Here is a 57,671-nt window from a genome sequence, read left to right on the forward strand (position 1 = left end):
ACACCAGCCCTACCCCGCACCGGCACCAACACCCCCCGCTCCACCACACCCAACACATCCACACGAGCCAACGGCCTATCCGGTGCCCCGACCGCGGTTTCGAGAATGCGGGAGAGGCGCTGCGCGTCGCCGGGGCCGTGCACGTCGACGGTCCAGGAACCGTCCCAGTCGTCGACTTCGACGAACACCCCGTCACCGGCGGAGTCCCACCGCTTCACGACGGTGACGGCACCCGCACCGATGCGCTCGACGCCGAGCGGATCGCGCAATCCGCCTGCCACAGGCCACGAGTCCACCGGACCATCCGTGGAAGCGAGGAACCGGTGTCTCCGGGATCTCCGGAGTTGCAGACCCACGTGCCGTGTCAGCGCATCGAATGTGAGTTGCGGTGTGAGGGAGAGCCTCACGGGTGTGGTGGACCCGTGCGACCGGTGCCCGACCACCACGTCGTCGACGGCGGTGCGGCTGTGCCAGTACACCGCCAGCGCGGCGAGCAGGACGGCGGCGGGACCGCCACCGCTGCGGCGTGCGAGCCGCACGAGCGCGCCGTCGGCGGGAACGGTGAACGGGCCGAGGTCCTCCTCCTCGGAGACCGGACCGGGCGGGGTCTCGTGTCGCGGCGCTCCGGCGAGCAGGTGCTCCCAGTAGCGGCGGTCGTCCGCCCACGAGTCGCTCTCGCGGTACCGCGCATCGGAGGTCAGCGGGACGGAGGGCGACACGAACGGCCGGGACTCCGGCGGCGAGGTGGGAACGGATTCCCCCGACTCGTAGGCCTCGGCGGTGCGGTGGACGATCGCCGTCATGCCCGGTTCGTCGTTCACCAATCGGTGATAGCGCTGGAACCAACCGTATCGGCCGTGCGGCAGCCGGAACAGGACGTGCACGTACAGCGGTCCGGTGGCGGGGTCCATCGGGCGGGTCAGCTCCTGGTCGATCCACGTCGTCACGAGTCGGCCGGGGTCGTCGGACGCGGCGGCGTCGAGGACGTCCGGGCCGGTCGCCGGGGCGCCGGTGACCTGCCCGAGTTCCGGGCCGTCGAGCACGAAAGTGCAGTGCAGTCCGGTGCATTCGGCCAGAGTCTGCTGCAGGACCCGGCAGAACCGGTCTTCGTCGAGCGGGCCGTCGAGTTCGAGATACTGGCCGAAGGAGGCGTCGGGAACACCGGCGCGGAGCACCGCGAGCTGGTCGTAGGTGAGGGGCAGCACCTCACCGGTACTCATGGAATCCTCGCCCGGTCTTACGCCCGAGATGACCGGCCTCGACCAGGGCGACGAGCGGCTCGGGCGGGCGGTAGTGGTCGTCACCGGTCAACTCGCGCAGCGCGGTCATCGTGTCGTGGACGTTGTCCAGGCCGATCAGGTCGGCGGTCCGCAGTGGTCCCATCGGGTGGCCGAGGCAGCCTTCGAACAACGCATCGGTGGTGTCCGCGTCGGCGATACCGTCGCCGAGGGCGGTCGCCGCCTCCGCGATACACAGCATGAGGACACGGTTCAGCAGGAATCCAGGTCCGTCGCCGACGACGATGCCGGTCTTGTCCAGTGTGGCGAGGAGCGTCAGCGCACGGTCCAGCGACTGCGGCGACGTCCGCGGCCCCCGCACCACCTCCACGGTGTCCTTGAGCGGGGCGGGGTTCATGAAGTGCAGTCCGACAACCTGTTCCGGTCTCGTGGTACTCGCGGCGAGTCGGTCGACGGGGATGCCGGAGGTGCACGACGCGAGTAGCGCGTCGGGTGCGCACACACGGTCCAGTTCGGCGAAGACCTTCTCCTTGAGGTCGATTCGCTCGGGGACGCATTCGATGACGACGGCGGCGTGCCGCAGATCGGTCAGCTGCCCGGTCCAGTGCACCCGCGCGGTGACCTCGGCAGGTTTCGGACCACCGGCCCGGCCGAGGAGTATCGCGAGCCGCAGCGAGTCGCGCATCCGAGATCGCGCCTGTTCGACGGCCTGCGGGTCGGGGTCGACGACGATCACGTCGTGGCCGGCCTGCGCGAGACATTCGGCCACCCCGGCGCCCATGGTCCCCGCCCCCACCACACCGACGCTCATCGCACTGCCTTCACTCATCGCGCCGCCTCCGTCGAAAAGCCGGTGTCGTCCTGATGCACGTACTCCATCGCCACCTCCTGAGTGGGCAGGTCGGGATGGGCCACGAGTCCGGCCAGCAGCCGCCGGAGGTCGGTGAGCATCGCGGTAGCCGTGCTCCGGTCGAAGAGGTCGGTGGCGTAGTCGAGTTCGAGGGTGAGTGCCGTCGGACCGCGGGTCCACGACAGCCCGAGTTCGACGGGCGACAGGTCTGCCCGTTCGGCGCTGTCGTCGCGCTCCCCGTCGCAGCGCACGGGGAAGTGCTGCGCCGCCGTGTCGGCCGCGCGAGGATCCGAAGACAGCTCCCGGCGTACGGTCTCCACCAGCTCCGGGTAGGTGGGATCTCCCGACAGGTCCGCGACCACGAGCCGCGGCGATGCCCCCGGTCCCGGGGCGGTGCCCACGGCCACCTCGTCCTGCGCCGTGTACCAGGCGAGGAGCGTGAGCCAGGCGGCGAGCAGTTCCGGGTGGCCCGGTTGTCCGTCGAGTGTCGCCGTCACCCGTGCGGTCGAGTAGCTCGGCGGTTCCGCGCCGGTCGAGGGTTGCCGGGGCCGGTCGGCCGGGACCAGGGGTGGCGCCACCAGCCGCGCCACCGGGGCGGGGGCCGCGTCGGTCAGGAACACGGAAACAGGTTGTGTGCGAGGCGCATCCGCGACACCTTCGAGGATCCGGACGTATTCGGCGCACAGCGCGGCGGCAGTCTGCTCGGTGAACAGTTCCGTGCTGAACTCGAGCCCGGCCGCCATGCCGTCCTCGCCGCCCCGCTCCGTGGTGACGAGGGTGAGATCGAACTTGGCCGTGCCGGACGGCACCCCGCCGAACGCGATGGCCGCGGGATCCTCCTGGTCGAACAGCGTCTCGGTGAGTCCTTGCTGCGACTGCAGCGCCGGCAGTTCCTGGTGGACGTGGCAGACGTCGAACAGTGGTGTCCGGCTCAGGTCCCGGTCGCCGGTGAGTGCGGTCACGACGCGGTCGAACGGGATCTCCTGGTGTTCGAGGGCGCCGAGCACGACATCACGCACGCGTGCGCACAGCTCCGTGATGTTCGGGTCCCCGGACAGGTCGGCGCGCAGTGCCACCGTGCTGTTGAAGTACCCGATCATGCCGGACAGTTCCGGCCGGTTGCGTCCGGTCGTCGGTGTCCCGACCACGAGGTCGCGCTGGCGGCTGCGGCTCGCCATGAGGAGGTAGAACGCGGAGAGCAGCACCACGAACAGCGACACGGACTCCCTCCGGGCCACGGCCCGCAGGCTCCGGGTCAGCTCCTCGGAGACGGTGAACGTGTGGAACGCGCCGGTGAAGTTCTTCCGCTCCGGACGCGGGAAGTCGGTGGGCAGCCGGAGCAGCGGTACGTCCTCCAGAACGGTTCTCCAGTATTCGAGTTCGGAGTCGAGCGCGGCACTCGCGATGAGTTCCCGCTGCCACAGGGCGTAGTCCCAGTACTCGATGGGGAGCGGTGCGAGGTCGGCGCGGCGGCCGGCGCGGCGTGCCGCGTACAGGGCGGGCAGTTCCTGCTCGAAGATTCTCGGCGAACCCCCGTCGTTGACGGAATGGTGGGTGGTGACCTGCAGGACGTGCTCGTCGGGGCCGATCCTGATGAGCAGTGCCCGCACAAGCGGGTCGGTGGCCAGGTCGAACGGTGCCACCGCGGCCTCGTGCACGAGGGCCCGGGCCGCGGCCACCGGATCCGGTTCGCCCGACACGTCGGCGGTGCGGAAGAAGTCGCCGAGGGTTTCGCGGATCCGCAGTTCCGGCTCCCCGTCGACCTCGACGTAGTTGGACAGCAGCACCCGGTGCCGTGCGGCGAGGTCGTCCCACATTGCCCGGACGGCGGATTCGTCGATCGGCCCGTGCAATTCGCTGACCATCGGCAGGTTGTAGATGGTCGTGTCGGCGTCGAGTTGGTGATGGAACCACATGCGTACCTGACCGAACGACATCACGTGCCGCCCCCGCGGCATGATCGGAGGCAGCCCACCGGACGCGGACGTGCCGTCCGCGAGGAGTGCGGCGAAATCTGCGACCTTCGGCCGCTCGTAGAGGTCGATGAGTTTGGGCCGGACCCCGTATCGGTCCGACACCCGGTCGACGAGTTGCATGCCGATGAGCGAGTTTCCACCGAGGTCGAAATAGTCGTCGTCGGCGCCGACGTCCCTCTCGCTGTGGAGCAACTCGCGCAGTGTCGTCTGCAACCAGTCGAGGCTGTCTTCCGGCGCGGCCGTCACCGATTGCGGGCTCGGTTCCGCCGACGGATTGTCCGCGGCGTCGTCCCAGTCGGGTTGGCCCGGGAGGTCGAACCAGCACCGCGAACCGCGCATCGGGTGGCCGGGTAGGCGCACTCGCCAGGCGGAGTCGTCACCACGGTCGACGGCCGCCCAGTCGAGGTCGACTCCGCGCTCGTACAGCCCGGCGAGGAGGTGCGTGATCGCGTCGGACGTGTCCGTCGCGCGGAGCATGTCGGCGTCCGCCGTGTCGCGGAGAGCGTCGGCGAGCAGTGCGCCGAGGCGTCCCTCCGGGCTCGGCTCCACGAAGACGACGGGGCCGTCCGCGAGCATTCCCTTCGCGACGGCGACGAGCCGGTCGGTGTCGATCGAGGGGTCCGCGGACGCGCCGGCGATGTCTGCAGCCTTCACCGCCGACAGTGTGTCCCGCAGATACCGGGCCGCGTACCGGGACACGCCGCCGCTGAGGACGGCGTCGACGGTGACGCCCGCGGCCCGGAGTTCACGGTGGACGGCGATCTGGCCGGCGAGGAGGTCCGCCTCGTCGCCGGTGGCGGGAAGCTCCGACGGCAGGGTGCGGCCGCGCAGTGCGGGCGGCATCCGGTCGGGCGACAGCAGCAACGCCACAGCGGGGCGTTGCCGAGTGGTCGGTGCGGAGTCCTCGCCGCGGGCGTCGAGTTCGGCGGCACGGGCGGCGAGCGACTGCGCGAGTTCGGCGATGCTGCGTGCGTGCACCGCTACCCGGTGGTCGTGGTGCGGGCGGCCGCGATTGAGGGTGAAGACCACATCGTCGAGGTCGTGCCCGCGCACGGCCGTCGCCAGTTCGGTACACAGCGTGGCGAGGGCGCCCACGCTCTTCGCCGACACCCCGACCAGTCGACTCGTGGTGCCGCCGCGCGATCCGGTGGCACGCGCGGGCGGTTGTTCGACCACGCAGTGCGCGTTGATGCCGCCGAGGCTGAACGAACTCACCCCCGCCCGCCGGGGTCCGGTCTCGTCGCTCCACGTCCGGGCCTCGGTGACCACTTCGATTCCGTTGCCCGCGAGGTCGACTCCACCGGTGGGCCGTTCGAAGTGCAGCGACGGGTACAACTCGCCGTGCTCGACGGCCAGGATCGCCTTCACGAGGCCGGACACCCCGGCGGCGTGGTCGAGGTGACCGATGTTGGTCTTCACCGAACCGATCGGCAGTACGCCGGGACGGCCCCGGAACGCGGACGTGATCCCTTCGAGTTCGACCGCGTCGCCCAGCGGAGTTCCCGATCCGTGGGCCTCGAGGTACCCGGCATCGTCCGGGGTGAGACCCGCCTTCTTCCAGGCCCGGGAGATGACGGCCACCTGCGCCCGGGCGCTCGGGGAGCTGATCGTCGCGGACGAATGACCACTGGACACCGTTGCGGTGCCACGGATCACGGCGTGGACCGGGACGCGGTCGGCGCGGGCGCGGGCCATCGTGGTCAGGAGAAGCGCCGCCCCACCCTCCCCGACCGCGGTGCCGTCCGCGTTCGCGTCGAACGCGCGGCAACGCCCGCCGGGTGACATCAGTTCCGCGGATCCCTCCGCCATGTCGGCGCGGAGACCGTTCACCCGCAGACTGACTCCGCCCGCGAGGGCGAAATCGGCGTCACCCGACCGCAGCTCCCGGCAGGCGTGGTGCACCGCGATCAGCGATCCGTTGCAACCCGAATCGACGGCGTAGCAGGGGCCGGTGAGGCCGAGTTGGTACGCGATCCGGGCCGGCACGGCGAACGGAACGTTGCCCAGTGTGCTCAGCACACCCGGTTCCGCCCACATCGCCGGATACGTCGAGGTGGCGGCGCTGAACACCACCGCCGTTGCGCTGTCGCGGAACTCCGCCACCGAGTATCCGGCGTCCTCGACCGCCTGATATGCGAGGACCAGTGCGATCCGCTGTTGCGGGTCGATCAGCGACGCTTCCCGTTTCGACAAGGTGAAGAAGGCGTAGTCGAACGTGGAGATGTCCTCGACGAAACCCATCGCGTGGTAGTGCGAGGGAGGTCCCAGCCCGGTCTCCTTTGCCCGTGACCGCGACAGGGGGCGCACCGAATCCCGGCCCGCCGCGAGATTGGCGCGGAACTCCGCCAGGTTCGCGGCCTCGGGGTAGCGCGCGGCGATGCCGACCACGGCGATGTCGTCGTCGCCCGGTGCGGGATGTCGCACGGTCACGGTTGCCTCCTCCCGGCTGGTCAGAACTCGTAGGTGGCGGGCGCGGACGCCTCGCTCGTGTCGGTGGACTGCGAAATCGCCTCGGCCTGCGCCGCCACGGTGACGAGGTCGAACAGCTGACCCACCCGCAGAGCCCCGGGCCAGCGTTCGTCGAGACGACGCTGCAGTTCCACGACGCGATGCGAGTTTCCGCCGACGTCGAAGAACCCGTCTTCGGGACCGAAGTCGTCGTGCCCCAGCACCGCCGTCCAATGCTCGGCGACCGACCGTTGCAGCGTCGTCCAGCGGTGCCGCGACTCGCCGGGCGCAGGCGCTGCCTCGGAGACGAGTGCGCGCAGCGCGTTCTCGTCCACCTCGCCGTCCGCTGTCCGCGGGACGGCACCGAGTGCGACGAACCGTGTGGGAACCGATCGGGCGTCGAGCCGCCCGGCGCTGAACTCCCGCAGGTCGTCCGCCATCGGTAGCACGGCCGCCGCGGCTGCCGGCACCCAGAAGGCGGTGACACCGGTCGCGGTCGTGAGGACCACCGCTTCGCGGACCGCCGGGTGACTCGCCACGACCTCCGTGACCGACCGCGACGGAGGCCCGGTGGCGCCCACGCTCAGCAGTCGTCCGGACCGGTTCCACCGCGCGAGCGCGCCCGTCCGGACCATCCGGGAGCCCGGGGCGCCGAACGGATTCGCCACGAACGTCGCGGCCGCCGCCGGCGCCGAAATGTGGTGCTCCGGTGTATCGGCCACGTACACCGCACCGGTCACGCCTTCGGGGCTGAGCTCCAGCCGGGGATCGAGCACGACGGTCTCGGCCGCCGCACTCCATTCGCGAATCCGGGTGCGCTCGTCCGGGGCCAGCACGTCGACGTCTCCGACGGCGACTGTCGGATCCGCGACGAACGCGGCGAGGATCCTGGTGAACCGATCGGCCAGGGCCTGCATGGTCGCCGCATCGAAGAGGTCGGTGGCGTAGGTGAATCCCGCCGTCATCCCTTCCGGTGTTCCGGACTCGTCGTACCGCTCGCGCACCGTCAGCTGCAGGTCGAAGAGCGACACCTCGACGTCGGGTTCGAGAACTTCGGCCTCCAGGTGCGGGAGGGCGAGATCGGGATGTTCGGTGTTCCGGAACTCGAGCAGCACCTGGAACAGCGGTGAATGCGACTGGGACCGAGGCGGGTTCAGCGCCTCCACCACCCGCTCGAACGGCACGTCTGCGTGGGCGTAGGCCGCGAGGTCGGTCTCGCGGACCCGGGCGAGCAGATCGTCGAAAGTCCCCGACACGTCGGTCCGCAGCACCAGCGTGTTGACGAACATTCCCACCACGTCGTCGAGGACGGCCTCGCCGCGGCCGGCGACCGGCGACCCGATCACCACATCGTCGGTGCCGCCCGAACGGGCCAGCAACACGGCGAGGGCCGCGTGCACGACCATGAACACGGTGCACCGTCGAGCCCGCGCCAATGCCACCGCGCCCCGGTGCAGGTCGGCGCCGATCCCGAACGTCACCCGGTCACCGGTGGCCGATCGCCGCCGCGGGCGGTCACGGTCCGTGGGCAACGCGGTCACCGCCGGCGCGTCGGCGAGAGCGGATCGCCAGTAGTCCAGCTGCCGCGACAGCAAGGAGTCCGCGTCGTCCTCCGAGCCGAGGAGTTCCCGCTGCCACACGGTGTAGTCGGGGTACTGCACCGGCAGCGGCTCCCATCCCGGCGCACAGCCCTCGGACCGCGCGGTGTACGCCGTCATCACGTCGCGGGCGAGCGGAACCATCGAGAACCCGTCGGCCGCGATGTGGTGCACCACGACGACGAGGACGTGCTCCCGGTCGCCGAGTTCGAACAGCCTGGCCCGCATCGGGACTTCGGTGGCGACGTCGAAACCCGCCGACACGAGTTCCGAGATCTGTTCGCGTACCGGATCGTCGGACGTCGACACGGTGAGCTGCGCGACGTGGCCCGCACCGACGATCACCTGGGTGGGTCCCGAATCGCCGTACGGGTACCGGGTGCGGAGCGATTCGTGCCGGTCCACCACGTCGGCGAGGGCGGCGGTCAGCGCGTCGACGTCGAGGTCACCCGACAGCCGGACGATCATCGCGACGTTGTACGCGGGCGAGGACGGGTCGAACTGATTGAGGAGCCACATCCGGTGCTGCGCCCAGGACAGCGGCACCGCGTCGGGGCGCCGGGGCCCCGCGATCGCAGGCCGAGCTTCGCCGCCCGCGGTCTCGCGCGCGATCCGTGCCGCGAGCGCCCGAACGGTCGGGGTCTCGAACACGTCCCGCACACCGACGTCCGTGCCGAGCGCGGAGTTGATCCGCGCGACCACCTGCGTCGCGGTCAGCGAGTTGCCTCCGGACGCGAAGAAGTCGTCGTCGGCTCCGACGACGCCGGTCCCGAGTACCTCGGCGAACACGTCGGCCACCGCGGATTCGAAGGGGGTGCCGGGCGCCCGGAAGATGCGGGGCGCGAATTCGGGCTCCGGCAGCGCGTGCCGGTCGACCTTGCCGTTGGCGCCCAGCGGCAGTCGATCGAGGATCGTCACCGAGGCAGGCACCATGAACGGCGCGAGGACGGACCCGGCGAACTGCATCACCTCGCTCGTGTCGAGGTCCGCGCCGTCCTCCGCCGTGACGTATCCGGCGAGGACCGCCTCGGCAGCGGGTGTGTGGCGGACCACGACCACCGCCTGCGCGACGCCGGGGCAACGGGTGAGCGCCGCCTCCACCTCCCCCGGCTCGACCCGCTGGCCGCGCAATTTGACCTGGAAATCGTTGCGGCCCAGGTATTCCAGCCGACCGTCCTTCGTCCAGCGCATCAGGTCGCCGGTGCGGTACATGCGTGATCCCGGGTGGTCGAACGGGTTCGCCACGAACGAGGCAGCGCTCACCCCCGCGCGCCGGTGGTAGCCGCGCGCCAGACCGTCTCCCAGCACGTACAGCTCACCCACCACACCGACCGGCACCGGACGCAACCACTCGTCGAGGACGAGTTCGCGGACACCGCGCATCGGGTGGCCGATCCGCACGGGGTCGCCGGGTGTCATCGGGTCGCCGATGTTCGACATCACCGTCGTCTCGGTCGGACCGTAGCCGACGAGCAGGGTGCGCCCGGACGCCCAGCGGGCCAGCAACTCCGGCGGGCAGCGTTCGCCCCCGACGACGAGCGTGCGGAGCAGGCGTAGACCACGCGGGTCGATCGTGGCCAGGACCGCGGGGGTGGCGAACGCGTGCGTGATCCTCTCCGCCGCCAGCAGTTCCGTCAGTGCGGCGCCGCCGTAGACGTGCGGCGCCGCGATGACCAGTCGCGCACCGGCGCCGAACGCCGCGAGGTATTCGAGCATCGTCGCGTCGAACCCGGGCGACGCGAGATTCAGGACGCGCGAGGCATTCGTCGTCGCGTACCGGGTGCGCTGATCGATCGTGAAGTTCTGCAACCCCGCATGGAGGATCACGACGCCCTTCGGTGCCCCCGTCGATCCGGACGTGTACATCAGATACGCCGGATGGCCCGGTCTCAGCGGCACGACCCGGTCGTCGTCGGTGATCGGACGGGACTCCCATCGCCGCGTCGGGCCCGGATAATCGAGGAGCAGCCACTCCACGCCGTCCGGCATCCGGTCGCGCTGTTCGGCGACCGTGAGTCCCGCCACCGCCCCGCAGTCGGCGAGGATGTCGGCGATCCTCCCCGGCGGCAGACTCGGATCCACCGGGACGAACGACGCACCCGACTTCGCCACCGCCCACACCGACACCACCAGTTCCACGGATCGGACGAGCCCTATCGCCACGTGATCCTCCGGTCCGATTCCGCGGCGGATCAACACCCAGGCCAGGCGGTTCGACCAGTCGTCGAGTTCGCGATACGACATCACCGCGTTGCCGTACGACAGCGCCACGGCGTGCGGGTCCCGGGCGGCCGCGGCGGAGAGGATCTCCGGCAGCAACCGGGTCGTGCCGGTGGGCCGCCCGCGCACCGGGACGAGTGCCTCGCGTTCGCCGGGCGACAGCAGATCGAATCGGGCCAGGGGAACGTCCGGGTCGGCGACCACCGCGTCGAGGAACCGTACGTATCGTTCGGCGAACTTGCGGACGGTCGCGGCATCGAAGATATCGGTGGCATAGGTGAATCCCGCGCTGATCCCGGCCGGCGACCCGTCCTCTCCGAATCGTTCGGCCAGGGTCAGCTGCAGGTCGAAGGTGGAGACGGAGACACCGAGGTCGATCTCCTCCACCTCCAGTTCCGGCAGGCTCGGGGTCGGCCGCACGACGTCCTGGAATTCGAACAGCACCTGGAACAACGGCGCGTGCGCCGTGGTGCGCGGGAGAGCGAGCGCCTCGACCACCCGCTCGAACGGCACCTCCGCGTGCGCGAACGCCTCCAGGTCGCGGTCCCGCACGGCGGCGAGCAGCGCGGTGAACGAGTCGGCGCCGTGGACGGGGGTGCGCAGTGCCAGAGTGTTGACGAACATCCCCACCACGTCGTCGAGGACGGCCTCACCGCGTCCCGCCACCGCGGATCCGATCACCACGTCGGTGGCGCTTCCCAAGCGGGACACCAGGACCGCAAATGCCGCGTGCGTCACCATGAACACGGTCGCATCGTGTTCGCGCGCAAGGGCGACCACCTTCCGGTGCAGGCGGTCCCCGATGTCGAACGACTCCCGCGCGCCGGCGAGCGACCGGTGTTCGGGACGTGCGCGATCCATCGGCAGGTCCGTCACGACCGGCGCGTCGGCGAGCGCGGAACGCCAGTACCCGAGCTGGCGGGACATCAGGGAGCCGGGATCGTCCTCCGATCCGAGCAGTGCCCGCTGCCAGATGCTGTAGTCGGCGTACTGCACCGGAAGCGGCACCCAGGCCGGCGCATGTCCCCGCGCCCGGGCGGTGTACGCGGACGTGATGTCCCGGGCCAGCGGGCCCAGCGACAGCGCGTCCGCAGCGATGTGATGGACCACCAGGGCGAGGGCGTGATCGCGCGGACCGACCTCGAACAGGTGCGCCCGCAACGGAACCTGCGCGGTCACCTCGAAGCCCGCGGACAGGGCCGCCGCGAGCCGGCCCCGGAGGTCGCTCTCCCCCGACACCGTGACCGCGCGGAGACCGGGCACCGCCTCCGCCGCCGGGATCACCGACTGCACGGGCGTGTCGCCCCGCATCGGGAAGATCGTCCGCAACGCCTCGTGCCGGTCCACCACGTCCGTCAGCGCCGTGTGCAGCGCCGCGACGTCGAGGTGGCCGCGCAATCGGAAGGCCGCCGCGATGTTGTAGGCGGGCGACGTCGTGTCGAACTGGTCGAGGAACCACATCCGCGTCTGCGCCAGGGACACCGGGGCCGCCGCGGACCGGTCCGTCGCCACCAGCGGCGGCCGGTCGGCCGATGCCGCTCGGCTCACCCGTGCCGCCAGCGACCGCACCGTCCGCGCCTCGAAGACGTCGCGCACACCCACGCCCGCACCGAGCACACCGTGAATCCGCGCCACGACCTTCGCCGCGATCAGCGAGTTGCCGCCGAGCGCGAAGAAGTCGTCGTCGACCCCGACCGCGGGCACGCCGAGCAGCGCGGCGAAGATGACGGTGAGCGACTCCTCGGCGGGAGTCCCCGGTGCCACGAATTCGGCGCGGGAAGCCGTGACGGGCGCCGGAAGTGCCGCCCGGTCCAGTTTCCCGTTGACGGTGAGCGGGAGCCGCTCGAGGACCGTCACCGAGGCCGGGACCATGTACGACGGCAACGCGGTTCCGGCGAATTCCAGCACGGCCTCCGTGTCGACGATCGCACCCGCCTCGGGCACCACGTACGCCGCCGGAGCCGGGCCGGTCACCGGATCCTCGTGCAGGGTCACCACTGCCTGCGCGACCCCGTCGCACCGGCCCAGCACCCATTCCACTTCGCCGAGTTCCACCCGGAATCCGCGGATCTCGACCTGGAGGTCGTCGCGTCCGAGGTAGTCGAGACTCCCGTCACGTCGCCACCGGACGATGTCCCCGGTCCGGTACATCCGGGCGCCCGACGCATCCGCGACGAAGCGGGACGCCGTGAGCCCGGCGCGGCCCAGGTAGCCGCGCGCGACCTGCGGTCCCGCCACGTACAGGTCGCCGGCCACACCGACCGGCACCGGATGCAACCGCGCGTCCAGCACCGACACCCGGAATCCGGGGATCGGCCGCCCTACCTTGCTCGTCCACGCGGCGGCGGCGAGCCCGCGCCCGAGCGGGAGGTGCGTGACGTGCACCGTCGTCTCTGTGATGCCGTACATGTTCACCAGCACGGGCGCGTCCTCGTCGTGGCGGGAGTACCAGCGTTCGAGTTGCCCGAAGTCGAGCGCCTCGCCGCCGAGCACGACGTAGCGCAGCAGCGGCGGGCCCGCGTCGTCCTCCGCGTCGGTGGCCTCGATCAGCTGCGAGAACGCCGTCGGCGTCTGGCTCAGCACCGTCACCCGCTCGCGGCGCAGCAGCGCGAGGAACGCGGCGGGCGACCGGGTGGTGTCGAAGTCGACGACGACCAGGGTCCCGCCGTGCAGCAGCGCGCCCCACAACTCCCAGACCGAGAAGTCGAATGCCGGGGAGTGGAACATCGTCCACACGTCGGTGTCCGCGAACCGGAACAGGTCCCGGGTGCTCGTGAAGAGCGAGACCACGTTGCTGTGCGACACCGCGACGCCCTTCGGCCGTCCCGTCGATCCCGACGTGTAGACGACGTAGGCCAACGAGTCCGGATCGACCGGTGTCCGGTCGGCGTCGGTCAGCGGGTCCGCAGAGCTGCCGTCGAGATCCGTGTCCGTCGAATCGAGGAGCAGAACAGGAATGTCCGACGCCGGCAGTGCGACCGCGGTGTCCCGGGTGGCCAGAATGCACACCGGGTGGGCGTCGTCGAGGACGCGCGCCGAGCGCTCCCCGGGATGGTCCGCGTCGATGGGGAGATAGGCGGCCCCGGCCTTGACGATCGCCACGAGTGCGACGACGAGCGCCGCCGATCGCGGCATCGCCACCGCGACCGACGACTCCGGGCCCACACCCCGCGAGAGCAGGTGCCGTGCAAGGCGGTTCGACCGGGCATCGAGGTCGCCGTAACTCGTGCGCTCGCCACCCGACACGACGGCGGTGGCGTCGGGGCTCCGCGCCGCCCGGGCGGCGAACAACTCACCGAGTGTCGTCTCGTCGGCGGCATCCCCCGGACGGATCGACCAGTCCTGCTGCACAGCGCGTTCGGCCGGTTCGACCAGGTCGAGGTCGCCGATCACGACAGACGGATCCGCGGCGGCGGTCGCGGCGGTCCGCACGAACCGCCGGGCGATTCCCTCCACGGTGGCGGCGTCGAACAGGTCTGTCGCGTAGGTGAATCGGGCCGTCGTGTCCGACACCGTCACGCGCAGGTCGAGGTCGCCGAGTTCCCCTGCCTGGTCCGCGAATTCGAGCAGTACCTGGAAGAGCGGTGCGTGGGACGTGGACCGCGGCGGGTCGAGGATGTCCAGAATTCGCCGGGCGGGCACACCGCGGTGCGCGAACGCCTCCGCGTCGGCGTCCCGCACCGTGCCGACATACTCGCCGAAGCGGTCCGAACCGCACACGTGGGTCCGCAACACCACCGGGTCGGTGTCCGTCCCCGCGCCGAGGACGACGTCGTCGGTCCGAGCCGACCGTGCCAGCACCAGCGCCAGCACCGCATGGATCACGGTGGCGGCGACCGCGCGGTGTTCGGCGGCGAACGCTTCCAGGCTGCGCCGCAGATCCGGGTCGAGTGCGACGTCGACGGCGGCGCTGCGGTGGGACGGCCGCGCGGGCCGCGGACGGTCGGTGGGCAGGTCCAGCACCGGGGGCGCGTCCGCCAGTGTGCGCGTCCAGAAGTCGAGCTGGGCCGTCTCCTCGTGGACGGTGGTGAGCGCGGCGTCCGCGTCGGCCGTGACGAAGTCGCCGAGCAGTTCCAGGAACTGCCGGTGATGCGCGCCGACCTCGTCGGCGTCGTACCGGTTGGGGTTGGCCAGGAAGTGGACGAAGGTCCGGACCGGTGTGCCGCTCCGGTACACGTTGACGAGCAGATCCTCGACCGGCCCGGACGTGACGATGTGGTATTCGCCGACGAGCGGCCCCAGAACGAGTTCCTGGTGGAAGAGCATGACGTTGACCATCGGACCCGACAGCGACTGCGCCGCACCGGCGCCCGCGTCGCGCCGGATGTCGCCGAGCCCGAAACGCTGGTGTCGCAGCGCGCCCATCAGGTCGAGTTGCACCCGCTCCACCAGTTGCCCCACCGTGTCCCCGGGGCAGATCTGCACGGGAAGCGGCACGACGCCCGCCACCATTCCGCCGGACCGTCGCAGGGTCGCGGTGGTGCGCGCCGACACCGGGATCTTCACGAGCACGTCCCGGCGTCCCGTCGTCCTCGACAGGTAGCAGGCGAACGCGGCGATGATCTTCGCGGTCCCGTGGGCCCCGGCGTCGCCGAGCGCTCGCTCCGCCGCGTCCGGCAGGGGCGCGGTGACGTCGGTGCTCGTGGCGACCGCGGGCCCGGTCCGTCGGGCCAGGCTCGATCCGGGTCCGAGGCCGCCGACCCGTTCGGCCCAGAACTGCCGGTCCGCGGCGAAGCGGGTCGACGACCGGTACTGCTGATCGGCCTCGTACAGCTGCCGGGGGTCCACGGCCTCGTTGGGCGGCAGTTCCCGGTCGAGCACCTTCGCGGTGTACCGGGCCGCGATGCGGTTGAGCATCGTCATCGCACCGTAACCGTCCAGGGCGACGTGGTGAATCTTGCTGTACCACAGGTAGTGCGTCTCACCGACGCGAAGAATCGACGATTCGACGAGGCGGTCGCGAGTCGGATCCAGTGGGGTCTCGCAGTCGGCGCGCATCCATCGGCGGGCGGCGTCCACCGGTTCGGCGTCCCCGCGGAAGTCCAGCAGGCCGATCGACCGGTCCGTCGACGGGTCGACCAGTTGGAACGGCTGACCGTCCCTGTCGATCAACCGGAGGAAGGGCGATCCGAATTCGTCGGCGGTCGCGACGGTGGCCTCGCGCAGGAGGTCGACGTCCAGATCGCCGTGTACCTCGACGTACTGGGCGATGCACAGCGGCACGTCGGGGGCCAGTTGCTGGGCCAGCCACGCCTCGTATTGGGCCGACGACAGCGGGAACGGTACTTCCGCGCCGCCGACGGCCTCGGTATGGTGCTCACGCAACGCCACCACCTCCGCTGGGCAGCAGCCGGCGCAACGCCGCCTCGTCCACCTTGCTGCTCGGTGCGAGCGGAAGGGCGCCGAGCGCGAGGAAGCGGTCGGGCACCGCCTGCGCGACGAGCCGCGCGGCGCAGTGCGCGATCAGGTCGCGTGGTGTGGGCAGTACGGTCGCCGCGGCCGAGGGCACCCAGAACGCGGTCAACACCGTCTCCCCGTGTTCGTCGGCGGTCGCGAGAACCACCGCCTGGTGGATCGCGGGGTGACTCTCCAGCACGGCCTCCACCGCGTGTCTCTCGACCCGGGCGCCGCGCACTTTCACCTGTCCGTCGAACCGGCCGCGGAATTCGATGTCGCCGTGCGGATCGACGCGTGCGAGGTCGCCTGTGTGATACATCCGCGCACCGGGCCGCGCCGCGAAGGGGTCGGCGACGAAGCGGGCCGCGGTGGCGGCCGGGCGGGACGCGTAGCCCTCGGAGATCTGCGGACCGCCGACGTACAGGTCCCCCACCGCTCCGTACGGCACCTCGACCAGTTTCGCGTCGAGGACGTAGGCCGTGCTCGCGCCCAGTGGTCTGCCGATCGGCGCGATCGAGGCGGGCACGTCGCGCACCGGATGAGCGAGGCAGCTGACAGTCGTCTCGGTGGGACCGTACTCGTTGCTCAGCGGGACCCCGGGCAGCACCGCACGATGTTGTTCGACGAGCGTGCCCGGAAGGGCCTCTCCCGCAAGCGTCACCAATCGCAGACGCTCGCGCAGCGGGGTGAGATGCGGCAGCAGCAGCCGGTAGAACGAGGGGGTCGCGACCAGGTGGGTGGTCTGCCATGTCCGGGCGAGCGCGGCGACGGCCTCGGCGTCCATCAGTTCGCGAGCGTCCGGGAGCACGCTGGTGCCGCCGGTGCACAACGCCCACAGGGTCTTCAGCAGGGAACCGTCCCACGTGAGGCGGAACGCGGAGAACGTGACGAGGTCGCCGTCGTCGTAGTCGTAGTTGCGGCCGTCGACCATGCTGGCGAGGTTGGCGCGGCTCGCGACGACGGCCTTGGGGACGCCGGTCGACCCGGACGTGGTGATCACGTAGGCGGCGGTGCCCGCGGGCACGTGTTCGGGTAGATCGGCCGGTTCGGCGACGGGCCGGTGCTCGGCGTCCCGGTCGTGCAGTGCGGGAACACGTCCGACCGCGCTGCGGGCCAGGTCGCGGATCCACGCCGGCGACGTCTTCGGATCCGCGGACCCGAAGACGATGGCACCACAGTCGATGTCACCGAGGAGTGCGCGGAGCTGACCCACCGGATGTCCGGGTTCGATCACGCACCACGCTGCACCCAGTCGCAGCGCGGCGATCATCCCCACCACCGTCTCGACGCTCTGCCGCTGGTGGATCAGCACAACCTGGCCCGGCCGGATACCGAGGGCGGCGAGTTGCCGCGCCAGTGCCTCGCTCGCCGAATCGAGTTCGCGATACGTCAGCGACCGGTCGCCCACCACGATCGCGATCCGGCCGGGAACCCGCGCGCACTGGCGGAGAATCCCGGACATCACCCCACCGTTCGCGACCACGTCCGTCATGGCGCCACGTCTCCCGAGAGGACCGCGACGTGGTCGGCGTTCGGCGCCGAGACACTGCGAAAGTCATTGCACAGCAGCAGTATCCGATCGCGGTTCGGGTCGACGACGTCGAAGCCCGCGAATCGCAGGGTCACCAGCATGACCCGGTTGACGTCCGTCGGCACGAACTCGGCGAGCGCCCGCCTGCCGTGGGCGCGGGCCCGCTCGACGACGTGCCGGATCAGCGCCGTCCCGACCCCACGGGACATCACCCGGCACGACATCAGCAGCAGTTGCAGGACGGAATCGTCGCCACGGATCTCCGAGACCGCGAGACCGATCGTGCCGTACCCGCCGAATCGGTCGCCGAGCGACGCCACGAGCACCTCGTGGTCGTCCGAGGCGCACAGCCGGCGCAGTTCGTCGATGCCGAAAGTCCGGCCCGTCGTGTTGAGTTGATGAGACCGGACGGTCAGTTCGTGGGCGCGTTCGAGGTCGTCCTCGGTCGCGCGGCGGACCGTCATGACCAATTCGAGCGAGGCCAGGAACTCGGAGTTGGACCCGTGGAACTCCTGTTCGCTCACCTGACGGATCCGTTCGGCGCGGTACAGCGACCTCCGCTGCCTCGCCTCCTCGGTGACGGCGGGCGGAGTCAGCTCGGGAAGGTCGGGGAACGACGCGATCTGCTCGGCGGGATAACAGCGCACCGGGGGAAGCGCCTCGGACACCTCGGCCCGCTCGACGGGATCGTTGTCGACGAAAGCGATGGTGTCGAGACCCAGATTCAGTGTCTCCGCGATGCGGCGCACGGCCTCCGACTTCGGGCCCCAGCCGACGTCGACGGCGCAGAACAGTTCCTCGAGCCCGTGCATGCGCAGGTGCGCGGCGGCGGGTTCGTATTCGCCGCGGCTCGCCACGGCGTGCAGAATGCCGCGACGGTCGAGCACGTCCAGGGCGCGGAGGGCGTCGGCTTTCGGTACGGGGGCGTCCTGTTCGAGGACGACGCCGTCCCAGATGGTGTCGTCGAGATCCCAGACCACGCACTTCACCGTCTGCTCCATCGCGATCACTTCCCGTGCCCGGGTCGATCCGGCAGGCGTCGGAGCAGCGCGCTGCTCCACGCCGCGACCGGGCTGCTGTTCATGATCACGCAGTAGTCGCCGGGCGCCTGTACGGACGCAGCGTGCTCGAGGTTCGCCGCGACGTCGACGGATCCGAGGTGGCCGAAGCGGGCCAGGTTGTCGCGGCAGACGGGATCGATGGTGACGTCGAGTGCCTCCTGCCAGAACGTGAACGCACCGAGCGACAGGTTCTGCATGAGGAACACGCCGATCGCGTCCTGCTGCAGCCCGTTCCGGGCCAGCAGGTCCGCGTTGATCTCCGTGAACCGCTTCCGGCTCTCGACCGCGAGACGGAACGAGTATGTGGGTTCGTCGGCGCATTCCTCGACCCAGTCGGCTTCGCGGACGTCGCGGTAGTCGATGTGGAACAGGTCGGCGTATTTTCCGTCGCTGCGGATCATCTGGTCGACGAGTTCGTACCGGCCGGTCCCCGACGTCGTCAGCAGGACCGCGGCGGCGCCGTCACCCAGGAGCGTCATCGGCGACCGGTACCGCGACCGGGTAGGTGTCTTCGCCGCCGCGACGACGAGGACGTTCTGGCAACGGGGGTCGCCGCGGAGCAACGCCGACGCGAGCGCGAACGCCGCCGAGACGGACACGCACCCGAGGTCACCCACACCGGTGGTGAACGCCTGGGTCGCACCGAGCAGGTGCTGCAGCCTGGTCGCCTCGGACGCGAGCAGGTACTGCGGAACCCGGCCCTGGACGAGCAGCAGCGCGTCGAGTTCGGTGGCGTCGAGGCCCGCCTTCCGGAGCGCCTCGTCCGCCGCGGCGTGCGCCAGATCCACCTCGGAGAGCCCGATTCCGATCCGCACCGTGTCGATGCCCAGTGACAATGCGTGCTCGCGCTGAGCGATCGGCAGTTCGTCGAGCTCGGGCAGGCCGGCCACGGTCACCTCGTCGTCCGGGAACCAGAGCGCGACCGAGTCGATCGTGACCGGTCGGTCGGCCGTCATGGCGCACCTCCCCCGAGCACGTAGTCACCGATCTGGAGTTCGGCGACCTCCGTCGCGCCCTCGATGATCTGCATGACCTTGGCGTCGCGGAAGAAGCGCCCCACCCTGCTGCCGGGGGCGCACCCGACGGCCCCGAGCACCTGGACCGCCTGCTGGCTCACCGACGCGGCGACCCGGGCAGCGGCGTATTTCGCGGCGATCGTCGTGAAGAGCGCGCTGGGCTCGTGGGCATCGCGTTGTTCGGCGGCCCGTTCGCACAGTGCGCGAGCCCCGGCGGCATCGACCCAGCTACGACCGACGATCGCGCGGACCGAGTCGTGCTCGGACAGCACGGCGCTGCCCTGCACGCGGGTGGACGCGTGCGCGGCGGCGTCGGCGAGACACCCGCGCGCCATCCCGGCGCACCCCCAGGCGATGGTGTACCGGCCGTGGTCCAGGGCGGTGCCGACGACGTGGGACAGCCCGAATCCCGGCGGTGCGATCAGGTGGTCGGCGGGGACGACGACGCCGTCCAACGCGATGTGCGCGATCCGGGCGCCGCGCATGCCCAGCTGCCCGTGGATCGGTTCGACGGACACTCCGGGTGCGTCCGTTTCGACCAGCGCGGTCGTCAGCCCGGCCGGCGACCGGCCGAGGACGAGCAGTACGTCCGCGACCTCGCCGAACGTGACCCACAGTTTCCGTCCGGAGATCCGGTGATCGGAGCCGTGCGCCTCGAAACTGGTAGTCACAGAGGAGAGGTCGCTGCCTGCTCCGGATTCGGTGGCGGCGAATCCGGCGAGGAGTTCACCGGTCGCCAGGGCCGGCACCCACTGCGCCCGCTGTTCGGCGGTGCCCCACCGATCGAGGGCGGCGTTCACCATCCCCTGCACGGTCAGCAGCGAGCGCAACGACGTGCAGACCGCTCCGAGTCTTTCTGCGACGGAGCCGAGTTCGGCCGCGGTCAGGCCGAGTCCCCGGCAGTCCGTCGTCCGGTCCAGCCCGAGGACTCCCGCCCGTGCGGCGGCCTCGATGACGTCGACCGGCAGTCCGGTCTCGTCCCAGGTGGCGGCGTCCGTCTCGGCGGAGGCGACGAGTGTATCGATACCGATCACGGCGCCGCCCCGTCCGTCGCACGAAGCTGCTCGCCCCGCTTTCTCCGAATGAAGCCCGCTACCCGCGCTGCGGTACGGAAGTTGTCGAGATCGAGATCCTCCACCTCGACCACGACGTCGTGGGAGCCTTCGATGTACGTGACGATCTCCAGGGCCCGCAACGAACTCACCAATCCCAGGGTGAAGTAGTCGTCGTCGGGTCCGAGTTCCGTCGACGTGATCGAGCTCAGGTACTTTCGTAGCTGCTCGACCAGCTCGTCACGGGACTCGGGCACAGGGGCATGTGCTGTGTCCATGGGCGTGGGATTCCCATTTGGACCAGCGTTCAATCATCGTGCTCTCAGGCGGCCAGCAGGCCCGGCAGTCCCCACTCCGCTGCGAGCAGCTCGTAGGAGCGCAGCCGGTCGCCGTGATCGTGGGTGACGCTGGTGATCACCAGTTCGTCGGCGTCGGTGAGCCTTCGCAGACTGTCGAGTCGGTCCGCGACGGTGGCCGGTGCGCCCACGAACTGGGTGATCAGCCGGTCCTCGACCGCCGCGCGTTCCGTCTCGCCGAGCGGTGCCGTGTGCGCGGGGTCCGGATACGGGATTGCACCGTGTCCACTGCGGATGCTGTGCGTCCAGTGCGCGAACGTCGACGCCAGTTCCTTCGCGGTCGCGTCGTCCTCCGCCACGACCGCGTCGGCGGAGACGACGACGTACGGCTTCTGCAGCTGCGACGACGGGCGGAACGCGGCGCGGTAGGCCTCGACCGCCTCGAGCGTCGTCGACGGGCTCACGTGGTAGTTCGCTCCGAAAGGCAACCCCAGCCGCCCGGCCAGTTCGGCGCTCGGTCCCGCGCTGCTGCCGAACACCCACACCTCGACGTCGGCGCCCTCGCCGGGGCTGGCGTGGAGCTCGATCCCGTCCGGGGTGCGGTACGTGCCGTCGAGCAGTGCCAGGATGTCGTCGACCTGCTGGTCGAATGCGGGCGACAGCGCGCCCGGCTGCTGCAGTACCGACTGCGCCGCTGTGAGCCGCGGAGACAGCAGGAGCCCGGACGGGTCGAACGGTGCCGGGATCACGACGCCGTCGCGGATGTCCGTCTCCCGGCGGGGCGGGGCCGGCTGGTTGTTGCGTTCCGCAACGGCTTTCAGCGCCTCGGCCCGCCGCTGGCCCGACCGCCCGAGCCCGAGGTCCAGGCGACCCGGGTACAGCGCGTCGACGGTGCCGAACGCCTCGACGACGGCCGCTGCGGTGGTGTGGCCCAACTGCACCGCGGCGGCGCCGACCCGGAGCGTGCTGGTCGCCGCGGCCAGGATCCCGACGAGCACGGCAGGTGAGGAACTGGCGACGCCCACGAAGTGGTGTTCGGCAACCCAGTACCGCTTGTATCCCCACTCCTCGGCGTGCCGGGCGAGGTCGACGGTGTTCCGCAGCGCGGTGCGGGCGGTGGTGCCCTCGCTGACGGGCGACAGATCGAGGACGGACAACGGAGTGGTCATGAGGGCACCTTCTGGAGAGAGCGGGGATTGACAGCGCGATGGCTGCGCGGGGCACCGAGTCCGAGGTGCTGCCGCAGCGTGGCGGTGATGTATTCGGTGCGCAGAACACCGCGGTCCTGCAGCAACGGCACCACCGTGTCGGCGAACAGGGCGAGTTCGTCCGGGGTGAGGTGGGACGGCAGGACGAACCCGTCCGCTGCGTCCTCGCGGACCCACCGGACGATCCGGTCCGCGACGGACGCGGCGGTACCCACGAACGTCGCGGCGGACAGGACCTTCACCGCACCGGCGGGTCTGCCGGCCTCGACCGTGCGGCGCGCGAGGTCGTCGTAGAACGCGCGACCGGCCTCGAACGTGCCGAGCGGGGCGATGATCACGTCGCCGTGCCGGGCGGCGAGATCCCGGGCCTCCGGGCCGTCACCCGACACGATCACCACCGGTTGCGCTTGCGGGCTCCGCGGGACGGTGAAGCGTCCACCGATGTCGAAGTGCCTGCCCCGGTGATAGAACGCGCCTGCGGTGGGGTCCGAGACGAACCGCCCCGCATCCCGGTCGACGGTGACGACCCCCTCGGCCCAGGAATCCCACAGCGTGCGGGCGGTGTCGACGAACTCCGAGGCCCGCTCGCCGCCGGGCGCCACGGTGTTCCATGCCGCACGCCCGCCCGACAGGTGATCGAGTGAGGCCAGCCGGCGGGCCACGTCGTACGGTTCGGCGGAGGTCGTGTCCAGCGTCGCCGCGAGCCCCACCGTGTCGGTGAACCCGGCCAGCGCGTTCGCCGCGGTGACGCCTTCGGCGAGGAAGAAGTCGAATCTCCCCCGCTCCGCGGTGCGGGCGGCATCCGCGAGGACGGCGAAGTCCGTCCGGCCCGCGGGCGCCGCCGCCCCGAGCACGACCTGCTTCTCGGCCATGCCTACCGCGGGTTCTTCTCGCCGGCCTCGACCGCGAGCGTCAACCGGTTCTCGGCGGGCGCGACCGGGCAGGTGGCGTAGTCGGTGAACGCGCACGGCAGGTTGGCCGCCCGGTTGAAATCGAGGATCACCCGGCCGTCGGCGGCTGGGGCGTCCACGGCCAGGGACCGCGCCGCGGGGTACGTGCTGACCCCGCTGGTGGCGTCCGTGAACAGGACGTGCAGGCCACCGTTCGTGCCTGCGAACGCGACGAGTTCGTGTACGGCGCCGTCGTACTCGAATGCGAGTGAGCCCAGCGCCGTGTGGTGGTGCTCGAGTCCCTCGACGACCGCACCCGTCGTCACGACGCGGGACTGCGGGAACGGGGTGAACGTTGCCGGCACGGCCCACTGCCGCGCGGGCGGGAACGCCGGGATGCCGGTGAACGCGGCGAGGGTGCCCGCCTCGGGGTCGCGGATCCGCAGGGCGACGTCACCGGTTCTCCGGATCACCTCGATGTTGCGGCTCCCGTGCCGCACGAGCAGACCGGGTGCACCCTCCAGAGGTGCGAGGGTCGCCGTGCCGTCGACCGCGTCGCCGTCGACCTCGAGACCGGCGTCGGCGGTGGCCGTGATCACCACCCCGTCCGCGTCGGCCCGCCACTTCCCGGGCGGGTCGGGGAACGTGGTGTCGGTCTCGACGAGCCAGTGCAACGCCGTGAGACTCAGCCATCCCAGCGGGTCGCGGAAAGACTCCTCCCGCGCCGAATGCCAGTCCTGCCAGTCCTGCTCGAATGTCGCGCCTGCCGTGACTGCGGTCATGATGCCCGAACTCCTTCTGTCTGGTGATGCGGATGGCGCAGTCCGAGATGGCTGCGCAGGGTCGTCCCCGAGTACTCGGAGCGGAAGCTGCCGCGGTTCTGCAATTCCGGGACCACCTTCTCGACGAACTCGTCGAGCCCGGCCGGTGTGAGGTGCGGTACCAGGATGAAGCCGTCGCACGCGTCCGCCTGCACGTAGCGGTCGATCTCCTCGGCCACCTGAGCGGCGGTGCCGACGAATTGCTGGCGGGTGGTGACCGCGATGATCAGTTCACGGATGCTGAGCTTCTCGGCTTCGGCCTTCGCCCGCCACGCGGCGGCGATCTCGCGGGGGTCCTTCGCGTGCCGGACCCGGCCGCGGGTGATGTTCGTGTCGTCGGCCGGTTCGACGTCCGGTAGCGGACCGTCCGGGTCGTATGCGGAAAGGTCACGACCCCAGACCTGTTCGAGAAACGCGATCGCCGTCTGCGGGCCCACCTGCTGGTGCCGGATGTGATCTGCGCGCTCGGCGGCGTCCGCCGCGGAGTCGCCCAGCACGAAGGTCGCCGCGGGCAGGACCTTGAGATCGTCGTAACTGCGCCCGTACTTCGCCAGCCTGCCCTTGACGTCCGTGTAGAACTTCTGGCCGTCCTCGAGCGACCCGTGGATGGTGAAGATCGCGTCCGCCTGCGCGGCCCCGAATTCGCGGCCCTGATCGGAGTCGCCGGCCTGCAGCAGCACCGGGTGCCCCTGCGGGCTCCGGGGAATCGTGAATCGTCCCCGGATGTCGAACTGGGAGCCGGAGTGGGTGACGTCGCGGATCGAGTTGTCCTGGGCGAACACTCCCCGAGTGCGGTCGATCTGCAACGCATCCTGATCCCAGCTGTCCCAGAACTTGCGGGCGCCCTCGATCAGTTCGCCTGCGCGGACGTACCGGTCGGCCTTGTCGAGGTATCCCCCGCGCCGGAAGTTCTCCCCCGTGAACGCGTCCGAGGACGTCACCATGTTCCACGCGGCCCGGCCGTCGGACAGGTGGTCGAGCGAGGCGAATTGGCGTGCCAGCTCGTACGGTTCGTTGAACGTGGTGTTGATCGTTCCCGCCAGGCCCAGATGCGTGGTGACTCCGGCGAGTGCGCCGAGCACCGTCAACGTGTCGGGGCGGCCCACCACGTCGAGGTCGTGGATCAGGCCCCGGTGCTCACGTAGGCGCAGGCCCTCGGCGAGGAAGAAGAAGTCGAACAGTCCGCGTTCGGCGGTCTCCGCGAGGTGCACGAACGAGTCGAAGTCGATCTGGCTCTTCGATTCGGGGTCGCTCCACACGGTGGTGTTGTTGACGCCGGGGAAGTGGGCCGCGAGATGAATCTGCTTGCGCTGGTTGCTCATGATGTCAGTCCTGTCCGGCGAAGTGATTGTCGGGACGGGTGAAGCCGAGCCGCTCCCGGAGCACTCTGCTGTCGGACGCCCGGCCGCCCGGCCGCAGCAGCGGCAGGACGCGTTCGGTGATCTCGTTCAGGCCGGACGTCAGCGCCAGCGGCCGGAGGGTGACCCCGTCGACGCCCCCGGTGTCCACCACGTCGGTGATCAGCCGGGACAGTCCCGTCGCGTCTCCGCGGTGGAGAATCGACGCCGGCTCGTAGCGGCCGCCGGACCAGTTCTCGAGCTGGGCGAGGTCGCGTTCCGCCGTGTCGGCGGTCTCGGCGATCACCACCTCGACGTCCAGCAGGATCCGGAGCGAAGCGGGGGCCCGGCCGGCCTCGACCGCAGCACGTCGCACCGGGTCCGCGACGTCACGCGCGGCGTCCACGGTGGGTGCGCCGATGCGGATCACGTCGGCGCGCGCCGCGGCGACCCGGGTGGAGTGCTCGTCCCGCGCACCGATCACGATCAGCGACTGTCCCTGCGGCGACCGCGGCGTGATCGAGGGACCCTTCACGGAGAAGTGCGTGCCCTCGAAATCGATGTAGTGCAGCTTGTCCCGGTCGATGAAGCGGCCGGTGGGCACGTCGCGGATCTCGGCATCGTCCTCCCAGCTGTCCCACAGCAAACTGATGACCTCGATCGCGTCGGCCGCCTCCGCCCACAGACTCTCGGCATCCTGTGCGTCCTTGCGTCCGAACAGATTCGCCTGCGCCTGACCGGCCGACACGTCCACCTGCCACCCGGCGCGGCCGAGCGACGCGTGGTCGAGGCTCGCGATGGCCTTGGACACGTGGAACGGTTCGGTGTGGGTGACGGTCACCGTGGGAACCAGGCCGATGCGCTCGGTGGACGCGACGGCCCGTGCCGCGATCGCCACCGCGTCCAGGTGCCCACGCTGATCGGCATGTCCCGTGGTGGCGATCGCGAAGGTATCGCCGACGAAGGCGAGGTCAACTCCGGCCGAGTCGGCCTGCCCGAGCAGGCCGGTCCAGTAGCCGGGGGTGAAGAGGTCCTCGGCGCGCGAGTCCGGACGACGCCAGGACTGCGGATGGATCCCCGTGCCGTACAGATCGACGGCGACGAGCGGGTCGTGTGGCTCAGGCATGAATCGATTCCTCCAGCTGTGCAGAACGTGGACGCACGACGGATCGTCCCGGGATGGCGTCGAGCAACTGCCGGGTGTAGTCGTGGCGGGGATTGTCGAATATTTCTGCCGCGGCGCCCGATTCGACGATGCGGCCGGACCGCATCACCGCGACCGTGTCGCTGATCTGCCGGACCACGGCGAGGTCGTGCGAGATGAAGAGGTAGCTCAGCCCGAGTTCCCACTGCAGGCTCTCGAGCAGCCCGAGGATCTGTGACTGCACCGAGACGTCCAGCGCCGACACCGGTTCGTCGAGCACGACGAGTTCGGGGTGCAGAGCGAGCGCGCGGGCGATGGCGACCCGCTGCCGTTGCCCACCGGACAGCTCTGCCGGTCTGCGTTCGAGGTAGGTGCGCGGCAACGCGACCTGTTCGAGCAGTTCGGCGACTCGTGCCGTCCGTTCCGCCCTGGTGCCGACACCGAACGCACCGAGAGGTTCCGCCACGATGTCCGCGATCGCCAGCTTCGGATCGAGGGACGCATACGGGTTCTGGTACACGATCTGCACTCGGCGGCGCAGGGCCCGCAGCGCACCGCCGCGCAGGGTGGTGATGTCCCGGCCGTCGAACTCGACGCGGCCCGCGGAGGGAGATTCCAACCGGATCGCGATCCGGGCCACCGTGGACTTGCCGGACCCGGACTCCCCCACCAGCGACAGCGTGCGCCCGCGCGGGACCTCGAACGACACGTCCTGGACGGCGTCGATGGCCGTGCGCCGATCGATCCGGAACGTCTTGGACACCCCGGACACGCGCAGCAGGACATCGGGTTCGGCTCCGCCCACCGCCGCGGCGCGGTTGGGCCCCCGCACCACCGAGAGACTCGGCGCCGCGGCCAGCAGGGTGCGGGTGTACTCGTGCCGTGGGTTCTCCAGGATCTCGCGGGTGGGGCCCGCTTCCACCACCTCACCCTGGCTCATCACCACGATCCGGTCGGCACGGTCGGCGGCGACACCCAGATCGTGCGTGATCAGCAGGACCGCGGTACCGGATTCGGCGATCCGCGCGTCGAGGTGATCGAGAATCCGGCGCTGCACCGTGACGTCGAGTGCGCTGGTCGGTTCGTCCGCGATCACGAGTTCGGGGCTGCACGCCAAGGCGATCCCGATCAGGACGCGCTGCCGTTGCCCGCCCGACAGGTCCTGCGGGTACTGCCTCGCCCGCACCTCGGGCTTGTCGATCCCGGCCTCGGCGAGAATGCGCACCGCCTCGATGCCTGCCGTCCGCCGGTCGGCGAGACCGTGGATCCGGAGCACCTCCGCCACCTGGGCGCCGACCCGCAGGACGGGGTTGAGCGACGTCGTCGGATCCTGGGGAACCAGGCCGATCCGGGCGCCGCGAACCCGGCCGAGTGCGCGCTCCGACTTGGTGTCGAGACGCTCACCGTCGAACGTGACGGTGCCGGCGACGGCCCGCCCGGATCCGCTGAGCAGTCCGAGGATGGCATGCGCGGTGGTGGATTTTCCGGAGCCGGACTCGCCGACCACGGCCACCACCTCCCCGCGCGAGACCGTGAGGTCGACGCCCTTCACGGCCACGACCGGATCGCTCACGCTCCCGTATGCCACCCGCAGTCCGGAAACCTGCAGGAGCGGCGCCGTGGTACCTGCCGCAGCAGTAGTCGAACTCATCGCACTTCCCTCTGTTCGAGTGCATGCCCGAGTCGGTGCGCCGACAGCACGACGGCCACGATCACCAGTCCGGGCAGGGTGGTCATCCACCACGCGGTGGCGAGGTAGTTCCGGCCCTCGGAGATCAGCGAGCCCCATTCCGGGGTGGGCGGCACCGCACCGAACCCGAGAAAGCTCAGCGACGACACCGCGAGGACCGCCATCCCGAACTCGACGGCGGCGAGTGCCACGACGGGCGGGTACGAGTTCCGCAGCACGTGCCGGCGCAACACCGTGTGCCAGCGGACACCCGACGCGAACGCCGCCTCGACGTACAGCGACCGGCGTACGCGCAGCACCTCCGAACGCATCACGCGGGCGAAGTTCGCGATCAGTGACACTCCCACCGCGATGGCCACGTTGACGGTGCCGAACCCCAGCGCGGTCACCAGTGCGAGCGAGAGCAGCAGCGCGGGGATCGACAGGAGGACGTCGACGACCCGCATCAGGACGGCGTCCAGCGCCCCTCCGACGGCACCGGACAGCAGGCCGATCAGCGAACCGGCCACCAGCGCGATCCCCACGGCCAACAGCGTTGCGGTCAGCGACAATCCGGCCCCGTGCACCACGCGGGTATACACGTCGCGGCCGATGTTGTCGGTGCCGAACCAATGTGCGGCACTCGGCGCCTGCAGTTTCTGGGCGGGCACCCCGACCAGCGGGTCACCGCTCGCGAACACCGACGGCGCCACCGCGAATCCGACCGCGACAAGGAGCACGGCGGCGGAGGCCACGAGCGCGAGATTGCGACGCAACCACGTCACCACGCGGCGTCCGCGGCTGTCCGACTCGGACACGATCACGGGAGGCGGGTCGATCGGCGGAGTTCCGAAACCCTCGGCCTCGTCGATCAGTTTCCTGGTGAGGATGTCAGACATGAACCTTCTCCTCCACATCCGCGGTGGCGCCGGTGCCGGAACTGCGTCTGCCCTCGACGATCCGGGGATCGATCAGCGGGTAGAGCAGATCGACGGCGAGATTGACGAGTACGTAGACGACGGAGCTCAACACCACGATTCCCTGGACGACCGGAATATCCTGCGCCATCACGGAAGTCTGGGTGAGCCGCCCCACTCCGGCGCGCGAGAACACCGTCTCGACGACAACCGATCCGGCCAGCAGATTACCCACGAGCACACCGGCGATGGTGAACGCGGGAATGCTCGACAGGCGCAGCGCGTGCCGGGTCTGGATCTGCCAGCGGGACGCGCCTTTCGCCCGCGCGGCTTCGATGAACGGCTGCCGCCACGTGGTCTGCAGACTCGCCGCGAGCACCTGCGCGATCACGGCGCCGGTCGGCAGCGCGAGCGTCACCGCGGGGAGCACCAACGTCGCGATCCCCTGGTCACCGAACGCCGGAAAGGCCCTCAGCCGGAACGAGAACAGCTGCAGCAGAATCAGTCCCACCCAGAATGTCGGCACCGCGACACCGAGCGGAGGAAGTGAGAACAGCAGATTCCGCACCCAGTGGACCCTCGTGTAGGTGGCGAGAAACGCGACCGCTGCCCCGAACACGACCGCGAGAACCAGCGCCGCGGACGCCAGCGCGAGCGTGCTGGGCACCGCGTTCCCGATGGCCTCGGTCACCGATTGCCCGGTGGCGATCGAGTACCCGAAGTCACCGCGGACGGCGTGGCTCAGGGAGTTCCAGTACTGCACCCACACCGGCTGGTCGAGGCCGTACCGGGCCTGCAACTCCGCGACGGCGGCCGCGTCGACCGTCGTTCCGGCGGTCGCCGAGTCGACGGCGATGCTCACCGGGTCGGACGGCAGCAGGAACAGCACGGCGAACGACACGGTGAACGTCGCCCACAGGACGGCGATCGCCTGCAGCACACGTAGCCCGAGGTAGCGAATCATGGCTCAGCGTCCGCTGATCCAGGTGTCGAAGAACTGGAGCCGGGCCGAGGCCTCGAACTTCAGGTCCTGCACGTTCGGGCCGGCGCCGATCGCCTGCGACAACTCCACCGTGGGGATCCACAGGCCGTTGTCGAGCACCTGCTGCTGGGCGTCGGCGACGAGCGCGCTCCGCTCGGTGGTGTCGGTGGTGGCGAGCTGCTTCGCGAGCACGTCGTCGAGCGCGGGAATCGGTCCGCGGTTGTTCAGGTTGCGGCCCTCGAGGCCGAACTGGGTGCGGAGGATGTCACCGTCGGCGCGGGTGCTGTTGTAGTAGGTGGCGTCGAAGTCCTTGGCATTCTGGCGGGCGGTGGCCTCAGGAGTGGACACGAGATTCAGCTGCAGATCCACTCCCACCTCTTTGAGCTGCTGCTGCACCAGTTCGAGAATGGCCTGGTTGCCGGCGAACACCGAGCTGAACAGAACGGGGAAGCTCAGCTTCTGACCGCCCTTCTCCCGGATGCCGTCGGCACCGGGAACCCAGCCCGCCTGATCCAGAATCGACTTCGCCTTCTCCGGGTCGTACGTCACGTCCGGCAGCGACACGTAGCCGGGGGTGCGGCTGGCCAGCGTGCTGGTGGCGGGCTTGAAGTTGGGCCCGAGCACGGTGTCGACCAGTTCCTGCCGGTTGATCGCCGGGACCAGCGCGCTGCGCACGACCGGATCGACGAGCGGTCCGCGAGTCACGTTGGGCTGGAAACCGAACGGGGTCCCGGGGTTCGACGTGGTGAGCACCTGCCCGCCCGCGCCTTCGATCTGCGGGGCGTCCTGCGGCAACGCGTCGCTGATCGCGTCCAGCTGTCCCGAGGACAGGCTGCCCGTGCGGACCCCGGATTCGGGCACGACACTGAACTCGATGGTGTCGAGGTAGGCCTCGCCGTCGTGGCCGAACACGTCCGAACCCCAGTTGTATCCGGCACGCTTGGCGAGGGTCACCGACTTGTCCTGCTGGTAGTCGGCGTACGTGAACGGCCCGGTGCCCGAGATGTTGCCGGTGCACCGCTCTTCGGCGGACCTCGCGACGGACGCATCGGACAGGATGCCCAGTTGCGGGGTCGACGACGCCTGCAGGAACTGCGCGTTGGGTGCGGCGAAGTCGACCTGCGCGGTAAGCGGGTCGATCACAGTGGTACCGGTGTAACCGGCGAGGTAGCTGGCACCGAGCGGGGCCTTGGCGCCGGAGAGGGTGTTCACGATGGCGTCGAGATTCTTCTTCACCGAATCCGCGGTGAAAGGTGTTCCGTCGCTGAACGTCACCCCCTCCTTCAGGTGGAACGTGAAGGAGGACGCGTCGGCGTCGGTTTCCCAGCTCTCGGCGAGCCACGGCTTCAGTTCACCTGTTGCCGGGTCCTGGTCGGTGAGCGAGTCCACCACCTGACGAGCCACGTAGATCGTCTGGTTCGTGCCCGACTGCGCCGGGTCGGCGCACGTGGGTGCCTGGGAGAGGCCGTAGCGGACTGTGCCGCCCGGCTGTGCGGGGCCCGCATCTGCGGAGGAACTGCTGGAACCGCCACCGCAGGCGGTGAGCGCCGTGGCCAGCACGGCAGCGGCACCGATACCTGCTGCGATGGGCGAGGACAAAAGCACTGATGGCACCGAGAACTCCGTGATCTCGAAGAAGTGCGGTGCGCGCTGCCGAGACTATTCGGCAGCGCTCACGCGCACAGGAAGGTGAGGGACACCGGATCCGACGCGGATGCGGTGTGAAGAGCCGGAACCCCGACGGATCGGGGTATCAGGTCAGCTGTGACAGATCGAGGTGGACAGTCGGCAGAGATCGACGTGGAGACGCCCCCAGGCGCTCACGAAACCTTCGGTCAACATCGTTCCTCCATCGATCCCGGCGGTAGCACCCGCACCCGCAGGGCGGGGGGTTGCTGCGACGTCAACGAGCCAGGTCTCTCGGTCGCTCTGGATGGTCGTTACCGAGTGTAAGAGATCGCCGGTCGCCGCGCCACACGGACCCCGTTACCCCACTGCCTGCCGGGGCGGGAGTTCCCGCCGCGACAGAGCGGGCCGGAGACCGAGATGTTCGCGCAGAGTGGAGCCTTCGTATTCCGTTCGGTACGAGCCTCGCTCCTGCAATTCGGGCACCAGCAGGTCGACGATCTCGTCGAGTCCGGTAGGCACCAGGTGGGGCGAGATGTTGAACCCGTCCGTCGCGCCGCTGCGAACCCACCGGGTGAGTTCGTCGGCGACCTGCCCAGGGGTGCCCGCGAAACCGGAGCGCTGGGTGGTCGCGATCGCGACCTGACGCAGCGACAGGTTCTGCGCCTCCGCCAAGGCTCGCCATTCCCGCGCGATGGCGAGCGGATCCTTTCCGTCGCGCGCCGCCCCGCGGGTGACGGAGATCGGCGCGGGCACCGGATTGAATTCGGGCAGTGGACCGTCCGGGTCGCGATCGGACAGATCACGGCCCCACACCTGACCCACCAGCGACAACGCCGTCTGCCCGGTGTACTGGCCCTCGAGAACCCAGCGCACCTTCTCCTCCACCTCGGACGCGTTCTCCGCGAGCACGATCTGCGTGCCCGGCAGAATCTTGACGTCGTCCTCGGGGCGCCCTGCACGACGCAGTCTCGCCCGGATGTCCTCGGCGAAGGTGAGCGCCTCGTCGAAATGCGTTCCGTGCCGGGAGAAGATCACGTCGGTGTGCGCGGCCGCGAAGTCCCGGCCCCCCGGTGAGTCGCCGGCCTGGAAGATGACGGGATGCCCCTGGGCGCTGCGCGGCAGCGTGGGAGTGATCGTGACGTCGAACTGCGACGTCCGCCGGGACACCTCCCGCACCCCGTCCGGGGTCGACCACGACGGCGCGTCGGTGCTCGTCGCGACCGCGCCGTCGGCCCACGCATCCCAGATCACCCGGGCGGTGTCGAGGAACTGCCCGGCCCGCTCGTATCTGTCCGCGTGATCGAGGAAGCCGCCGCGCCGGAAGTTCTCACCGGTCCAGGCGTTGTCCGTGGTGACGGCGTTCCAGCCGGCACGGCCACCGGACAGCAGGTCCAGCCCGGACAGCCGCCGGGCGAGGTCGGCCGGCTCGTTGTAGGTGGTGTTCTGGGTGGCCACCAACCCGATGTGCCGGGTGATGCCGGCCAGCGCCGCGAGCTGGGTGATCGCGTCCGGCCTGCCCACGATGTCGAGATCGAGGATCTTGCCTTCCTGTTCCCGCAGGCGCAGGCCCTCACCGAGGAAGAAGGCGTCGAACAGGCCCCTCTCGGCGGTCAGTGCCACCCGCCGGAACGTTTCGAAGTCGATCTGCGATCCGCTCGACGGATCCGACCAGATCGTCGTGTGATTGACGCCCTGGAAGAAGACACCGAAGTGCACCTGGGCGCCGGGCCTGGCGTACGAGTTGTCGGTCATGTTCTCCACAACCTTTCAGCGAGAAGAGTCTTCGAGGCGCTCGGCCTGGAATCGGGTGACGGGACGGTCGAGGCCCAGCGTGCTGCGCAGGGTCGAACCGGGGACGGGGCGGTGGGCGATGCCGGCGCGCAGGAGTGCCGGGACCACGGACCGCGCGAGCACCGGAAGATCCTCGTCGACGACTGCGGGATGCAGGCGCACACCGTCGACGTGCGCATCCAGGGCCCGCAGCAGTTCCAGCAGCCCGGTGGCATCGCCGGCGAACGACAGCCGTCCGCTCGGCGGGGCAGACGGGGACGAGCCGAGTGCCACATCCAGTTCGGCGAACACCAGCGGTGCGCCGCCTGCCTTCGCGCGCCCGGCGGCCGCGGTGGTGTCCTCGAGTGTCGGTCCGGACACCAGCACCACGTCGACCAGGGAGGGATCGGTGTTCGCCTCGGAGCCGAACACCACCAGGCGCCCCTGCGGCGGTCGTGGCACGATGGCCGGACCCTTCACCGAGTAGGTCTCGCCCTGGAAGTCGATGTAGTGCAATCGGTCGCGGTCGACGAAACGCCCGGTGGCGTGGTCGCGGATCACCGCGTCGTCCTCCCACGAATCCCACAGGTCCCGGACCACGGTGATCGCGTCCCGTTCCTCCCGCGCGAGGTCGTCGGGTGCGGTGACCTCGGGCCGGCCCAGTGCGCTCGCGACCCGCGGGTCGGTGTCGCGTGCTGCGATCCAGCCGCCGCGACCGCGCGACGCGTAGTCGAGCGTCGCGAGTTGGGAGGACGTGTGGAACGGCTCGGCGTATGTGGTGCCGACGACCGGTACGAGACCGATCGTGCTGGTGGTCGCCGCGACGAACGCTGCGCGGTTCACCGCGTCGATCCGGCCCACGGGTCCCCCGTCGGCGCCGGGAGGCAGGAGCGAATCGTCGAAGGACGCGAACGTGAAACCGGCGTTCTCCGCGGCCGCGACCCGGTCCGCCACCGTTCGCCCGGTCAGCAACCGGTCCGGTGTGTGCGCGGCTCGTCGCCAGGCTTCGGGATGCGCACCCTCGCCGTCGAGTTCGATGCCCAGCACCAGTCTCATGCGTCTTCCTCCTCGGTGCCGGCCGTGAGGGGTCGGCTCGGAATGGTCTCGCGCAGCGCGGGCGCCACGTCGGCCTGGAACAGCTCCAGGCTTTCGCGGTGCTGCTTGTCGCTGCCGACGCGGTCGGCGCTCAGGTGGATCACCTCGTGGCCGAACTGCTCGTGGTAGCGCTGCACCTTGTCGATCACCTGCTGCGGGCTGCCGATCAGTGCGGAGCTGCGTTCGACGAAGTCCTCGACGGTCGCGAACACCACCGGAAGTCCTGCCCTGCGGGCGAAGTCGAGGCGGGCGGCGTGAATCGTCCGCCACACGTCGAGGGCATCCTGTGAGTTCGGCGTCACGTAGAACCCGGCAGTTCCGGCGCCGACGAGGGCGTCGGCGGGATCGTGACCGTAGTGGGCCCACCGTTCGCGGTAGTGCTGGACGAGTTCGGCGTACGAGTCGATGGGGTACGTGACGTTCGCGGAGAAGATCGGATCACCGTAGCGGGCCGCGAGATCCACCGATTCCTTGCTCGTCGCGCTGCCGTGCCAGATCCGGATCCGCCGCTGCAGCGGGCGCGGCAGTGCGACAGCGTGCTCGAGAGACGGCCGGAACGTACCTTCCCAGGTGACGTCCTCGCTCTCCCACAACTGCCGGAACAGTTCGTAGCCCTCGCGGTTGCGGTCCCACTGATCGTCGGGGGTGACGTGGAACAGCTCCGCCTGCGCGGTGCCGTTGCCCTTGCCGATGATGAGCTGCAGCCGTCCGCCCGACAGGTTGTCCAGCGTCGAGTAGTCCTCGAATGCACGGACCGGGTCGAGCAGGCTCAGCGTGGTGACCGCCGTCCACAACTGCAGCGTGCTGGTGCGCGCCGCGATGGCGCTGAGCACCACGGGTGGGGACGAGGACAGGAAGGGATGTTCGTGGCGCTCACCCACCGCGAACCCGTCGTACCCCAGTTGCTCGGCGAGGACGGCGGACTCCACGACCTCCTGCAGCCTGGCCGCAGTGCCGATCTTCTCCCCGGTCGCCGGATCCGGTTGGTGAGTGATCAGGCTCATCAGCAGAAACTTCATACGGACTCGTACTCCTTTGCGGCACAGGCGGAAGGCAGAGCGGTAGCGGTGTGCAGGATCTTCTCGAATCCGTGGATTCCGACGTCCTGCGGTGGGAGGGTGCGGTCGAACAGTGCCGTGTACCCCGCGGCCAGATACAGGGCCACCGCCTCGGGCTGCCGCGGCCCCGTGGTGAGGAAGATGCGGGAATAACCGGCCCGGACGATCTCGGCCTCGAGCTCCCGCAGCACGATTCGTCCGAGGCCGCGGCGGCGGTGCGCCGACGAGGTCCAGATCCGTTTGAGCTCGGCAGTCGTGTCGTCGTAGCGGCGGAAGGCCCCGCCCGCCACGGACGTCCCGTCCTCGACCACGACGAGCAACGCGCCACCCGGTGCGGCGAACTCCTCCGCCGGGTACGTGCTGAGATCGTCGTAGATCTCGTCGCGGGTGCGCCCGTACCGAGTGCTGTACTCGATCGCCAGGTCTTCGAGCAGCGGCGCGGCAAGTGGATCCGCCTGGTCGACGAACACGGTCTGCACGGATTCGGTCCTCTCGGTCACTGGTCCTCCTGTCAGCTGGTCTTCGGGAGTCCGGGCGGGTTGACGACCGACGTGCCGACTGCCTCGCTCGCGATGTTCCAGCGGTCGAGAACCTGTGCATACGTGCCGTTCTCGATGATGTGGTTGATGGCCTCGTTGACTGCGGTCACCAGTCCGTTGTCTTTCTTGGTGAGCACGGCGATCTCACCCTGGAGGGCGTCGCCTGCCCCCGAGAACGTTCCGGCGATCTCGCTCTCCCCCGCCTGCGCCACGTGGAACGACGAGGACGGGTTGGGCCCGAAGTAGGCGTCGATCCGGCCCGACGCGAGGGGAAGGTAGTAGTCGGTGACGTTCTGGTAATAGGTGATGTCGGTGGGTTCGAGCCCCGCCTCGACGTTCTGCTCACTCCACTTCACCAGCAGCGCTTCCTGATTGGTGCCGGAGGAGACCGCGATCTTCAGGCCCGCGACGTCCTTGGGCTCCTTGATCTGGATGCCGCTGTCCTTCTTCGTCTCGAACGCGACCGTGTCGAGGCGGTACGTCGAGAAGTCGTATTTCTCCTTCCGCTCCTCGGTGACGGTGACGTTCGAGATGAACGCGTCGGCCTCCCCCGAGTCGATGCGAACGAAGTTCTGCGCCCAGTCCGCGGCCTGGAGGTCGACCTTCAACCCGAGAACGTCGCCGATCAGGTACGCGAAGTCGGTCTCCGAGCCGATGAGCGTCTTGTCGTCGTCGGCGTAGAAACGCAGGGGCGGAGCGGAACCGGCGCTGCCCGTCACGATGAGCGTGCCGCGGTCGCGGATCTGCTGGGGAACCTTCGCGGCGATCGACTCGACCTCGTCGGTGGTGATGCGATTCTGGTCGGCGGTGAGGTTGTATCCGGCGGCCGAGGTCGGCCCCGATCCCTCGTCCTCGACGTCGCCGCCCCCGCACGCGGCAGCGAGCAGCGCGACGGTGGTGAGGGCCGAGGCCAGAATCTTCGTACGGAACCGTGCGGTGGACATGTGTGCCTTTCGGGGATCCACACCGAGGTGTGGAGAATCAGAGAACTCGGGAGAGGAATGCTGTGGTGCGGTCGTGCTGCGGGTTGTCGAGGACCTGCGAGGGCGGGCCCTGTTCCACGACGACGCCGGCGTCCATGAAGACCGCCGTGTCGGCGACCTCCCGCGCGAAACCCACCTCGTGGGTGACGATCACGAGGGTCGCGCCGTCCCGTGCCAGTTGTTTGATCACGGCGAGGACCTCACCGACGAGTTCGGGGTCGAGGGCCGACGTGGGCTCGTCGAACAGGATCACCGCCGGGCGCAGTGCGAGGGCCCGGGCGATCGCGACCCGCTGCTGCTGGCCGCCGGACAGTTGTCGCGGGTACTCGTGGGCCTTGTCGCGCACGCCGACCCGTTCCAGCAGCGCGATCGCCTCGGCCTCGACCTCGGCGCGGTCGCGGCCCTGCGCCGACACCGGCGCCTCGATCACGTTCTCCAGCACCGTGAGGTGGGGGAACAGAGTGAAGTTCTGGAACACGAATCCGATCCGGGAACGCTGCTTCAGGATCTCGCGTTCACGCAGTTCGTGGAGTTTGTTGCCCTTGCGCCGGTAGCCGATGAGGTCGCCGTCGATGCGGATGGTGCCCCGGTCGACCTTCTCCAGGTGGTTGAGCGTGCGCAGCAGCGTCGACTTGCCGGAACCCGAAGGCCCCAGGATCACCGTCACCTCGCCCTTGCGGACCAGCAGGTCCACACCCTGCAGGACGTCGAGTGCGCCGAAGGACTTGTGGACTCCGCGAACTTCCACCGCGAACTCCGCCGGAGTGGCTTCGACCGTCATTTCGTGGCACCTCTCGGTACGGAGACACCGGCGTCACGGATCTCGGCGAACTTCCGGGTGAGCTTCTGCCACGGAGTCGGCGGCAGTGCCCGAGCCGATCCGCGCGCGTAGTGCCGCTCGACGTAGTACTGGCCGATCGACAACAGCGTGGTCAGGATGATGTACCAGATCGTCGCGACCATCAGCAGCGGTACGACACGGCCGTTGCGGCCGAAGATCACCTGAACCTGGTAGAACAGTTCGGCGATCGCCATCGTCGACACGATCGAGGTGCCCTTGAACAGGCTGATCACCTCGTTCGCGGCGTTCGGCGGGATGCCGCGCATAGCCTGGGGCAGAACGATCTTGAAGAACTGGCGTCGGCGCGGGATGCCCAGCGACTGCGCCGCCTCGATCTGCCCGTGGTCCACCGAGATGATGCCGGAGCGGATGATCTCGGCGGAGTACGCGGCCTGGTGCAGGGCAAGCCCGATGACGGCGGCGGTGAAGCCGCTGATGACGCCGTTGACCTCGAACGTGAAGAACCCCGGTCCGAACGGAATGCCCAGCGACAGAGTCTGATACAGGTAGGTGATGTTGAACCAGAACAGGAGCTGCACGATCAGCGGAATCGACCGGAACGCCCAGATGTACACCCAGGCGATCACCTGCAGGACCGGGTTGTGCGACAAGCGGCTGACCGCAAGCACCACGCCGAGTGCGAATCCGAGGACCGTCCCCCACAGCGTCAGCTTCACCGTCATCCACAGCGCCTGCAGCACGGAGCCGGCGGTGAAGTACTTGGCGAACGTGGCCCAGTCCCATCCCGGGTTGGTGGCGAGGCCGTGGACGAACTGGGCGAGCAGTACCAGCACGGCGGCGCTGACGATCCACCGCCACGGATGCCACGTCCGCGCCACTTCCAGCGCGGCGTCCGCGTCGCCGGAGGGCACTGAATCGAGGGGCGCGGCCGAACGCGCCCGAACGGGGGCGCTCACGCTCCCTCACCACTTACGACAGACATCACTGAGGCGGCCTTTCACCTGGAACGGGACGGGAGGAGGGCGCGTCTTCCGCGGGATGCGGGCGCGCGTCAGGCGCTCACCGGGCGAAATGCCCGGTGAGCGTGCTGTGAGACCTCGTCAACAGTGGCAGGAGGTGGTCCGGCACAGGTCGATGTGCCGTCTGCGCCACGCAGGGCGCGCAAGGTAGTTCATGTGCTGCCTTCCATCGATCCCGGCGGTAGCACCCGCACCCGAAGAATTCGGAAGGGTTGCTGCGACGTCAACGAGCCAGGTCTCTCGGTCGCTCTGGATGGTTGAAGCGAACACTAGCCGCATTCCCGAAGCCCGTCAACACGAGGTATTTCCCTGCAACACAGGGGAAATGGTGTCGAGCGGATTCAAGAATCACCGTGCGCAGAAGTACTGACAGGCAGCGAATCATGCGGTTGGATTGTGCGTGCAGCCCTGCGTTTCCGCGGCGGTATGACCCGGCTGCCGGGCCTTCCGCGGCCCTTGTAACGTCGCCTCGGTGACACCATTCGAAGTCATCGCGATCCTGGTAGCCGGCGTGGGCGCGGGGGCGATCAACGCCATCGTCGGCAGCGGCACGCTCATCACCTTCCCCACCCTGGTGGCATTCGGGTTCCCTCCGGTGACCGCCACGATGTCGAACGCGATCGGCCTGGTCGCCGGTGGCGTATCCGGCACGTGGGGTTACCGGAGGGAACTGGCCGGGCAGGGACCGCGACTGCGGTGGCAGATACCGGCGTCACTGTGCGGTGCAATTCTCGGCTCGTGGCTACTGCTGCACCTGCCCGAAACCGTGTTCGAACTCGTCGTCCCGGTGCTGCTGATCCTCGCCCTGATCCTGGTGGTGCTGCAGCCGAAGATCCAGGCCTGGGCAAAGCAGCGCGGCAGCCACGAGGCCGGCTTGAGCCCGGCGCGCCTCACCCTGCTGACCGTCGGGACGTTCGCCGTGGGCGTGTACGGCGGATACTTCACCGCGGCGCAGGGCATCCTGCTGATGGGTGTGATGGGCGCGATCCTGCCGGAGAGCCTGCAACGGATGAACGGCGCGAAGAACCTGCTCTCGCTGATCGTCAACGTCGTCGCCGCGACCGCGTACACGCTCGTGGCCTTCGAGCGGATCAGCTGGGCGGCCGCCGGCCTCATCGCGGTGGGTTCGCTGCTAGGAGGCGTCCTCGGGGCCCGCTACGGCCGCAGGCTGTCGCCCACCGCGTTGCGGGGAACCATCGTCGTCGTCGGCCTCATCGGTCTGTTCCGGCTGCTCGCATAGTCGCGCATGCACCCTCCCACTCCCTCATACTGAGTCGGTGAGCAACGACGTAGAGCACCCGGGCTGGACCTATCTCATGGACATGGACGGCGTTCTCGTCCACGAAGAGCACCTGGTCCCCGGGGCCGACCTGTTCCTGGCAGAACTCCGGGAATCCGGTACCCCGTTCATCGTTCTGACCAACAATTCGATCAGGACTCCGCGTGACCTCCGCGCCCGCCTGCTCCGCACCGGCCTGGACATTCCCGAGGAATCGATCTGGACGTCCGCCCTGGCCACCGCGACGTTCCTGGCGAACCAGCGCCCCGGCGGCAGCGCGTACGTCGTCGGCGAATCCGGGCTCACCACCGCACTGCACGACATCGGGTACGTTCTCACCGAGAACGATCCCGACTACGTGGTCCTCGGCGAGACCCGCACCTACTCCTTCGAAGCGATCACCACCGCAATTCGTCTGGTGGAGAGGGGCGCTCGCTTCATCGCCACCAACCCCGACCCCACCGGCCCGTCCCGGGAGGGTTCCCTTCCGGCCACGGGATCCGTTGCAGCACTGATCAGCAGGGCCACCGGCCGCGACCCGTACTACGTGGGCAAGCCGAATGCGCTGATGATGCGCTCGGCGCTGCGGGCCATCGGCGCGCACTCCGCGAACACGCTGATGATCGGCGATCGCATGGACACCGACATCGTCTGCGGGCTCGAGGCCGGGCTGCAGACCATCCTGGTCCTCACCGGAATTTCGACGCGGGATTCGGTGGAACTGTTCCCCTACCGCCCCACCGCGGTGCTCAAATCGGTCGCCGATCTGGTCGGCCGCACGTCGGATCCGTTCGGCGATGCGGCTCCGCCGCCCGTGAGTACTTCTTAACCGCGGGACGTTGACAAGTACTCACGGGTGGCGGCAGCCGGTGACGCCCCTGATGGTCGCTGCCCTGTACGTCCCGAACGTGATCCGGTTCCCGTCTCCACCGGCGAACGTCACGTCGAGCCGGTCCATTCCGGCGTCGGTGGCGATCGCACGGGCCGCGGCCAGCACGGCGGGCCAGTCCGCGTCGCCGATCGGGGTGTCGGACAGCAATACCTGCGTGGTGACGGATTGCCCCTCCGCGTACGCATACGGTCCCGGGCATCCGCCGCCCTGGCTGCGTTCGCGATGCCACCGCCACCGGACATCCGGTGCAATCGCAGCGACGGCCTCGCTGATCCGCACCAGCGCATCGGTGACCTGCCGCTCGGTGACCGCGAGTGTCGGCCGGTCGCTCAGGCTCGCTGCCGCCGCCGCAACCTCCTCGTCGCTGAAGTTGTACGGGTTGTCCATCACGCCACCACATCCGCTCGTCAGGATCGCCGCGCCGATCACGGCGACCGTCTTCACCACCCACCCGCCGCGGACCGTCACCGGACAGCCAGTTCCGGCATGCCCGCGACGATCACCGCCATGTTGTAGCCGGACGTCCGCAGCTCCCCGTTGCCACTCGGCCGCGGATACTCGCTGTGCCCGCTGGCATCTTCGCGCCGCACGCCGTCCGGGGTCGACGCCTCGAGCACCGACAGTTGTTCGAGGTCCGTCTGCACCGGATCGGGGCCGAGCCTGCCGAACCCGTCTGCCACGGTGATGGGGTCGTCGGGCGCGCGCATCACGAACCCGTGCCGGGGCGCCAACCCGAGATCCGATTCGTCGTTCGCGTCGAACCCGGGCGAACCGTAGAACACGGCGTCGTCGACCGGTTGCCGCGGTCCCGCGTCCTGCAGGGCCAGGCCCTGGGTGTACGAACCATACGAATGGCCGAGCGCGGTGATATGCGGATCGGGCGTCCGGGAAGCAATGTCGAGACCCTCGTAGAACGAGGCGAGTTTCGGGGCACCCGCGGTCGCGCGGTCGGACTGCCAGGAATCGACGAGCCATCCGCGCCCGAGATTCTGGTCGATGAACGGCACGTCGTAATTGCCCGGACCGGTGGTGGTCGGCGGCTGATAGCCCAGCCACGCGATCGTCGACACCGTGTCGCCGGTGCGGCCGGCCAGGTCCAATTGCCGTTCGGTCTCGGCCTTCAGCGCCGCCGCCTCGTCGGTCATCCCGCGCAGCGAGGCGACGGTCGTGTCGATGCCCGGCGTGGTGACGGAGATGTGGTCGGCGGTGTCCGGGTCGCCGAGTGCGAACGCGGCCATCGTCCGTTCCCCCGACTGCAGGTCGAGCAGCATCAACCTGCCGTCCGGGTGATCGCGCACGAGTTTCTCGAGGTCGTCGAGGTCCCGCAACTTCTGCTCGGCGTACCACAGCCCGGCGTCGTCTTCGGTGAAAGCTCCACCGAACATGTTGCGGTCCAGCCTGTCCCGGAGCCGGACCCGTTCCGCCTCCCATCGCGACCGCTCGTCGTCGAACCGGCTCACGTTCGCCTCGTGCCGTACCGCGGACGGGATGCCGTCGCGATTACCCACCCACTCGGGATGCTGCTCGATCACCTCGCGGCGCTGGGCTGCCGGCAGCGCCTCCCAGTACTCGCGGTTGTCGAGCGGGGAGCCGTCCGGCGGCGGCGCAGGGGCGGACAGTCCGGTGCCCGCGCGATCCGTCTCACCGGGTTCGGCCGCGCCGTCCGCGGCCCGCGCCAGGACAGCGGCCGCGTCGGCGACGAGGTCCTCCGCCTGCAGGATCAACGCCCGGGCGGCGGCACGAAGTTCGTCCCGCCGTGTTGCCGCAGCGTCGACCGGCGGTCCGGGCGCATCGATGATGTCCCCGTTGTCCGACAGGACCATCCCGTGGGCGGCAGCCGCTTCCCGGAGGCCGCCGACCTCGGCTTTCAGGTGCGTGACCGCGTCGACCAGGTCGCGGGCCAGCCTCTCGACGACGGCGATCGCCGTCGCCTCGCCGCTCAGATCATCCGCGACGATCCGGAACCGCCGACGTGCGGCGTCCGCGGCGTCGTCCTGCCACGCCGGCAACCGGCCGATGTCGGCGAGACCGTCCTGCACGAAACGGATCGTCGCCGCCCGCACCGACAGCGACCGTTGCACGGCCTGCAGCGCGCGGGTGTCCCACTGGACTATGTCCCTCAGATTCACGATCCCCCCCAGGATGCATAATGCCCGTACCCTAACGGATCGATCGCGTCCGCGGGAGTCCGATCTCGTCTCGACCGACACGAAGGATCGAAAATGAGCGGTTCCATCCACGTCGACACGGCGGCCCTACGCGCGGCGGCCGGTCAGCTCGACGTCCTGTTCGACGACGCGTCCTCTCAACTGAACACCATCGACGCGGCCCTCGCCGACTCGGGTGCGGCGTGGCCGGAGGCGGCCGAAGCCGCGTTCGGCCGGTTCACGTCCTACCTGGACGATCGCCGGGAGTTGTTGCAGCGGACTGTGGCCGAGATGTCGACGAATCTCGTCGAGTGCGCGCGCCGATACGACGCTCAGGACGGGGCCACCGCCGGGCACCTCGACGCGGTCGCGCCGGCCACGAGCCTCGACCTGTAGGCGCTTCGCGCCCGTGCGCCTTTGTGGTTGCCGGAACAACCAGAAAGGCGCACGGGCGGCGGAGCCGCCTATGCCAGCGCCTGCTCCAGGTCCGTCAGCAGGTCGGCGGTGTCTTCGAGTCCCACGGACAGCCGGACGACGCCGTCGGTGATGCCCACGGCTGCACGACCTTCCGGGCCCATCGCCCGGTGGGTGGTGGTGGCCGGGTGGGTGATGAGCGACTTGGAGTCGCCGAGGTTGTTGGAGATGTTGACCAGCCGCAGGGCGTCGAGGAGTTCGAATGCCCGCTTCTTCGCTTCGCCCTCGGATGCGTTCAGCGCGAAGGTGACGACGGTGCCGCCGCCGCTCATCTGCCGCTTGGCGAGTTCGTGCTGGGGGTGCGATTCGAGGAACGGGTACTTGACCCAGTCGACCGCGGAGTGGTCCTCGAGGAACTGTGCGATTTCCAGTGCGGAGCCCACGGAGTGGCGCACCCGGATCGGCATCGTCTCGAGCCCCTTGAGGAGCGTCCACGCGTTGAACGGGCTGAGCGCCGGCCCGGTGTGGCGCATGAGGTTCTGGACGGGACCCTCGATGTAGTCCTTCGGCCCGAGGATCGCCCCGCCGAGCACGCGACCCTGGCCGTCGATGTGCTTGGTGCCGGAGTAGACGACGATGTCGGCACCCAACTCCAGGCTGTGCTGCAGCAGCGGCGTCGCGAACACGTTGTCCAGCACGACCTTTGCGCCGGCGGCATGCGCGAGCTCCGCCACCCGGGGCACGTCGACGAGCGTCTGCATCGGGTTCGACGGCGTCTCGAAGAACACCGCGGTGGTCGGCTCGGACAGAGCCTTCTCCCACTGGTCGAGGTCTTCACCGTCGACGAACACCGTCTCCACACCCCAGCGGGGCAGGATCTCGTTGCACACCACGAAGCAGGAACCGAACAGGCTACGTGCCGCGACCAGCCGGTCGCCGGCCTTCAGCAGCGCGCCCAGTGCGGTGAACACCGCGGACATGCCGCTGGCCGTGCCGAAGCACGCCTCTGCGCCCTCGATCAGGCGCAGTCGCTCCTCGAACATCTTCACGGTCGGGTTGCCGTACCGGGAGTAGACGAAGTGGTCGATCTCGCCGGTGAACGACGCCTCGGCCGCTCCCGCGCTCTCGAACACGAAACCGGAGTTCAGGAAGATCGCTTCGGACGTCTCTTCGAACCCGGAACGGAGTGTTCCTCCGCGCACGCTGATCGTGCCCTGGCCGATGTCGTCCGGCAGCGCCTTGTCAAACGCGCCGCCTCGAGGAATTGCACTCACCACTGCCTCCACGGCAGGCCCAGAGCCCGCCAGCCGACCGCCCCACGGTGACCTTCGGCGTCCAAGCCGCCTTCGAAACCGTCGAGCACGTTGTACGACGGGCCGATGCCCGCCGCTGTCGCGGCTTCCGCCGCACCGATGGACCGCTGGCCGGAGCGACACAGGAAGATCACCGGGGCGTTCTCGCCACCCGCGATCCCGGCCTCCTTCAGCTGGTCCACGAAGTTGTCGTTACGAGTGCCCATCGGGTAGCTGACCCATTCGATCAGCACGGTCTTCCGCCCGAGGGAGGTGGTGTCGGGGACTCCGACGTACTTCCACTCGGCGTCCGTCCGCACATCCACGAGCACAGCGTCGGGATTCTCGCGGAGCAGCTCCCAGGCATGCTCCGGCGTTATGTCGCCTGCGTAACTCACCATGTCAGCTTTTCACAACCCTGTTCGGTATGCCCTTCCGGGCAACGGTCAGTTGCAGACGACCCATGTCTCGCCGTCCCGCGTCAATTGCCAGGTATCCGTCGTCTCGCCCTTGCCGTCGTCGGCGCTGACCCGGACCTCCGCCCGGGCACGATCCCCGTTGACCTCGGACGACTCGACGCCCTGCAGCGTGACCTCGCCTTCCCGGTCCCGGAGCACCGACCGGTCGTCGGACCACGACGAGCAGACCAGCGTCTTCTGCAGATCGGCGTCGTCGTGGTTGTGGGCCTGGATGAAGTCGGCGACCGAACGGTTGATGCGGTCCGCTTCCGTGACGTTCTCGTCGGCGGGCGAGAGCCTGCTGGACACGACGATGGCCACGAGGATGACGACAATCACGGTGACGGCGGCGATGAACGGCACCGCCGTGGTGCGCCGGGGATCCACCGGATCTTCGGTGCCTCCCGCGTCGCGCTGGGGCGATTCGCTCGAACCGGACATGACTTCCCTTCGATCTCGGCGTGGCCACGAGTGTATAGAGCAGCCCCTACAAATCGTGTTTGTGACCCCCCAACGCGAAGGCGACTACCCTCTACAGGCGTGCGTGCCGAGAATGGGCTCTGCCCTGTCGCCGCACCTCGGCCACCCGATTAGGCTGGGCTTAATTTAAGCTGAGGTTTCGTTGTCCGCCCATCAGAAGGTAGTTCGCTCCAGATGACTGATCAGACACGTCCGTTGCGCGTTGCGATCGTGGGTGCCGGCCCCGCCGGTATCTACGCAGCCGACGCTCTCATGAAATCCGATGCCGCGTCTGACGGCGGGATCAGCATCGATCTCTTCGAGCGGATGCCTGCCCCCTTCGGTCTGATCCGGTACGGCGTCGCACCCGACCACCCGCGCATCAAGGGCATCATCACCGCCCTGCACAAGGTGCTCGACAAGCCGTCGGTGCGCCTGCTGGGCAACATCGACTACGGCAGCGACATCACCCTCGAAGACCTGCACAACTTCTACGACGCGGTGATCTTCTCCACCGGCGCCAACGCCGACCGCGCCCTCAACATCCCGGGCATCGAACTCGACGGCAGCTACGGCGCCGCCGACTTCGTCTCCTGGTACGACGGCCACCCCGACGTCCCGCGCACCTGGCCCCTCGAGGCCGAGAAGGTCGCCGTCCTCGGTGTCGGCAACGTCGCCCTCGACATCGCCCGCGTTCTCGCCAAGACCGGCGACGAACTGCTGCCGACGGAGATCCCCGCCAACGTCTACGAGGGACTCAAGGCCAACAAGGCCGTCGAGGTCCACGTGTTCGGTCGCCGCGGGCCCGCGCAGGCCAAGTTCACCCCCCTCGAGCTGCGTGAACTCGACCACTCGCCGACGATCGAGGTCATCGTCGATCCCGAGGACATCGACTACGACGAGGGCTCCGAGCAGGGGCGCCGCAATTCCAAGCAGGTCGACATGGTCGCCAACACCCTGCAGGACTGGGCCATCCGCGACGTGGGCAACCGTCCGCACAAGCTGTTCCTGCACTTCTTCGAATCGCCCACCGAGGTGCTCGGCGAGGACGGCAAGGTCGTCGGTCTGCGCACCGAGCGCACTCAGCTCGACGGCACCGGCAACGTCAAGGGCACCGGCAAGTTCAACGACTGGGACGTGCAGGCCGTGTACCGCGCGGTGGGCTACCTGTCCCAGAACATCGCGAAGCTCCCGTTCGACGAGCAGGCAGGCACCGTCCCGAACGAGGCCGGACGCGTCATCGCCGACGACTCCGCCGAGGGCAACGACCGGTTCATGCCCGCCACCTACGTCACCGGCTGGATCAAGCGCGGCCCCGTCGGGCTGATCGGCCACACCAAGGGCGACGCGAACGAGACCGTCGCGAACCTCCTCGAGGACCGGGCCGGTTTCGCCGAGCCCGCCAACCCGGGCGAGGACGCGATCATCGAGTTCCTCGAGGGCAAGCAGGTCCCGTACACCACCTGGCAGGGCTGGTACCGCCTCGATGCGCATGAGCGCAGCCTGGGCGAGCCCGAGGGCCGTGAGCGGATCAAGGTCGTCGAGCGCGAGGACATGCTCAAGGCCAGCGAGCCCGACAAGGCCTGATCTTCCGAATCGGTGTGAAGGGAACCTCCTGCGGGAGGTTCCCTTCCGTCGTCTCAGGCCAGGTGTGACGACAGCGCCCGCAACGCCGTGAGCAGTTCCTCGGCGGACATCGCGTGGTCGGGATCCACCAGCCACTGCTCCGCGACGCCGAGCAGCAGCGCCTGGTAGAGAGCGCCCAGTGTGTGTGCCCGGCCCGGCTCGATGCCCGCGTCACCGAACAGTTCGACCAGCCCTTCGCGGGCATCGGCGGTCGACGCCACCAGGTTCTTTCTCAATTCCGGCAGGGAGTCCAGGTGCCCGAGCAGTTCGAACTGCAGCATCCACAACCGACGATGGGCGGTGAACGACTCGATGACACCGGCCCAGATGGCTTCGAACCGTTCCGTAGGACTCATGCCGGGTTCGATCTTCTTCCCGGCGGCCGTCGCGAGGTCGTCCCCCCAGCGCTCCATCTCCCGGTACAGCGCGGCGTGGAGCAGCGCCTCCTTGGTGCCGAAGTGATAGCCGATCGCTGCGAGGCTCACCCCGGAGGCCGACGCGATGTCCCGGGCGGTCGTCCGCGAGTATCCCTTTTCGTACAGGCTGCGCGTGGCGCCGTCGATCAGGTCTTCGCGATTTCCCATGACCTCACCCTAATGAGCCTGAGACGTATGTGTAGGACACTTGTACCAGCGCTCGCGGACGGCTCCGCCACGAAGCGTGTCCCCGCACAAGGCAGGATATAAGTCGTGTTTGACGCCCACGTTCACATCATCGACCCCCGGTTCCCGGTGGTCGAGAACCACGGCTACCTCCCGGAGCCGTTCACCATCGCCGACTACCGGGCGCGCACGGCAGGCTTCGGTGTGGACGGCGGCGCCGTCGTCACGGCCTCGTACCAGGGGACCGATCAGAACTACCTGAAGGCGGCGCTCGAGGAACTCGGCCCCAGCTGGGTGGGCGTCACCCAGATGGAGCCCGACGCCACCGACGAGAGCATCCTCGAACTCGACCGCGCCGGGGTCCGGGCCGTCCGATTCAACCTCCGGCGCAGCGCGACCGACGTGAAACTCCTCACCAAGCAGGCCCTCCGCGCGTACGAGCTGGCCGGCTGGCACGCCGAGTTCTACGTGGACGCCACGCTGCTGCTGTCGCTCGAGCCGGTGTTCGCCAAGCTCCCCGCCGTGTGCATCGACCACCTGGGGATGTCGACACGGGGCCTGCCGTACCTACTCGATCTCGTCGACCGCGGAGTCCGGGTGAAGGCCACCGGGTTCGGGCGAACCACCATCGAGAACGTCGGCGACGTGCTGCGCAAGATCCACGCCGTCAACCCCGAGGCACTGATGTTCGGCACCGACCTACCGGGCAGCCGTTCCCGAAGAGTGTTCCAGGACAGCGACATCGACATCGTCGCGGACGCGGTGGGTGACGACTTCGACGCCGTCATGGGCGGCAACGCACGCGCCTGGTACCGCTGCGACACACCCGAAGGACCCTGTTAGCACGCAGGACCCTTCACGCAGGACCCTGGTCAACAGCCTTCCATCTGCGCGCTGTTCATCGACACCATCTCGGCCACCGGCGGCGTCTGCGGCTGCGCCACCAGCCACATGTTGTAGTTGTTCATCTCCTCGCAGTCCAGCTGTTCCCGGCGTTCCTGTCGCCGCTCACGCTGCCGATCGTCCATGTCGTCGTCGTTCCGGTCGACGGCGATGGCACCGGTGCTCGATCCGTTGGCCTGCCGTTCGAGCCCCCGGACGCCGTCGGCGGTCATGATCCAGCCGAGTGTGTAATCGGCACCGTCGTGGTTGGTGGTTGCGCGGAACATGCCCTCGTCGGCAGCGGCCGGGTGGGCCACGAACGCCTTGTCTGGCATGCCCGGCGCGCTGACCTGCCCCGTCACGGTGCCGTCACTCATCGACGCGGTGAGTGTCGCTCCGTCCGGCGAAGACAGCGACGCCTTGTCGCCGTCCATGGTGCCGGTCATCCATTTCCACATCTGGTCTCCGTCGCACAGGAAGGCGATCATCTCGTCGCCGGACCTGGCCAGCGCGACGTACGCGTCGGATCCGTCGACCGAACCGACGTAGGTCGGCTCCATCTGTGGGGTCATCACGAACGGTGACGGAACCTTCTCCATCATGTTCGACGCGGGCGCCGCTTCGCCGCTGCTCGAAGCGGCTGCGCTGGTCGTGCTCGGCGCCGCCGAGTCGGACGAGTCGTCGCCGCAGCCGCTCAGGGAGAGGGCCACGGCAGCGAGGGGCGCCAGGATCCAGGTCGTCTTGTTCACGGCGTATTCCTCCGCTAGCCGGGAAGATCAACATCCGCATTTCATCATCGCAGGTGGAGGACGCTTCTGGATACCCCTCGGCGACGATTTCGAACGACCTACGTCGCGATGACCGCAGCCAGCCACACACCCGAGGCGATCAGGGCGCCGAGCAGTTCGATCAGCATCGACAGTCCGACGGCCTTGCAGGCGTGCCACGTCGACGCCCACGCCCGGTTGTGCGCACGCAACCGGTAGAGCTCGGCCACATACGTTCCCGCGATGAAGCCGAGGAACAACCCCACTACGGGAACGACGAAGAACCCCACGATCCCGGCCAGTCCGCCGACGATCAGCGACATATTGGGAACCCCGGCCGTGCGCATCCGTTTACCGGGCCAGGTGTATTTGACGACGCCGCTGATCACGAGGAACACCGTTGCGACCGCGAACACCGTCCACGCCGTCGCGCCGCCGGTCATGATGGCCCACACCAGGATTGCGGCGAAGATGAGGATCGTGCCGGGCAGGATCGGGATGACGATTCCGACGATCCCGATGACGACGGCCAGGCCGACGAGGAGTTCCGCGCCCGGACTCACGCGACGGGCTCGACGCGGGACGCCGCCTCCCGCGCACGGCTGCGCGCGGTCTCGACGTCCGGTCCCGTGGACACGGCGACGCCCATTCGCCTGCGCACGAAACTCTCGGGCTTCCCGAACAGTCGCAGGTCCGTCTCGGGGACCGCCATCGCGTCGGCGACGCCCTCGAAGCCGATACCGGCGGCGTCGATGCCGCCGTAGATCACCGCGGACGCACCGGGTGTCGTGAGGGTGGTGTCGACGGGCAGGCCGAGGATTGCGCGGGCATGCAGTTCGAACTCCGAGAGTCGTTGTGTCCGAAGGGTGACCAACCCCGTGTCGTGCGGTCGCGGACTGACCTCCGAGAAGTAGACGTCGTCACCCTTCACGAACAGTTCCACACCGAAGATCCCGCGGCCGCCCAGCGCCGTGGTCACCTTCTCGGCCACCTCCCGCGACCGGGCGAGTGCCGCGTCGCTCATCGGTTGCGGCTGCCACGACTCCACGTAATCGCCCGAGTCCTGCAGGTGCCCGATGGGCTCGCAGAAGAAGGTGCCCACCTCGCCGTCGGCATCGATCGCCCGGACGGTGAGCTGGGTGATCTCGTAGTCGAAGTCGACGAACCCTTCCACGATGACGCGGCCGTGATTGATGCGGCCGCCCGCGAGCGCGTACTCCCAGGCCGTCTCGACGTCGCCGACGTCGCGCACCGTGGACTGCCCCTTGCCGGACGACGACATCACCGGCTTGATCACGCAGGGAAAGCCGATGCGTTCGGTGGCCGCCCGGACCTCCTCGAGCGATTCGGCGAACTCGTAGGGCGACGTCGGCAGCCCCAGCTCCTCCGCCGCGAGGCGCCGGATCCCCTCGCGGTTCATGGTCAGCTGCGTCGCCCGTGCGGTGGGGATGACCACCGCGGTGCCGCGCTCCTCGACCGTGGCCAGGGCGTCGGTGGCGATCGCCTCGATCTCGGGGACCACGAAGTGGGGTCGTTCCCCCTCGACGAGACGCAACAGCGACTCCGGGTCGCTCATGTCGATCGTGTGCGCGCGGTGCGCCACCTGGTGGCCCGGCGCGTTGTCGTAGCGGTCGACGGCGATCACCTCGACCCCCAGCCGCTGCAGGGCGATGATCACTTCCTTGCCCAGCTCACCCGACCCGAGCAGCATCACGCGCGTCGCGCCTGCCGTCAGAGGTGTACCGAACCGTACGGGTGCCTGTTCACGCATGGTCACAACTATATGCGGGCACGGTTTCGCGCCGACGCCTACTTCAGCAGCCGCGACATCCGGCGGTCGGCGAGCACCTTGCCTCCGGTCTGACACGTCGCGCAGTACTGAAAAGACTTCTCCGCGAACGACACTTCCCGGACGGTGTCGCCGCAGACGGGACAGGGGAGGCCGGTCCGGGCGTGCACTCGCATCCCGGATCGCTTCTCCCCCTTCAGCCGCGCCGCGTCCTGGCCGAGCGACCTCTGGACGGCGTCGCTGAGCACCGACCGCATCGCGTCGTACAGCACGTGCACCTGGTCCTCCGGCAGGGTGCGGGACGTGGCGAACGGGGAAATCTTTGCGGTGTGCAGGATTTCGTCGGAGTACGCGTTGCCGACCCCGGCGAGCAGCGACTGGTCGACGAGTGCATTCTTGATGCGCGCCGACGTGGTGGACAGCAGCGCCGCGAACTCCGGTTCGGTGACGGCGAGGGCGTCGGGTCCGAGCCGGGCAATCCCCTCCACCTCCTGAGGGTCGTGCACCACCCACACCGCGAGCCGTTTCTTCGTGCCCGCCTCGGTGAGGTCGAACGCCGGCGTCGCGCCCTCCGGGGTGAAGAAGTGCACCCGCAGCGCCAGCGGACCCTTCCCCGGTTTCGGCGGCGCCGCAGACGGGTTGTCGGTCCAGCGCAACCAGCCCCCACGCGAGAGGTGGGTGACGAGCCACAACCCGGAGCAGTCGAGTGCGAGGTGCTTGCCGAACCGGGCCGCGCCCGTCACGTCGCGACCCTGCAGGTCGGTGATCGGGGGATCGAACGTCTTCAGCACGCTCAGGGCCGCCACGTCCACTCGGCCGACGACCGCCCCCACGGCGTGTTCACGCAGGAACTCGGCTAACGCCTCCACCTCGGGCAGCTCGGGCATGGTCCCAGGCTAACGGTAGGTGAGCGCCGAAGTGTGCTCCTCCGCGCTTTCTCACTCACCTGCGGAGGAGATAGGTGTCCATGATCCAGCCCTTGCGTTCGCGCAATTCGGCGCGCACCCGCTGGATCTCGTCCTCGACGTCGCGCAGGCGACCGGAGATCAGCACCTCGTCGGGTGTGCCGAGGTAGGCGCCCCACCAGATCTGGACGTCGTCGCCGGGGACCTGGGTGAACGTGCAGTGAGCGTCGAGCATGACCACGGCGTTGTCGACACCGTCGGGCAGACCCTCGGCCAGCCGCCTGCCGGTCGTGATGTGCACGGGTTCGCCGATCCGGTTGAGCACGATCCGGTGCTGCGCGGCCAGCGACTGCACACTGGTGACGCCGGGGATCACCGAGTAGTCGAACGACACGTTGCCGCGGGCGAGCACCCGCTCGACGATCCGCAGCGTGCTGTCGTAGAGCGACGGATCACCCCACACGAGGATCGCCCCGACCCCCGGCTCGGACGCGAACTCGGCCTCGAACAGTGCCGCCCGGCGCTCGTGCCAGTCGTCGACCACGCCCTCGTAGTCGGACGGCGTGCGGTCGCGGGGCGGATCGACGATGTCCACGACGCGGTACGGGCCGGTGACGTGCTCCTCGAGGATCGTAGTGCGGAGATCGACGAGGTCCTGCCTCTCGTCGCCCTTGCCGATGACGAAGAACACATCGGCCTTGTTCATCGCCTTGATCGCCTGGACCGTCACCTGGTCGGGGTCGCCGGCGCCGATGCCGATCACGAAGAGTTCACGCATGGGCGCAGGCTATCGCTCGTGCGCCTTTCCGGTTGTTCCAGCTACCGAAAAGGCGCACGGGCGCGAAGCGCCTAAACTGGACGCCGTGACTGTGCCGACCCCGTACGAAGACCTGCTCCGACTCGTCATGGACACGGGCACCCCGAAGGCAGACCGCACCGGGACCGGCACGAAGAGCGTCTTCGGTCATCAGATGCGCTGGAACCTCGCGGACGGGTTTCCGCTGATCACCACGAAGAAGGTGCACCTCAAGTCGATCGTGTACGAACTGTTGTGGTTCCTGCGCGGCGATTCCAACGTGAAGTGGCTTCAGGACAACGGCGTCACGATTTGGGACGAGTGGGCGGACGCCGACGGTGAACTGGGCCCGGTGTACGGCGTGCAGTGGCGCAGCTGGCCGACCCCGTCGGGCGAGCACATCGACCAGATCACCCAGACCATCGAGACGCTGAAGTCGAACCCGGACTCGCGTCGCATCATCGTGTCGGCGTGGAACGTCGGCGACATCCCGCAGATGGCGCTGGCGCCGTGCCACGCGTTCTTCCAGTTCTACGTCGCGGACGGCAAGCTGTCGTGCCAGCTGTACCAGCGCAGCGCCGACCTGTTCCTGGGCGTGCCGTTCAACATCGCGAGTTACGCGCTCCTCACCCACATGGTGGCGCAGCAGGCCGGGCTCGAAGCGGGCGACTTCATCTGGACGGGCGGCGACTGCCACATCTACGACAATCACGTCGACCAGGTCACCGAGCAGTTGAGCCGGGAGCCGTTGCCGTATCCCACGCTGAAACTGCACAAGCGGGATTCGATCTTCGACTACACCTTCGAGGACGTGGAGATCGTCGACTACCGGCACCACCCCGCCATCAAGGCGCCGGTGGCCGTCTAGTGGCGGCGCGGCAGGTCAAGCTGGTCTGGGCACAGGGCGTCGGCGGCGTCATCGGTCGCGACAACACGATCCCGTGGCACGTCCCCGAGGACATGGCGTACTTCAAGAAGGTGACGCAGGGGCACCCGGTGATCATGGGCCGCAGGACGTGGGACTCGCTGCCCCCGAGGTTCCGGCCCCTGCCCGGGCGGCGCAACATCGTGATCAGCCGTCAGCCCGACTGGACCGCGGAGGGTGCCGAGTCCGCCGACGGGCTCGACTCCGCACTCGCGCTCACCGACGAGGACGTCTGCGTCATCGGCGGCGCGCAGATCTACACGGCGGCAATGCCGTTCGCCACGCAGCTACTGGTCTCCGAGATCGACGTCACGATCGGCGGCGACGCCTGGGCACCCCCGATCGACGACTCCTGGCACGCGCAGGACACCGGTGAGTGGCTCACGTCGGCGAAGAACGGCACCCGGTACCGGTGGATCACCTACACCCGGGCATTACCTGCGAGGTAATTGAGAGCATTCGGCTTCGGCGCCAACGGCGTCGCCTACCTCGCCGCCGCCACCGTGCTCGACGACGTCCTCGGCCCGACAGCCGGCTTCCTTCGTGCCATCGGCGTCTTTCTGCTCGTCTTCACCGCCGGGGTGTGGGCGGTGAGCGTGCCGGACCGTCCCGCGCCGGCCGCGGTGGACGCCGTCGTCCTCGCGAACGTCGTCTGGGTGGGCGCGAGCGTGGCCCTGGTGCTCACGCAGTCGCAGCACCTCACTACCGTCGGCGTCGTCTGGGTGCTGCTGCAGGCCGTGGTGGTCGGCGCGTTCGCCGCGGCCCAGGGCTGGGCCCTCACCCGGCGCTGACCGACGCCCCCTTTGCCGCCGCACCGTTACCCCATTCGACGGGTGACGGTGCGCGCAGTGGTTCATACTCACCTCATGGACAAGAAGTCACTGACCGCCCTTGCCCGTCAGCAACTGAAGTTGGCAGGCGGGACGTCCAGCGGCCGCAGTTCGCAGACCGTGTACGGCGGACATCGGCGCAGCCTCCGACAGACCGTCATCGCCTTGGCCGCGGGTCAGAAGATGGCCGAGCACGAGAGCCCGGGCGAGGCCACCCTGTTCATTCTCAGCGGCAAACTGAACCTCGTGTCCGGCGAGGACTCGTGGAAGGGTTCCACCGGCGATCTGCTGGTCCTTCCGACCGATCGGCACAGCGTCGAGGCGATCGAGGACGTCGCGTTCCTGCTCACCGTCGCCATGTGACGGCCGGTTCGCGGACACCGCGGGCCACCACCGCTCGCCGGTATCGTCGGTACCGGCACGCACAGCAGTGGAGACGCAGGAGAACGCATGACCGAATCCCAGCCGGTGATCGAGGTGGCCGTCGCCGCGGCGCCCTCGGTGGTGTGGCAGGCCCTGCGCGACCCGGAGTTGATCCGACGCTGGCACGGCTGGGACTACGCCGGCCTGGCCGACGAGATCAGGGAAATCTACTTCGACGACGTGACCGAGGACGCCGCCGCCTGCACCCTCGCCCTGAACGGCGCCGACACGTTCAGCCTCCACGAGCACGAGGGCACCACACTGGTGCGAATCACCCGCCCGGCCCGCAGCGGCGACCCCGCCGCGGACGACTGGTACGACGACGTCACCGAGGGCTGGACCACGTTCCTGCAGTTCCTCAAATTCGGCATCGAGCGGCACGGACTCGACGAGCGTCGCACGCTGTTCCTCGAAGGCCCGGTCGCGGAGGGTGATTCGGCGCGGCACCTGCTCGGCCTCGACAAGCTCGAGGGCATGACGGTCGGCGATCATTTCACCGTGGTCGCCGAGACGGGCGATCTGCTGCACGGGGTGGTGTGTTTCGTGGGCGAACACCAGACCGCGGTGAGTGTCGACGACCTCGGCCCGGGACTGTTGCAGTTCGGCGAGCAGCCCGTCAACGCGGCACGTCCCCACGGCGGTGCGCAGATCCTGCTGGCGGCCTACGACCTGGACGACGAGGAGTGGGCCGAACTCGACGAGCGCTGGAGAGAGTGGTGGCAGGCCCGGCCGGGGGCCGAACCTGCCACCTGAGTTCTCGAACGGTCAGGCGAGCACAGTGCCCAGCGTGGGCCACCAGATCGTGCTCTTGACGACGTTCGGTCCCACCTGGTGGTTCAGCGAGCCGTACACGGCCGCCACGACCAGACCGCTGCCGAGCCCGGCCACCGGCGGCGAGGAGACGACCGTGGGAACCGCGACGTTGTTCTGGTCCAGCTTCACGATGCCGCTGGCACCGGTGGCGAAGCTGTAGTAGACGACGTCGAGTTCGGCGCCGGTCTGGTCGTTCGCGATGACGCCCGGTCCGCCGAAAAATCCGAAGCGGAACTGGTTGCTCATGTTGGTCGCCACGCCCGCTCCGTACAGCTGTCCGAGGACCGGACCGCCCTGCCCGGTGTCGGAGTACGCGGGGATCTGGAAGATCTGGCCCGGAAGGGCGATGTTCGTCGCCGCGGTGTCGGCCGGCGACGCGGCGAGTCGCTCGATGGCGGCCTCGGCCTCGGGATTACCGGCGGCGACGGTGCGCAGCTTCGCGATCGCGGTGGCCGGGTCGACGACGGGAGCGGAATCTGCGGGCTGCGCCGACACGACGCCGGTGAACATCATCGTCGCTGCCACTGCAGCGGTCAGACCTGCCGCGACCCGTCGTCCGAAGTGCCGTCGATTCATTCTTCTTCTCCCTCGTCACGTCAATGGGTAAGCATTAGTTCGAATGAGTAAACACTCGAGCCCTTATCGACGCCGCGGTTCGCGGCGTTACGCCGCCTCCGGACCTATGCTGCAGACATGGGACCGGACGGTGGGCACGAGGCGAGGATCAGTGAGTTCCGGGAGGGGCTCGCCGCCGTGGTCCCCACCCGCCGAAGTCTGCAGCGCCTGTTCGAGGCGGTCCTCGTGGTCGGTTCGGGACTCGAGCTGGATTCCACCCTGCAGCGCATCGTCACGTCGGCCACCTCCCTGCTCGACGCCCGGTACGGCGCGCTCGGTGTCCACGCCCCCGACGGGGGCCTGTCGGAGTTCGTCTACGAGGGCATCACGCCGGAAGAGCGTGCGCACATGGGTCACCTGCCCGAAGGCCGTGGGCTGCTGGGACTGCTGATCCACGACCCCCGCCCGGTGCGACTCGCCAACCTGGCCGATCACCCTGGGTCGATCGGCTTCCCGCCCAATCATCCACCGATGAAGAGCTTTCTGGGTATGCCGATCATGATGCGGGGCAAGGTTTTCGGAAGCATCTATCTCACCGAGAAACTGAGCGGTCCCGAGTTCACCGACGAGGACGAGGTGATCCTGCGCGCGCTCGCGACCTCGGCAGGAGTGGCGGTCGAGAATTCGCGGCTGTTCGAGGAATCGCGGACGCGGGAGCGGTGGTTGACGGCCGTCGCGGCGATCACGTCCCGGCTGATGGTCGGCGGATCACTCGACGAAACACTCCACACACTCGCCGCCGAGGTACGCGAACTGTCCAGCGGCGACGAGGTCTACATCGTCGTCACGCTCGGCGAGGGCGCAGTGGTCGGGGCGGACAGCACGGTGCGGCCGCTGCGCGACAGCTTCCGCATCGCCACCCAGGCCGAGCCGTTCGCCGAAGTGCTGCGTTCCCGCACTCCCGCACTGCTGACGGGGCTCGACGGTCTGGCACCGTTCTCCGCCGAGGCGGGCCGGGCCGCGGTGCTGCCGTTGTCGACGGCGTCGGGGGTCGGCGGGGTCCTGGTGGTCACGGCGCGCGGCAACACTGCGTGGGATCCGGACGAGGTCGCCCGGCTCGAATCGGTGGCCGACCTGGCTGCCGTCGCAGTGGAATTCTCCGATCAGCAGAGCAAACAACGGCTGCTGTCGGTGCTCGCCGACCGTGACCGGATCGCGCGTGACCTGCACGACAACGTCATTCAGCGATTGTTCGCCACCGGCATGAGCCT

The 57,671-nt window shown here is 69.1% G+C and carries 48 protein-coding genes and 2 riboswitches (1 of these 50 running past the window's edge); of the genes, 11 read left to right on the top strand and 37 right to left on the bottom strand.

The genetic code is table 11. From position 1 onward, the window contains the following. From G9373_RS07330 to G9373_RS07450, 25 genes are all read right to left on the bottom strand, one after another. Nucleotides 1–1,220: condensation domain-containing protein (locus G9373_RS07330; RefSeq protein WP_240960409.1), on the bottom strand; the 1,220-nt coding region annotated here is incomplete at its 3' end. Then, a complete protein-coding gene (locus G9373_RS07335; protein ID WP_005565435.1) occupies nt 1,207–2,067 on the bottom strand; it encodes a 3-hydroxyacyl-CoA dehydrogenase family protein in 861 nt (286 codons plus the stop codon). The genes G9373_RS07330 and G9373_RS07335, both read right to left, overlap by 14 nt. After that, on the bottom strand, nt 2,064–6,494 hold the full coding sequence (locus G9373_RS07340) for a condensation domain-containing protein (protein WP_133985054.1): 4,431 nt from the start codon (nt 6,492–6,494) through the stop codon (nt 2,064–2,066). The genes G9373_RS07335 and G9373_RS07340 overlap by 4 nt, the downstream gene beginning before the upstream one ends. Before the next feature lie 20 nt (nt 6,495–6,514). Further along, on the bottom strand, nt 6,515–15,661 hold the full coding sequence (locus G9373_RS07345) for a non-ribosomal peptide synthetase (protein ID WP_167114531.1): 9,147 nt from the start codon (nt 15,659–15,661) through the stop codon (nt 6,515–6,517). Continuing rightward, nucleotides 15,648–17,219, bottom strand: coding sequence for an amino acid adenylation domain-containing protein (locus G9373_RS07350; protein ID WP_005568988.1), 1,572 nt, complete (start codon nt 17,217–17,219; stop codon nt 15,648–15,650). Before G9373_RS07350 ends, G9373_RS07345 begins: the two co-directional genes overlap by 14 nt. Further along, nucleotides 17,216–18,268, bottom strand: a complete 1,053-nt coding sequence (locus G9373_RS07355) for an HAD-IIIC family phosphatase (protein WP_005568986.1) — start codon at nt 18,266–18,268, stop codon at nt 17,216–17,218. The genes G9373_RS07350 and G9373_RS07355 overlap by 4 nt, the downstream gene beginning before the upstream one ends. Beyond that, nucleotides 18,265–19,275: a 3-oxoacyl-ACP synthase gene (locus tag G9373_RS07360; protein WP_005568985.1), complete on the bottom strand. Its 1,011-nt coding sequence runs from the start codon at nt 19,273–19,275 to the stop codon at nt 18,265–18,267. Before G9373_RS07360 ends, G9373_RS07355 begins: the two co-directional genes overlap by 4 nt. Then, complete coding sequence (locus tag G9373_RS48130) at nt 19,272–20,369, bottom strand: acyl-CoA dehydrogenase family protein (RefSeq protein WP_007296433.1); 1,098 nt, start codon at nt 20,367–20,369, stop codon at nt 19,272–19,274. Before G9373_RS48130 ends, G9373_RS07360 begins: the two co-directional genes overlap by 4 nt. Then, nucleotides 20,366–20,665, bottom strand: a complete 300-nt coding sequence (locus tag G9373_RS07370; protein ID WP_039950770.1) for a phosphopantetheine-binding protein — start codon at nt 20,663–20,665, stop codon at nt 20,366–20,368. The genes G9373_RS48130 and G9373_RS07370 overlap by 4 nt, the downstream gene beginning before the upstream one ends. 44 nt (nt 20,666–20,709) lie before the next feature. Beyond that, nucleotides 20,710–21,852 (bottom strand): LLM class flavin-dependent oxidoreductase, encoded by a 1,143-nt coding sequence (locus G9373_RS07375; RefSeq protein ID WP_005562443.1) that lies wholly within the window; start codon nt 21,850–21,852, stop codon nt 20,710–20,712. Beyond that, nucleotides 21,849–22,763, bottom strand: a complete 915-nt coding sequence (locus G9373_RS07380; protein ID WP_005562442.1) for an LLM class flavin-dependent oxidoreductase — start codon at nt 22,761–22,763, stop codon at nt 21,849–21,851. The genes G9373_RS07375 and G9373_RS07380 overlap by 4 nt, the downstream gene beginning before the upstream one ends. A gap of 2 nt (nt 22,764–22,765) precedes the next feature. Further along, the gene (locus G9373_RS07385) at nt 22,766–23,563 is read right to left on the bottom strand and encodes a DUF1684 domain-containing protein (protein ID WP_133985058.1); all 798 of its coding nucleotides are present in this window, start codon (nt 23,561–23,563) and stop codon (nt 22,766–22,768) included. Further along, entirely contained in the window at nt 23,560–24,924 is a 1,365-nt protein-coding gene (locus G9373_RS07390; RefSeq protein ID WP_005562440.1) for an NtaA/DmoA family FMN-dependent monooxygenase, read from the bottom strand. The genes G9373_RS07385 and G9373_RS07390 overlap by 4 nt, the downstream gene beginning before the upstream one ends. 4 nt (nt 24,925–24,928) lie before the next feature. After that, nucleotides 24,929–26,065, bottom strand: coding sequence for an LLM class flavin-dependent oxidoreductase (locus tag G9373_RS07395; protein WP_005562439.1), 1,137 nt, complete (start codon nt 26,063–26,065; stop codon nt 24,929–24,931). Beyond that, the gene (locus G9373_RS07400; protein ID WP_005562438.1) at nt 26,058–27,734 is read right to left on the bottom strand and encodes an ABC transporter ATP-binding protein; all 1,677 of its coding nucleotides are present in this window, start codon (nt 27,732–27,734) and stop codon (nt 26,058–26,060) included. The genes G9373_RS07395 and G9373_RS07400 overlap by 8 nt, the downstream gene beginning before the upstream one ends. Further along, nucleotides 27,731–28,651 (bottom strand): ABC transporter permease, encoded by a 921-nt coding sequence (locus G9373_RS07405; RefSeq protein ID WP_133985060.1) that lies wholly within the window; start codon nt 28,649–28,651, stop codon nt 27,731–27,733. Before G9373_RS07405 ends, G9373_RS07400 begins: the two co-directional genes overlap by 4 nt. Continuing rightward, nucleotides 28,644–29,633, bottom strand: a complete 990-nt coding sequence (locus G9373_RS07410; RefSeq protein WP_133985062.1) for an ABC transporter permease — start codon at nt 29,631–29,633, stop codon at nt 28,644–28,646. Before G9373_RS07410 ends, G9373_RS07405 begins: the two co-directional genes overlap by 8 nt. 3 nt (nt 29,634–29,636) lie before the next feature. Further along, nucleotides 29,637–31,256 carry an ABC transporter substrate-binding protein gene (locus G9373_RS07415; protein WP_133986743.1) on the bottom strand — a complete coding sequence of 540 codons (1,620 nt, stop codon included), beginning with the start codon at nt 31,254–31,256 and terminating at the stop codon, nt 29,637–29,639. Nucleotides 31,257–31,497: 241 nt separating this feature from the next. Continuing rightward, nucleotides 31,498–31,591, bottom strand: a riboswitch (SAM riboswitch). 46 nt (nt 31,592–31,637) lie between these two features. Further along, the gene (locus G9373_RS07420; protein WP_133985064.1) at nt 31,638–33,032 is read right to left on the bottom strand and encodes an NtaA/DmoA family FMN-dependent monooxygenase; all 1,395 of its coding nucleotides are present in this window, start codon (nt 33,030–33,032) and stop codon (nt 31,638–31,640) included. Nucleotides 33,033–33,047: 15 nt separating this feature from the next. Further along, nucleotides 33,048–34,106: an LLM class flavin-dependent oxidoreductase gene (locus tag G9373_RS07425; protein ID WP_054245466.1), complete on the bottom strand. Its 1,059-nt coding sequence runs from the start codon at nt 34,104–34,106 to the stop codon at nt 33,048–33,050. Then, nucleotides 34,103–35,164 (bottom strand): LLM class flavin-dependent oxidoreductase, encoded by a 1,062-nt coding sequence (locus tag G9373_RS07430; protein ID WP_133985066.1) that lies wholly within the window; start codon nt 35,162–35,164, stop codon nt 34,103–34,105. The genes G9373_RS07425 and G9373_RS07430 overlap by 4 nt, the downstream gene beginning before the upstream one ends. Continuing rightward, nucleotides 35,161–35,703: a GNAT family N-acetyltransferase gene (locus tag G9373_RS07435; protein WP_005254186.1), complete on the bottom strand. Its 543-nt coding sequence runs from the start codon at nt 35,701–35,703 to the stop codon at nt 35,161–35,163. Before G9373_RS07435 ends, G9373_RS07430 begins: the two co-directional genes overlap by 4 nt. Before the next feature lie 11 nt (nt 35,704–35,714). Beyond that, nucleotides 35,715–36,686 carry an ABC transporter substrate-binding protein gene (locus G9373_RS07440; RefSeq protein ID WP_133985068.1) on the bottom strand — a complete coding sequence of 324 codons (972 nt, stop codon included), beginning with the start codon at nt 36,684–36,686 and terminating at the stop codon, nt 35,715–35,717. Nucleotides 36,687–36,723: 37 nt separating this feature from the next. Further along, on the bottom strand, nt 36,724–37,506 hold the full coding sequence (locus G9373_RS07445) for an amino acid ABC transporter ATP-binding protein (protein WP_133985070.1): 783 nt from the start codon (nt 37,504–37,506) through the stop codon (nt 36,724–36,726). Then, nucleotides 37,503–38,438 carry an amino acid ABC transporter permease gene (locus tag G9373_RS07450; protein WP_133986744.1) on the bottom strand — a complete coding sequence of 312 codons (936 nt, stop codon included), beginning with the start codon at nt 38,436–38,438 and terminating at the stop codon, nt 37,503–37,505. Before G9373_RS07450 ends, G9373_RS07445 begins: the two co-directional genes overlap by 4 nt. A gap of 271 nt (nt 38,439–38,709) precedes the next feature. Then, a riboswitch (SAM riboswitch) is annotated at nt 38,710–38,806 on the bottom strand. A gap of 212 nt (nt 38,807–39,018) precedes the next feature. On the opposite strand from G9373_RS07450, the gene G9373_RS07455 reads away from it, so the two are divergent. Both G9373_RS07455 and G9373_RS07460 read left to right on the top strand, forming a co-directional pair. Continuing rightward, the gene (locus G9373_RS07455) at nt 39,019–39,786 is read left to right on the top strand and encodes a sulfite exporter TauE/SafE family protein (protein ID WP_005562418.1); all 768 of its coding nucleotides are present in this window, start codon (nt 39,019–39,021) and stop codon (nt 39,784–39,786) included. Between the two features lie 76 nt (nt 39,787–39,862). Then, nucleotides 39,863–40,654, top strand: coding sequence for an HAD-IIA family hydrolase (locus G9373_RS07460; protein WP_005562415.1), 792 nt, complete (start codon nt 39,863–39,865; stop codon nt 40,652–40,654). Between the two features lie 21 nt (nt 40,655–40,675). Here the strand turns inward: G9373_RS07460 and G9373_RS07465 are convergent, their stop codons facing one another. Together G9373_RS07465 and G9373_RS07470 are read right to left on the bottom strand one after the other, a co-directional pair. Then, nucleotides 40,676–41,185 (bottom strand): LppA family lipoprotein, encoded by a 510-nt coding sequence (locus G9373_RS07465; RefSeq protein ID WP_133985072.1) that lies wholly within the window; start codon nt 41,183–41,185, stop codon nt 40,676–40,678. Next, a complete protein-coding gene (locus G9373_RS07470) occupies nt 41,182–42,846 on the bottom strand; it encodes an alpha/beta hydrolase (protein ID WP_133985074.1) in 1,665 nt (554 codons plus the stop codon). Before G9373_RS07470 ends, G9373_RS07465 begins: the two co-directional genes overlap by 4 nt. A 93-nt stretch (nt 42,847–42,939) precedes the next feature. Between G9373_RS07470 and G9373_RS07475 the strand changes: the two genes are divergently transcribed. After that, nucleotides 42,940–43,260 (top strand): type VII secretion target, encoded by a 321-nt coding sequence (locus G9373_RS07475; protein ID WP_005562412.1) that lies wholly within the window; start codon nt 42,940–42,942, stop codon nt 43,258–43,260. Between the two features lie 68 nt (nt 43,261–43,328). Here the strand turns inward: G9373_RS07475 and G9373_RS07480 are convergent, their stop codons facing one another. From G9373_RS07480 to G9373_RS07490, 3 genes are read right to left on the bottom strand one after another with little or no spacing between them, the layout of a single operon-like run. Further along, nucleotides 43,329–44,552 carry an O-succinylhomoserine sulfhydrylase gene (locus tag G9373_RS07480; protein ID WP_065493253.1) on the bottom strand — a complete coding sequence of 408 codons (1,224 nt, stop codon included), beginning with the start codon at nt 44,550–44,552 and terminating at the stop codon, nt 43,329–43,331. Further along, a complete protein-coding gene (locus tag G9373_RS07485) occupies nt 44,549–44,968 on the bottom strand; it encodes a rhodanese-like domain-containing protein (RefSeq protein WP_005254196.1) in 420 nt (139 codons plus the stop codon). Before G9373_RS07485 ends, G9373_RS07480 begins: the two co-directional genes overlap by 4 nt. A 48-nt stretch (nt 44,969–45,016) precedes the next feature. Then, nucleotides 45,017–45,469: a hypothetical protein gene (locus G9373_RS07490; RefSeq protein WP_005562408.1), complete on the bottom strand. Its 453-nt coding sequence runs from the start codon at nt 45,467–45,469 to the stop codon at nt 45,017–45,019. Nucleotides 45,470–45,682: 213 nt separating this feature from the next. Between G9373_RS07490 and G9373_RS07495 the strand changes: the two genes are divergently transcribed. Further along, on the top strand, nt 45,683–47,074 hold the full coding sequence (locus tag G9373_RS07495; RefSeq protein ID WP_167114534.1) for an FAD-dependent oxidoreductase: 1,392 nt from the start codon (nt 45,683–45,685) through the stop codon (nt 47,072–47,074). Nucleotides 47,075–47,127: 53 nt separating this feature from the next. Here G9373_RS07495 and G9373_RS07500 read toward each other — a convergent pair whose 3' ends face one another. Beyond that, nucleotides 47,128–47,697 carry a TetR/AcrR family transcriptional regulator gene (locus G9373_RS07500; RefSeq protein WP_005254199.1) on the bottom strand — a complete coding sequence of 190 codons (570 nt, stop codon included), beginning with the start codon at nt 47,695–47,697 and terminating at the stop codon, nt 47,128–47,130. Between the two features lie 105 nt (nt 47,698–47,802). Here G9373_RS07500 and G9373_RS07505 point away from each other — a divergent pair, with 105 nt between their 5' ends. Beyond that, the gene (locus tag G9373_RS07505) at nt 47,803–48,558 is read left to right on the top strand and encodes an amidohydrolase family protein (protein ID WP_005562405.1); all 756 of its coding nucleotides are present in this window, start codon (nt 47,803–47,805) and stop codon (nt 48,556–48,558) included. Between the two features lie 29 nt (nt 48,559–48,587). Here G9373_RS07505 and G9373_RS07510 read toward each other — a convergent pair whose 3' ends face one another. From G9373_RS07510 to cobF, 5 genes are all read right to left on the bottom strand, one after another. Continuing rightward, nucleotides 48,588–49,346 (bottom strand): hypothetical protein, encoded by a 759-nt coding sequence (locus tag G9373_RS07510; RefSeq protein ID WP_133985076.1) that lies wholly within the window; start codon nt 49,344–49,346, stop codon nt 48,588–48,590. A 98-nt stretch (nt 49,347–49,444) separates the two neighbouring features. Continuing rightward, on the bottom strand, nt 49,445–49,927 hold the full coding sequence (locus G9373_RS07515; RefSeq protein ID WP_167114537.1) for a DUF456 domain-containing protein: 483 nt from the start codon (nt 49,925–49,927) through the stop codon (nt 49,445–49,447). Further along, nucleotides 49,924–51,135: a formate-dependent phosphoribosylglycinamide formyltransferase gene (purT, locus tag G9373_RS07520; RefSeq protein WP_167114540.1), complete on the bottom strand. Its 1,212-nt coding sequence runs from the start codon at nt 51,133–51,135 to the stop codon at nt 49,924–49,926. Before purT ends, G9373_RS07515 begins: the two co-directional genes overlap by 4 nt. 38 nt (nt 51,136–51,173) lie before the next feature. After that, nucleotides 51,174–52,040, bottom strand: a complete 867-nt coding sequence (locus tag G9373_RS07525) for a DNA-formamidopyrimidine glycosylase family protein (RefSeq protein WP_005251638.1) — start codon at nt 52,038–52,040, stop codon at nt 51,174–51,176. A 55-nt stretch (nt 52,041–52,095) separates the two neighbouring features. Next, entirely contained in the window at nt 52,096–52,836 is a 741-nt protein-coding gene (gene cobF, locus G9373_RS07530; protein WP_133985082.1) for a precorrin-6A synthase (deacetylating), read from the bottom strand. Between the two features lie 85 nt (nt 52,837–52,921). Here cobF and G9373_RS07535 point away from each other — a divergent pair, with 85 nt between their 5' ends. The 5 genes from G9373_RS07535 (at nt 52,922) to G9373_RS07555 (ending at nt 55,785) form a co-directional block, all read left to right on the top strand. Beyond that, nucleotides 52,922–53,722: a thymidylate synthase gene (locus G9373_RS07535; RefSeq protein ID WP_005562396.1), complete on the top strand. Its 801-nt coding sequence runs from the start codon at nt 52,922–52,924 to the stop codon at nt 53,720–53,722. Continuing rightward, on the top strand, nt 53,722–54,228 hold the full coding sequence (locus G9373_RS07540; protein WP_005562395.1) for a dihydrofolate reductase: 507 nt from the start codon (nt 53,722–53,724) through the stop codon (nt 54,226–54,228). Before G9373_RS07535 ends, G9373_RS07540 begins: the two co-directional genes overlap by 1 nt. After that, entirely contained in the window at nt 54,229–54,570 is a 342-nt protein-coding gene (locus tag G9373_RS07545) for a hypothetical protein (RefSeq protein ID WP_065492127.1), read from the top strand. Between the two features lie 75 nt (nt 54,571–54,645). Continuing rightward, nucleotides 54,646–54,972: a cupin domain-containing protein gene (locus tag G9373_RS07550; RefSeq protein WP_005254209.1), complete on the top strand. Its 327-nt coding sequence runs from the start codon at nt 54,646–54,648 to the stop codon at nt 54,970–54,972. An 87-nt stretch (nt 54,973–55,059) separates the two neighbouring features. Next, nucleotides 55,060–55,785, top strand: a complete 726-nt coding sequence (locus G9373_RS07555) for a hypothetical protein (protein ID WP_005254210.1) — start codon at nt 55,060–55,062, stop codon at nt 55,783–55,785. Between the two features lie 12 nt (nt 55,786–55,797). Here G9373_RS07555 and G9373_RS07560 read toward each other — a convergent pair whose 3' ends face one another. Then, nucleotides 55,798–56,421 (bottom strand): hypothetical protein, encoded by a 624-nt coding sequence (locus tag G9373_RS07560; RefSeq protein WP_054245478.1) that lies wholly within the window; start codon nt 56,419–56,421, stop codon nt 55,798–55,800. A gap of 117 nt (nt 56,422–56,538) precedes the next feature. Here G9373_RS07560 and G9373_RS07565 point away from each other — a divergent pair, with 117 nt between their 5' ends. After that, nucleotides 56,539–57,671 carry the 5' portion of a GAF domain-containing protein gene (locus tag G9373_RS07565; RefSeq protein WP_007296469.1) on the top strand. The gene runs 514 nt beyond the window's last position, so the window shows 1,133 of its 1,647 coding nt (coding positions 1–1,133); the start codon lies at nt 56,539–56,541; its stop codon lies beyond the right edge, outside the window.

This window comes from Rhodococcus sp. A14, assembly GCF_011603105.1.
GTDB classification, from domain to species: domain Bacteria; phylum Actinomycetota; class Actinomycetes; order Mycobacteriales; family Mycobacteriaceae; genus Rhodococcus_F; species Rhodococcus_F opacus.

Coding starts and splice junctions, on each gene's coding strand:
- G9373_RS07390 (WP_005562440.1), bottom strand. CDS start 24,924: ATGAGCAACCAGCGCAAGCAGATTCATCTCGCGGCCCACTTCCCCGGC.
- G9373_RS07430 (WP_133985066.1), bottom strand. CDS start 35,164: ATGAAGTTTCTGCTGATGAGCCTGATCACTCACCAACCGGATCCGGCG.
- G9373_RS07475 (WP_005562412.1), top strand. CDS start 42,940: ATGAGCGGTTCCATCCACGTCGACACGGCGGCCCTACGCGCGGCGGCC.
- G9373_RS07385 (WP_133985058.1), bottom strand. CDS start 23,563: ATGACCGCAGTCACGGCAGGCGCGACATTCGAGCAGGACTGGCAGGAC.
- G9373_RS07420 (WP_133985064.1), bottom strand. CDS start 33,032: ATGACCGACAACTCGTACGCCAGGCCCGGCGCCCAGGTGCACTTCGGT.
- G9373_RS07440 (WP_133985068.1), bottom strand. CDS start 36,686: ATGTCCACCGCACGGTTCCGTACGAAGATTCTGGCCTCGGCCCTCACC.
- G9373_RS07335 (WP_005565435.1), bottom strand. CDS start 2,067: ATGAGTGAAGGCAGTGCGATGAGCGTCGGTGTGGTGGGGGCGGGGACC.
- G9373_RS07405 (WP_133985060.1), bottom strand. CDS start 28,651: ATGTCTGACATCCTCACCAGGAAACTGATCGACGAGGCCGAGGGTTTC.
- G9373_RS07550 (WP_005254209.1), top strand. CDS start 54,646: ATGGACAAGAAGTCACTGACCGCCCTTGCCCGTCAGCAACTGAAGTTG.
- G9373_RS07410 (WP_133985062.1), bottom strand. CDS start 29,633: ATGATTCGCTACCTCGGGCTACGTGTGCTGCAGGCGATCGCCGTCCTG.
- G9373_RS07395 (WP_005562439.1), bottom strand. CDS start 26,065: ATGCCTGAGCCACACGACCCGCTCGTCGCCGTCGATCTGTACGGCACG.
- cobF (WP_133985082.1), bottom strand. CDS start 52,836: ATGCGTGAACTCTTCGTGATCGGCATCGGCGCCGGCGACCCCGACCAG.
- G9373_RS07490 (WP_005562408.1), bottom strand. CDS start 45,469: ATGTCCGGTTCGAGCGAATCGCCCCAGCGCGACGCGGGAGGCACCGAA.
- purT (WP_167114540.1), bottom strand. CDS start 51,135: ATGCGTGAACAGGCACCCGTACGGTTCGGTACACCTCTGACGGCAGGC.
- G9373_RS07350 (WP_005568988.1), bottom strand. CDS start 17,219: ATGACGGACGTGGTCGCGAACGGTGGGGTGATGTCCGGGATTCTCCGC.
- G9373_RS07500 (WP_005254199.1), bottom strand. CDS start 47,697: ATGGGAAATCGCGAAGACCTGATCGACGGCGCCACGCGCAGCCTGTAC.
- G9373_RS07400 (WP_005562438.1), bottom strand. CDS start 27,734: ATGAGTTCGACTACTGCTGCGGCAGGTACCACGGCGCCGCTCCTGCAG.
- G9373_RS07460 (WP_005562415.1), top strand. CDS start 39,863: ATGGACATGGACGGCGTTCTCGTCCACGAAGAGCACCTGGTCCCCGGG.
- G9373_RS07380 (WP_005562442.1), bottom strand. CDS start 22,763: ATGGCCGAGAAGCAGGTCGTGCTCGGGGCGGCGGCGCCCGCGGGCCGG.
- G9373_RS07360 (WP_005568985.1), bottom strand. CDS start 19,275: ATGACGGCCGACCGACCGGTCACGATCGACTCGGTCGCGCTCTGGTTC.
- G9373_RS07525 (WP_005251638.1), bottom strand. CDS start 52,040: ATGCCCGAGCTGCCCGAGGTGGAGGCGTTAGCCGAGTTCCTGCGTGAA.
- G9373_RS07560 (WP_054245478.1), bottom strand. CDS start 56,421: ATGAATCGACGGCACTTCGGACGACGGGTCGCGGCAGGTCTGACCGCT.
- G9373_RS07495 (WP_167114534.1), top strand. CDS start 45,683: ATGACTGATCAGACACGTCCGTTGCGCGTTGCGATCGTGGGTGCCGGC.
- G9373_RS07370 (WP_039950770.1), bottom strand. CDS start 20,665: ATGGACACAGCACATGCCCCTGTGCCCGAGTCCCGTGACGAGCTGGTC.
- G9373_RS07375 (WP_005562443.1), bottom strand. CDS start 21,852: ATGACCACTCCGTTGTCCGTCCTCGATCTGTCGCCCGTCAGCGAGGGC.
- G9373_RS07555 (WP_005254210.1), top strand. CDS start 55,060: ATGACCGAATCCCAGCCGGTGATCGAGGTGGCCGTCGCCGCGGCGCCC.
- G9373_RS07425 (WP_054245466.1), bottom strand. CDS start 34,106: ATGAGACTGGTGCTGGGCATCGAACTCGACGGCGAGGGTGCGCATCCC.
- G9373_RS07445 (WP_133985070.1), bottom strand. CDS start 37,506: ATGACGGTCGAAGCCACTCCGGCGGAGTTCGCGGTGGAAGTTCGCGGA.